Here is a 54,120-nt window from a genome sequence, read left to right on the forward strand (position 1 = left end):
AACCACGACGCATAACTGAGGGTGGGTCAAATCTCGGTGAAAATACCGGGTCAGTTCTCAGTGACAATCAACAGGCCTGATTAGAACGCGGTCCAACACCGCGTTCTAATCTTTTCCATTGGCAAAAACGGAAAGCCCTTATCCGGATGAACCGTTGGGCTCATTGAGCTGTCAGCAGCAGCCCGATTTCTCCTTGGGTTGCGAAACTTCTTCCACCAACTCCGCGGTCTCCGCCCCGCTGGCCTCTCGGGCGACGTCCGCTTGGGCGACGACGCCACAGCATTTACCACTTTCGTCGGTGACCACACTACGCCGAACCTGTTTTTCTTCCATCTTGTTGCAACAGCTTTCAACGTCGTCGTCAGCAGACACGGTCAGAAGGTCGTTCGACATGATTTCTGAAACCGGCGTCTCGACCGTCTTGCCCTGCGCAACGGCACCACAGCAGATATCGCGGTCCGTCACGATGCCAACGGGCTCACCGGCATCATTAAGCACCGGAATGGAGCCGACAGACTTTTCAGCCATAAGGGTTGCCGCTTCCTGAATCGAAGTGTCGGGGCCGCAGCAGGTGGGATTGCTTGTCATGATGTCCTGAACTTGCATCATCTTACTCCTTGCTTTGGTTGACAAAGTGCAAACCAAAAGACGGACGCTGAGGTTCCTGTCACCTTTTTTTTCAGCAAGTTCCAGCGCAGTGTCCTCACGCGGGGTCGTAATGTGAAAACACTTTTGTGCTGCCGTCCCGGGAGATTAGAAAGACCTCATAGGCTTCGCGTTCATCTTCTGGCCCCATACCTGGTGAGCCATAGGGCATCCCCGGCACGGCAAGGCCGGTGGCATCGGGGCGCTCGGCCAGCAGTTTGCGGATGTCGGCGGGGGGGACGTGACCTTCGATCATATAGCCTTGGATCTCGCCGGTGTGACAGGAGGTCATATTCTGCGGGATGCCGCTGTCCAACTTGTGCCGGGTCAACAGCGTCCCAAAGCTGCGTTCAGTGGTTACGTCAAAACCGTCATTTTCCAAGATGTCGATCCAAGCCGAACAGCAACCGCAATTAGGATCTTTCATCACGTGGATGGTGGGCTTTTCTTCAGCCCGAACCGCAAATGGCGCAGCGACGAAAAAGCTCGCGGAATAGGCCAGCAGGCGGCGGCGTGTGAGGGTCATGTGAAGTCCTTCCAAGGAAACAAACTCTGGTAGCGTAGAGTGTGCAGTATGTATCGCGGCGAGTTGGTTCGACCAGCTCCTCCGCGCAGCACGGCCGAAAAAGAGCAGGCGCAGGATGTCGAGTGTCACTTCACTTTCGCGCCTGTATCACGGTGCTGCGGCAAACGGGAGCAAGGTCCGCTGAATGGATCATGGGAGCCGATCATGCTGGGCAACGCATCAGTGTCTGCTTTAGGTAAGCTGCGAAGCAGCATGTAGATGGAGCGCGGACGGCAGGTTTGGGCCATCCTTTTCGGATCACCTTATGCTGAAACTGCGATGGCCTCCGACCTTTGCGCGGTCAGTTTGGGCTCACTGCGGACCTCGGAGGCAGCGCAGCATCATGTGATATGATGTCTTGTCAACGTCGGGTTGTCGATGTGGGAGGGCGTGGTGGATGGGAGGATCCATCATGGAAACATCAAACTTACCGGCCATCCGCGCCTTGCGCCCAGCCTGGAACAAAGGCCGGATCGTCGGCCAGAAAAGGCCGCTCAAGCCCAAACACGTCTGGGCGATCAGGGTGCGGCTGGAATTGGCCGAGAACCACCGTGATCTGGCCCTCTTCAATCTTGCCATCGACAGCAAGCTGCGCGGCTGCGATCTGGTGAAAATGAGGGTGGTCGATGTTATGGCATCCGGCCAAATCAAGGAACGCGCGTCGGTTCTTCAGAGCAAGACCCAGAAACCTGTGCGCTTCGAAATCTCCGAAGGCACCCGTGCATCGCTGGTAAGATGGATGCGGGAACCGCTGATGGTCGGATCCGAATACCTCTGGCCTGGGCGTTTTCACGAACGGCTTCACATCTCTACCCGCCAGTACGCGCGCATTGTGCGTGACTGGGTGACATCCATTGGTCTGGAGGCAAGCGCCTATGGCACGCACTCGATGCGGCGAACGAAAGTTACGCAGATTTACAAGAAAACAGGCAACCTGAGGGCGGTCCAACTGCTGTTGGGTCACACCAAGATGGACAGCACTGTCAGGTACCTCGGCGTCGAGCTTGAAGATGCGCTGGTGATCGCCGAAGCTATCGAAATCTGAAGGCTTGGGCCGTCGTCACGGACGGCCCAGTGCCGCCATTCGCACCTGGTGCGGCGGACGGCCGGAACGAGCCCAAACCGTCTATCACAGATGGTTATGGCTTGCCCTCGAATGCCAGAGCATTTGATTTCAGATCGTCCGGCGTAAACCTGAAAATCGTCATCTCGTCTACGCTATAGGCGCCAAGGCTTCTGTAGAATTCGATGGTAGGTTTGTTCCAGTCCAGAACCCCCCATTCCATCATCTCGCAGTTTCTCTCGAGGGCAAGAGAGCAAAGATACCCCATAATGATCTTGCCAAGACCCTGATGGCGGACTTTCGTATCCACGAAGAATCCATCGATATAGATTCCTGACCGTCCAGTAAATGCAGATGACTTCTGGCAAAAATAGGCAAAGCCCGCAATTTCGCCCTTGTAGTATCCAAACAGCGCCTCGCCCAGTTTTTCATTCAGAAGCCGTTTGATCTGAGGCTCAGTTGCCGTGATCTTGTTCGACATCTTTTGATAGGCGCCCAGTTTTTTCATGTATTCGACAACAAGCCCCGCATCATCCGGAGAAGCGTGTTGGATCATGAAATTCGGATTGGATGTCGCTATTTTCTGCACAGTTTCATTCTCCCATACCTGTGTTTGCGAAGGTAAATGTCCTGCTAGTCATAGCAAGTCAGAAGATGTCTGCTTTGTCCGCACTGCCGACCTTCAGTCTCCGAAAATGCTGCAAGTGGCACGAATGGCCGCTTAGACGGGCCGCAACGCAGCGTACCGAATGACTGACGAACGGCAGCTAAGGGCCGATCACGACAAGCACGCCCATGCTGCCACTGCGAAGCCTCCTACGACCAACGCGGTCAGTTTGGGCTCGTTCCTGCCATTAGCTGCATCGAGCACTGAGGCCGGCTTTGCAGGACGAATCGGGCATGGCAGCATTGCATTCTTGTCGCTTGTATTCGGTTCAGCTCCACATATGTAAAAGACAGCACGGTCCTGCAAACTGGAGTATTCACCAATGAAAAAGATCGATGTAAAAAAGGACTACAACCGGACAAAGTTTCTGATCATTGCCATGGTGGCACAGATTGTCGTGGTGTGGATTGTCATGGCAATCTATCTGGCGTGGTTGAACTGACTACCAAATCGTGAACCGGGCTGTGCAAGTTGGTTTCCTTAGAACCGCGATGGCGGGAAATTGGAAAGGCGTGACACCTCGAATGCACAAACTGATGCCCGCAACCCGTACAACTCCTTGAATTTATCGATTGGCAACAGCTAATATTCATTGCTGAAGCCGTCGCTGGTGAATCGCGCAACATCAGGCGCTTTGGGCTGATTGTGTTGAAAAACCCTCCTGCAGCGCGCTGAAGCCGATTTCGGCAAAGCAAAATTCCAAAGTATGGAAATTTCAACGTCACACCGGGTCTCTATTGGCTCATCGGAGAACAGCTCCCCACATTTTAGAAGTTTGCAGTTGCAGCAAATAGTTTTTCAACGGAATGGGCTCACTGCCGACCTTCGCTGCACTTGCAAACGAAATCAGCGTCAAACCGGAGGGCGAGCGGCGGCACTGCGGACCTTCCTGCCGTTTGCTGCTGTTGCTCGCTCAGTGCTGCGACTGCGAAGGCCGCCGGAAAGAAGGGCGGATAGCGGACTTTCGCTGCGCCTTGCCTGAACGGCAGTTATTCGGGCGCCCTTGCTACCCATTATGGCTTGGCCAACCCGTCGTTAAGCACGTCGAGCAGCGGGCAATCAGGGGTGTCGGACCCGGTGCAATGTGCGATGGTCTGTGCGAGAACGGACTCGATTGCCTGAAGGTCGCGGATCTTGATGCGGACCACATCGAGATGATGACGCCCCATGCGACTAAAAGGAAATTGCTTCTGTGTCGCCGAAGGGGTTTTGCGCATAGTGAAGTGCATTCGCGCTAAGTGGAGCGATTTCCGCACCAACGAAATAGATTTATTAAGCCGACCAGATTGCGACCACATTGATCAGGCGTCGTATCCGCCAACCGCGAAACGCGTTCAGTTACAGCCTGATCAAGTGCCGTCGGCGATGTTCTGAAACGCTTGACCGTCACGAGACCTGCAGGCGAGCGAGATTGACAGGTTCGCGAAAATTGGTAACGATTCCTGATGTCGTCTGCTCTGAGGATCGCTATCGGGACGTTCGGGCGGGTCGCTCTGCTTGATATGGACCGGCCCCTTGTCAAGCATGCCCATGCACAATGCCACGTGCTGCTGAAGGTCGAGGGTGCCGATACCGAGTTTGACGTTGGCGGTCGGCGCGTGGCGCTGACCGACGAAAGCGCCGTGCTCATCAACGCTTGGGAGCACCACAGCTACGTGCACCGCGCAGGCCAGCCGCCGACGATCATCCTCGCGCTTTACATTGAACCGATCTGGCTACGTGCGTTTCGCGACAATTGGGAAGCGAGTGCGGGACCGGGTTTTTTCCCCCATCCGGGCGGCGCCATCACCCCGCAGATCCGCCGTCAGGTCGGCGAGACCGCCGAGGCGATGGTGCAGGACCCAGGCGACGCCGCAACACATGAGCGGCTGATCGGGCGGCTGATGGTTTCGATCATCGAGCGGCTGGCGCTTTGGCGCGAGGTGCAGCCGTCGCTTCGGGCGCGGGCCACAGCAATGCGGGCGCCCGACCGGCGGATCGCGCGGGCCCAGGCCTTGATGCGAGCGGACCCGGCTCGCATCCCTTCGATGGAGTGGTTGGCACGCGAAAGCGGCGTGTCCCGCGCGCATTTCTTCCGGTTGTTTGAGGCCGAGACCGGCATTTCTCCGCGTGTCTATCTGAACACCCAGCGGGTCGAGCGCGCGGTGCAGGCAGTCGCCAACGACACCCGCAGCTTCACCGACATCTCTGCCGATTTGGGCTTCTCAGTGCCGGCGCATTTCTCGCGCTTCTTCCATGACCATGCTGGCTCCTCGCCGAGCACCTTCCGCGATGTCTCGGCGCTTCGCGACAGCGGCTGACCCCGGTTTTTGAGACTCCTCGGTAAGGTCCGAGACCTGGCGGGATCGCGGGGCCTGCGGATGCGCGCCTAACGTCACTTCCCAAGGGCTTGCCCATGCCAAGCCGGGAGGAGACATGAAAGATACCGTTACAGAGCCACTCGTCGGCCGCTCGGTCGCACGCGTCGAGGATCCGGCACTCCTGTCGGGGCACGGGCGTTACATCGATGATCTGCCGGTGGCACCCGGAACGCTGGCTTTGGCCTTCGTGCGGTCGCCGCACGCACACGCCGACATCCGGTCGATCGACACCACCGAGGCGGCCCGCGCGCCCGGCGTCGTCGCCGTCATCACCGGACAGGACGTCGCTGCGCGCACCCGGTCGATGACCGTGGGCGTGAAGGCCGATGTCGAATGCTGGCCGATGGCGGTGGATCGCGTGCGCTATGTCGGCGAACCGCTGGTCATGGTCGTGGCAACCGACCGCTACCTGGCTGAGGATGCCGCAGATCTGGTCGCGGTTGACTATGGCCCGCTCGGCTCAGTGGTCGATCCCGTCGCGGTGCTCTCGGACGATGCGCCGGTGCTTCATCCCAGCCTCGGCGGAAACCTCATTAACGAAAGGCGCTTCCGCTACGGCGATCCCGAAGCGGCGTTCGAGGCCGCCCCGCACCGCATCGGCGTCGACGTCACCTATCCGCGCAGCGCCTGCACCCCCATCGAAACCTACGGCGTGATCGCCAACTACGAGCCGGGCGAGGATGCCTATGACGTCACAGCGAATTTTCAGGGTCCTTTCTCGATCCACGCGGTGGTTGCCCGGTCACTGAACGTGCCGGGCAACCGGCTGCGGCTGCGCACACCGCCCGATTCCGGTGGCTCTTTCGGGATCAAGCAGGGCGTCTTTCCCTACATGATCCTCGCGGGCATCGCCGCGCGCATCGCGGGCGCGCCGGTCAAGTGGATCGAGGACCGGCTGGAGCATCTGTCGGCCAGCGTTTCTGCGACCAATCGGCAAACCCGGATTGAAGCGGCGGTTGAGGCGGATGGTCGGATCACCGCACTCGACTGGGATCAGATCGAGGATTGCGGTGCCCATCTGCGCGCGCCGGAGCCCGCCACTCTCTACCGGATGCACGGCAACATGACCGGTGCCTACGACATCCAGAATCTGGCGATCCGCAATCGTGTCGTGCTGACGAACAAGACGCCAACGGGCCTTAACCGCGGCTTTGGCGGCCCGCAGATTTATTTCGCACTGGAGCGGCTGATGGATGCCATCGCGCGGCAGCTTGGGCTGGACCGGCTGGAGGTCATCCGCCGCAACCTCATCCCTGCCGGGGCGTTTCCCTACCGCACGGCAAGCGGTGCGCTTTACGACTCGGGCGATTACGCCGCGGCGCTGGACCGCGCGGTCGCCGAAGGCGGTCTTGCCGAGCTTTACGCCCGCCGCGACAGGGCCCGCGCCGAAGGCCGACGCTATGGCATCGGCTTTGCCTGCGTTGTTGAGCCTTCAGTATCGAATATGGGCTACATCACCACCGTCCTGACCCCTGAAGAGCGTGCCAAGGCAGGGCCCAAGAACGGCGCGCAGGCAACCGCAACCATCGCAATCGACCCGCTCGGCTCGGTTACGGTCAAGGTCGCCTCGGTCCCGCAGGGTCAAGGCCACCGGACCGTGCTGGCGCAGGTCGTGGCCGACAAGTTCGGCCTGCCGATGGAGGCGGTGCGGGTTCTGGCTGATGTGGACACGATGCGCGATGCCTGGTCCATCGCCTCGGGCAACTACGCCTCGCGCTTTGCCCCGGCGGTCGCTGGTGCGACCGAGATCGCTGCAACGCGGCTGCGCGACAAGCTGGCCAAGGTCGCGGCCACGCAGCTGAACATTGCGCTCGAGGACGTGTCCTTCGAGGCGGGCCGCATACGCGCCAGGGACAATCCTGACAACGGCCTGTCCTTCGCGCGGGTCGCCGCCACGGCGCACTGGTCGCCGGGCACCGTGCCGGACGGCGTGGATCAAACCCTGCGCGAGACGGTCTATTGGAGCCCACCCGAACTGGAGGCTCCGACAGCCGAGGACGGGATCAATTCTTCGCTCTGTCACGGGTTCATCTTCGATTTCTGTGGGGTCGAAATCGACCCCGAGACAGCCGAACCCAAGATCGACCGATATGTGACTATGCACGATTGCGGGCGCATCCTGCATCCCGCGATGGTGGAAGGACAGGTGCGCGGGGGCTTTGCCCAGGCGGTGGGCGCGGCGTTCCTTGAGGAATATGCCTACGGTCCGGACGGTTCATTCCAGTCCGGCACGCTGGCCGATTATCTCTTGCCCACGGTGATTGAGGTGCCCGAACCGGTCATCCTGCATCACGAGACGCCGTCGCCCTTCACACCGCTCGGTGCCAAGGGTGTGGGCGAAGGCAACTGTATGTCAACACCCGTCTGCATCGCCAATGCCGTGGCCGACGCGCTGGCCCCCGAAGGCGATGCACCAGACATCGTCCTCCCGGTGACCGCGGCCAAGCTCGCGCCGCATATCTTCGGCGATGAGCCCGCCCCGAAAGACCCGGTGCCCGAGACGAAGGCCGAGGCCACGGTGGGTGGGCGCAAGCTCACGGGCGAAGGCCGCGCCTTGGTGCAGGCCAGCCGCACCGATGTCTGGCAGATGCTGCTCGATCCCGCGACGCTCGATGCAATTATTCCCGGCTCGCACGGCGTGCAGAAGGTCGGCGAGACACGCTTCAAGGCGGATGTGACGCTGGGCGTCGGGCCAGTCCGGGGCCGCTACAAGGCCGATATTGAATTGTCGGACCTCGACCCGCCCAACGCCGTGACGCTGTCGGGCCAAGCTGTTGGCGCGCTTGGCACCGGTGGCGGACACGGCCGCATCACACTGACCGACACCGACGACGGCACCGAGATCGCCTACCGCTACGAGGCCGAGATCGGCGGCAAGGTCGCCTCGGTCGGCGGGCGGCTTCTGGACGGCGCAGCCAAGGTCGTGATCGGCGAGTTCTTCCGCGCGCTGGCCCGCCATTGCGGCGGCGGCACGCGCGGCGGGCCTTTGGCGCGGCTCATGGGCCTTTTCCACCGCATCACGAAAGGAGGCCGGTCATGAAGCCCGCCCCATTCGACTATGTCGCCGCCACGGAGATGGGCGAAGCGCTGGAAGCACTGCATCAAGGTGGCACCGAGGCACGGGTCATCGCGGGCGGCCAGTCGCTGATGCCGATGCTGAACATGCGCCTCGCGCGCCCCGCCACACTCGTTGACATCACTCGCATCCCGGCGCTGTCTCGGATCGAGGCCAAGGGCGATAACGTCACCATCGGGGCCGCCGTGCGCCAGAGCACGCTTGAACGCTGGCCGGATCTGGCGGACCGCTTGCCGCTGGTGCGCGCCGCGCTGCCATGGGTCGGACACACGCAACTGCGCAATCGCGGCACGGTTTGCGGTTCTGTCGCCCATGCCGATCCCAGCGCTGAGCTGCCGCTTTGCCTAATTGCCCTCGGCGGCACCGTGACCCTGCGCCGCCGCCGCAAGACACGTGCCGTCGCAGCGCGCGATTTCTTCCAGGGCATGATGTCCACCGACCTAACCCCCGGCGAGATGATCGCCTCGGTCACTTTCCCGGGCCGCCAGACAGGCACCGGATATGCCTTCCGCGAAGTGGCCCGCCGCCATGGTGATTTCGCCATCGTCGCCTGCGCCGCCATCGCCCGACCCGATGGCACCGCCACGCTGAGCGTGGGCGGCGTCGCTGACACGCCCCGCACGCTCGATCTGCCCGCAGAGGCGCAAGGACTCGATGACCGGTTGAATGAGTTCGCCTGGCATTTGCAGGCCCGCGACGACCTGCATGCGACCGCCCGCTACCGTCGCGATCTGGTCCGGCAGCTCGGCCGCGCAACCTTGAAGGAGGCACTGTCATGCCGCGACTAACCCAAGACGAGACGCACCCGGTGCGCTTCACTCTGAACGGACGTTCCGTTTCGGCGCGTGTGTCGCCACGCACATTGCTGACGGATGTCCTCCGCCAAGAGATCGGCGCGACCGGCACCCATGTGGGCTGCGAGCACGGCGTCTGCGGTGCGTGCACGGTCCAAATCGACGGGGAGCCCGCGCGCGCCTGTTTGATGCTCGCTCAGCAGGCCGAGGGCTGTGAGCTCCGCACAGTGGAGGGGCTTGCGACTGAAGATGCGCTGAGCTCCCTGCAAGAAGCCTTTCGCGAACATTTTGCGCTGCAATGTGGCTTCTGCACCGCGGGCATCCTGATGACGCTCGACGCGCTGTTTTCGCGCCAACCGGACGCGGATGAAGACGCGATCCGCGAGGCGCTCTCGGGGCATCTGTGCCGCTGCACGGGTTACGCGCCCATCGTTCAGGCGGCGCTGGCCGCCCGCAACCGCATCAAGGGAGGACCAATCGATGCTTGACCTCGGAACCAGCTTTCTCGCGTCCGTGGAACGCGACCCCGACGCGATGGCCATTGCCGAAGGGGACCAGACAATCACTTATGCCGACTGGTATCGCCGGATCAGCGCGTTGGTGGACGGGCTTGGCCAGATCGGCCTGCGCAAGGGCGATACACTCGTAACGGCAATGCAGAACCGGTGGGAGAATGCGTCGCTGCATTGGGCCTGCCAACTTGCCGGGATCGTCATAACGCCCGTGAACTGGCGCGTCACCGCCGATGAGCTGGACCACGCTCTGCGCGACAGCGCGACCCGCGTGCTGGTGCATGATGATGCCGCGTCCGATGCAGTAGCCGGATCGGTGCTGGCGCACGGCCTGACAGTCATACCGCTGGGCGGCGATCAGGGCCTCGCGGCGCTGCTGGCGGGGCACGCGCCCGACGCCGTGCCACAAGCTGGGCCCGAGGAGCTGTCGGTCATGCTCTATACCTCCGGCACGACCTCGAAGCCAAAGGGCGTGCCGCGTCGCCACCGTGCCGAGCGCGCCGCCGCCATCGCCCATGTAGCTCAGAACATGTATCATCACGGCGAGCGGACGCTGGGCGTCATGCCGCTTTATCACACCATGGGCATCCGGTCGCTTCTGTCGGCCAGCGTGATCGGCGGTGCCTTCATCTGTCTGCCGCGCTTTGACCTGCCGGGCGCGCTGAACGCCATCGAGACGCATCGGGTCACCAACCTCTATCTGGTGCCGACGCTCTATCACGACATTGTCCACCACACCGCATTCACGCCGGACCGTGTTGCAAGCGTGCGCAAGCTGGGCTTTGCAGGCGCGTCGATGACCGATGGCCTGTTGCAGAAACTGGCGAAGGTCTTTCAGCCCGATCTTTTCGTGAACCACTACGGCTCGTCCGAGATCTACACCTTCTCCATCTGCCAGGACGCCGTGGCCAAGCCCGGATCGGCAGGCCGCGCGGCGATCAACCAGCGTTTGCGCGTGGTGCCGCTCGGCGCAGAAGATGTCAGCGAGACCTGCGCGCCGGGAGAGGAAGGTGAAATCGTTGCCTGCATGCAAGGCGACGAGGCCTTCGAGGGTTACTGGAACCGCCCCGAGGCGGACCGCAAGGCGATCCGCGACGGCTGGTATTTCACCGGCGACTGCGGCCATTTCGACGACGACGGTGATCTATTCGTCACGGGCCGCGCCGACGACATGATCATCACTGGAGGCGAGAACGTCTCACCCGTCGAGGTGGAAAGCTGCCTCTCGCTGCACCCCGCTGTGGCCGAAGTTGCGGTGGTCGGCCTGCCGGATGCGCGCTGGGGCAAGGTCGTGGCCGCCTTCGTCAAGCGCGCCGGCGATGTTACCGAAGGCGATCTCGACGCCCATTGTCGCAACTCGGACCTGTCCAATTTCCGCCGTCCGCGCCGCTACGTTTTCGTTCGCGAAATCCCGAAATCCCCGGTCGGAAAGCTCCTCCGCCGTCTGCTCGTCGCAGGCGAATACGAGGCCGAGCCGACCGAGACCACACCCGCATGAATCCAAGGAAAGAAACTGACATGAAAGACGCTCACATGACCGAAACCCTTACCTTCACCGATCCGCGCCTCGCTGAGCTCGACGGCTTTCACGTGCAGCTCGATGCGAGCAATGAACGCGCCAACATCATTCTCGCGCGACCGCCCTACAACGTCATCTCGATGGGCGCACGCGATCAGCTGCGCCTTGTCTTCGAGGCTCTCGATGCCGATGATCGCGTGCGCATCATCGTGATCTCGGGCGAAGGCGAGCATTTCTCGTCGGGTGGCAATATCAAAGGCTTCCTTGAGGCAAGCCCCGAGCACGTCTCGCATCTGGCTTGGAACATTGCCGCGCCTGCGCGCTGCACCAAGCCGGTGATCGCGGCCAATCGTGGCTACACGTTCGGCGTCGGCTTCGAGCTGTCGCTGGCCTGCGATTTCCGAATCGTGTCCGAGACCTGTCGCTACGCGCTGCCCGAACAGAAGCTGGGTCAGATCCCCGGCTCGGGCGGTTCTGCCCGGCTGCAGAAAATCGTCGGCGTCACCCGCACCAAGGACATCGTCATGCGATCCAAGCGCATCCCGGGTCAACAAGCACTCGATTGGGGTATCGCCACCGAATGCGTGCCCGACGGCGATCTCGAACAGGCGGTGACCGACCTGGTCACCGAGCTGCGCGAATTTTCACCGATGGCGCAGCGCACCGCGAAGAAGCTGCTGAACGACACCGACGATGCGCTTCTCAGCACCGCGATCGAGATGGAGGGGCTGAACTACAGTCGCCTGCGCCAATCTGAGGATTTCCGCGAGGGCGTCGAGGCCTTTCACGCCAAGCGCAAGCCCGTGTTCACCGGCCGCTGAGCCGGCCAAGCAACCACATTAAAGGGAGGAGACAAAAGTGGAACAGACAGGACAATCGAACTGGATCGAGAGGGGTCCGGGCTTCCGCGCTGGCCTATCGGGCCTACGCGAGGCGCTGGGCATCAAGACAGCGAGCGCGGGACTGGTCGCGGCAATCTTCGGATGCTCGGGCCCGGCGCTGATCGTGATCGGGGCGGCCAATAATGGCGGGCTGACCGAGGGACAGACAGTAGCCTGGCTGTTGGCGATCTATGGCCTTGGCGGGCTAATCAGCCTGATCATGGCGCTTTACTACAAGCTGCCGGTGACCGGGGCCTATTCGATCCCGGGCGCAGCGCTGGTCGCGGGCGCGCTTGGCACGTTTCCCTTCGAACAGGCGGTCGGAGCGTTTCTGATGGCGGGCGCTATGGTGTTCGTTCTCGGCATCACCGGGCTCATCGGCAAGGTGATGCGCTGGCTGCCGATGCCAATCGTGATGGCGATGATCGCAGGCGCACTCATCCGTTTCGGTATTGGAGCGGTCACCTCGATCGAAAAGCTGCCCATCGTGGTCGGGGCCGCGACCATCGCCTTCTTTCTGTCGATGCGGTTCCTGCGCGCAGTGCCGCCAGTGTTGACGGCACTTGTCGTCGGCCTCGTGGCCGTGACCCTGACGGGAGGCTTTCAGGGCGGCGAGGCGGCGATCAGCTTTGTCGCACCGGAGTTTACCACGCCCGTGTTCACCGTCGACGCCTTCCTGGCCATTGCCGTGCCGTTGGCCGTGCTGGTCATCGGCGCCGAGAATGCTCAAGCTATCGGGGTCCTCTACGCCGAGGGTTACCGCCCGCCGATCAACGCGATGACCGTTATCTCGGGCATCGGCGGCATGCTGGCGGGACTGATCGGCGGCCATAACGCCAATATTGCAGGGCCCATGACGGCGATCTGTTCGTCCGATCAGGCCGGCGAGAACCCCGAGGGGCGCTATGCGGCCACGGTCCTGAACGGCGTGCTGTTCGCGGCCTTCGGGGTCTTCGCCGGGGTCGCGGTGCCGTTGATCATGGCGCTGCCCGGACCGCTGATCGGGGCCGTGGCGGGTCTGGCGATGATTACCGTCCTTCTCAGCGCGTTCCAGTCCGCCTTCGACCGCAAGGCGGGCCACCAGATCGGTGCCTTTGTCGCGCTGATCGTAGCGATGTCGAACGTGTCGTTCCTCAGCATCAGTGCGCCCTTCTGGGCCCTGGTCGCAGGTGCCGCGGTGTCGATGCTGAACGAACGGGTGGTCATATCCAAGCCTGTGGCCACTCCGGCGTCCTGAAGAGCGGTGCTATCTTGAACGAGCGATCCAAATGGGGGGTGCCAGCGCCCCCCACAACTGCTTTATTGGCCGCCGCCGCGATCCTGTCGAACTGGCGGCAAGAAGATAGATATTTGATTTCGTTCAGTGCGCTGGCGTTCCGACAACATGGCGCGGCGACGTGCGTGGCCTTGCCGCCGTTCGTAGTCTTCCGTTTCCTGAACATGATGCCGAACCAATTCGAATTGGGCGGCTGAGGGTTGTTCGCTAAATTGGTCCAAGAGTGTCGAGGCACTTTGCCGTCACTCTTTCCGAGTTCCAAGGCTGGGTTGCAACTCTCCCAGGGTATCTTGATGTTTCTTTGCACGGAAAAAGAACGACCGCTTTCCACCCTCCGTTCCTGACGACTTTCGCATTTGCAGCGCAAATCGAGCACTCGAGCCGAACGGAAGGAAAGTCCGCACTGCTGACTTCTACCAAACGAGAATGCTGCATGATGAGTGAATGGCCGGTCTCGGGAAGCCGCAGTGCGGCATCGAAACCGGGTCTGAATGTCGGCTTTGGGCCGAAAGCACCAATAAGTGCCAACTCAAAAGTTGCTGCGATTCCCGTTGCTAAGGGTTTTGATAGATTGATTGACCCGATTTACTCCGGTTTTTTTACGCACTTAGACTTTAATCCTTTCAAGACTCTTCAGCACTGCATGCACGGCAAGGCCTGTTTCAGTCAGCCCATAGGTCACCTTGGGCGGAATGGTATTCTCCTGTTCGCGCCAAACCAGCCCATCGGCTTCCAACTCCCGCAGGCGGGTGGTCAGCACCTTGGGAGAGATGCCGGTGATCTGGCGTCGCAACACACCGAAGCGGCAGGCACGCTGATCGCCTAACACGTAGATCACATGGGTTTTCCATTGTCCCCAGAGCTTGCGCAGCAGCGTGTCCGCCGCGCAGGGGATATCAACTGCGTCCCGGTCCCCGGGGCCGGGTGCCTTTTTCTGGGTGGTTTCCATTTGGTAACGACTTTCACTTGGTAACTCTCGCCTTACATAAGTTCCCAACCGACCGACACAATAAGCCGGAAGCGCTTCGCGCCGCTGGCATCGAAAGGAGAGCACCATGTCCCAAGGCACTTCCCGAGCCATCCCCGGCCTGCACCACGTCACCGCTATCTTCGGCCCGCCGCAGGACAACCTTGACTTCTGGGTGCGCACCCTCGGGCAGCGGCTGGTCAAACGCACCGTGAACTTCGACGATCCCGGCACCTATCACCTTTACTACGGGGATAAGGACGCGGCGCCCGGGTCGATCATGACATTCTTTCCATTCGTAGATGCAGGCCCGGGGCGCGCGGGGCCCGGCATGACGTCGGCGGTGGCCTATGCGATCCCCGACTTGGACCGGCGCATGGGGGAACTGGCGGAGGCCACCATCGACTTCGAAGGACCTTTCGATCGCTTCGGCGAACGCGCCATCGCGCTGCGTGACCCCGACGGGCTGCGGGTCGAGGTGATCGAAGGCGGCGCGCGGGACGAGGGGTTTCACAGCGTGACCCTTTGGCTTGAAGAGGTCGCGGCCACCGCCGCTGTGCTTGAGGCAATGGGCTACGTGCGCGAGGGCGAGGAGGCCGCCGCCACGGGCGGCACCGGCGGGACGGAGACCCGTATTCGCTACCGCTCGACCGAACCCGAGCGTGGTTCGGCCGTGGACCTAATGACCTCGGACGTTCGTTCAATCGGGCGCTCAGGCGCAGGCACTATCCACCATGTCGCCTTCCGTGCGCGCAACGAGGAAGAGCAGCTGGCATGGCGGGCGCGGCTCTCTGCCGCGGGCCAACAGGTCACCCCGGTCATCGACCGGCAGTATTTCGACGCGATCTATTTCCGCACGTCCGGCGGCGTATTGTTTGAGATCGCCACCGATCCACCGGGATTTGCCGTGGACGAAGACCCGGCTCACTTGGGTGAGGCGCTGAAACTGCCCGAGAAATTTGAGCCTCACCGCGCTCAGATCGAGCAGGTGCTGCCGCAGATCCGGGTCCCGTCGTGAGCGGCCTCGGGGCGGTGACGCGCGGCACCGGTCCGCACGCGGGACAAAGGCTGGTCAGCGCTGGTGCTCCGGTGGAACGCGCACGGCTGGCTCTGGTGATGATCCACGGCCGCGGCGGCGCGCCGGAGGATATGTTCGGTCTGGCCAAACACTTTGCCCTGCAGGATCTCGCCGTGCTGGCCCCGCAGGCGGCCGGGCAGTCTTGGTGGCCGGACAGTTTCCTGGCGCCGCTCACGGCCAATGAGCCGGGGCTCGGCAGCGGGCTGAGCGTCATCTCCTCGCTGCTGGATGACCTGTCTGAGCAGGGTTTCGATCCAACACGCGTGGCGCTGATCGGCTTTTCGCAGGGGGCTTGTCTGGCGTTGGAGGCGGCGGCGCGGCTGGCCTGTCCGTTCCGCGCTGTGGCCGCGCTCTCCGGGGGGCTGGTCGGCACGGGCGAGGCGGGCGGCGTTCCGCGGGCCGACCTCTACGACCGTCCGGCCAAGACCTTCGACTATGCGGGCCGGCTGGCCGATGTGCCGGTGCTGCTCGGTTGTCACGAACGCGATCCGCATATTCCGCTGGCGCGGGTGCAGAAGAGCGCCGATGTGCTGCAGAACATGGGGGCCAAGGTCGAGACGCTGATCCTGCCCGGCGCCGGACATGGTATCGTCGCCGAAGAGGCCGACTGGCTGCGCAGGCAGCTGAACACCGAAATGTAAGGAGAGCACCCATGGACAGCGAGATCGAGATTACCCGCGAAGAGGGCGACAGCAAGGGCCGCTACCTGGCGGTGGTCGACGGCTACGAGGCCGAGATGACCTACTCCCGCCTCGGCGCCCGCGCGATCATCATCGACCATACCGGCGTGCCGGAGGCCCTGCGGGGCCGCGGCGTCGGCGAAGCGATGGTACGCCGCGGCGTAGAGGACGCCCGCGCCGAGGGCCGCAAGATCGTGCCGCTTTGCCTCTCCGCCAAGGCACAGATCGACCGTCACCCCGAATGGCAGGACGTCCTGCAACGAAAAAGCTGAAAGGAGACACGTCATGAGCTGGAGCCCCTGTCCCGACCCAATCCCCGGGGACGCGAAGAGCGTCGATGCGGTGGAGACGTTGATCGTCCCGCGCGCCGTCGATATCGGCGAAATGGAAGTCCGCCGCGCGCTGCCTTCGGACAAGCGCCAGATGGTCGGCCCGTTCATCTTCTTCGACCAGATGGGGCCGGCGGAATTCCTGACCGATCAGGGCATCGACGTGCGCCCGCATCCGCATATCAACCTCGCTACGCTGACCTATCTCTTTGAGGGACAGGTCCATCACCGCGACAGCCTCGGCACCGATCTGGCGATCGAACCCGGCGCGGTAAACTGGATGAAGGCGGGCAGGGGAATAGTCCATTCCGAGCGCACCGCGCCCGAGCGCCGCAAGACCGGCCAGCGCTTGTTCGGCCTGCAAACATGGATGGCGCTGCCCGAGGCGGAGGAGGAAAGCGACCCCGCCTTCCTGCACTACGGCAAGACCGACCTGCCCACGGTTGAGGTCGAGGGACTGACCGCCCGGCTGATCGCCGGATCAGCCTTCGGCGTCGCCTCACCGCTCAAGACGGCCTCGGACACGCTTTACGTCGACGTGACCCTTGCGCCGGGGGCGAAGGCACCGATCGTGGCGAATACCGAGGAACGCGCCCTCTATACCATCCACGGCGGGATCGACGTGGCTGGGGATACCTTCGCGCCGGGGCAGCTACTGGTCCTCCGCCCCGGGGACGAGGTCACCGTAACGGGCGTCGATGACGGCACCGGCGCCCATGCGCGCTTCATGCTCTTCGGCGGCGCGCCGATGGAGGGGCCGCGCTACATCTGGTGGAATTTCGTCTCCTCGCGCCGCGAGCGCATCGAAGAGGCGCGCGAGGAATGGCGGCAGGGTAAGTTCTCGACGGTGCCGGGGGACGAGGCCGATTTCATCCCGGCGCCGGAGGGCAAGCCCAAGATCAAACGGGCGCAGGGAGGCGTCTTCTACCCATGACGTTGCCTCCTGCACCGGCGGTCGACGTTCACGAACAAGGACTTGCATGTCTATCATGACCGAATTTTCTAATCAGCCACTGGATCAACTCAGCCTCGACGAGGCTGCCCGCCCGACAGCGCCGCCGGTGCCGGAGGCGACGGATAGGCACCGTGCTCAGGGGCGACAGCTGGCGGCCATTCATCGGCACTATCTGATGGAGATGGCCCAAATCGGAGCGGTTCTGGCGCGGATCGAAGCGGGGGACAGCCCGCCCGATGACCTCAAGCGGATCGTGCTTTCGCTCGATATGGCAGAGAATTTCCGCGCCTTCGGTTCGCTTTGCGGACGCGAATGCCAAATTCTGAAGTTCCACCACGACATCGAGAGCACCGACATGTTCCCTCGGATCGAGGCGGCGGGTAAAGGCAAGTTCCGTGAGGTCGTCGCCAAATTGAAGGCGGAGCACGCGGTGGTGCATGAGTTGATCCTCCGCCTCGACCGCGCGGCGGACGTATTGACGGAAGATCCGAACGATGCGAATTTCCTTCATGCCGCCACCGCCTTCAGAAAGTTGGAGGAGGTCGTGCGATCTCATTTCAGATACGAGGAAACTGAACTGGCAGAGGCCATCGGTTATTATCTCGGATCGGTCTAACTATTCCTAATGGCCATCACTGCATTATTGAGATCGAAAAGCCTTTCGACAACTTGGAAGGGGCAAGCAATCTTCAATTCAAAAAGACCCTTCGTTTCGCAGCGAACGGCGGCTCCTAATCTACACCAAGGGCGGAGAGCCGCCGTTCGCCGCAAAACGCGCGAACGGCAGCTATGCGAACAAAGCTGAGTCAAGCACTCGTCCCATGCACGTTTGCTTCAGTTGACCATTTCCGCCCTGCTAACTCGTGCTAAGCGCAAGATGCTGCGCCCGACCTTCAGGTAAACATCTTGGCCAACATCACGATGGCCATGCCCATCATCATTAGATTTTCGGACAGGCTCACAAATCCGAGAGGCACGTTCGAATTGCCGCCAACGCAGGCGCATTTTAACTCGCGCTTGTCGATGTAGACGGCCTTGAACACGCTTGCTGCGCCAACCGTGGCTATGAAGAGTGCGGCTGGGGCGGCAATTGAGGTTAGCAACATCCCGGTCATCAATACGCCCGCCCCGGTTTCAACCCATGGATAAACGTAGGCATATGGCACCCATTTGCGTGCCAGCAGGTCGTAGTTGAGGAACATCGTAGTGAAGCTTTCGATATCACGCAGCTTCTGCATCCCCAGTAGGATCATTGAGACCGAAATGAACCAACCGAGCGTCTGCCACGTGATCGCGCCGAGAAAGCCGATGGACAGAGCAAGCGCTGTCGCCGCAGCCACGGCAAAGAGATAGATCACCGGTTTGTAAGTGGTCGCCGCAGGTTCATAGTCGGTAAGTTCCTGGCGCAGAGCGTCATAGCCGCCGATGCGTCTCCCTTCGATCCAAACTTGTGGCGTTGTGGGAACATCGTATTGCGCCTTGAACGCGTCGACTTCGGACCGCGCGCGGAATAGGCGGTCATCGACCTCGTAGCCTTCGCGCTCCAAAAGCCATCGCGCCTTCTGCCCTGACGGGCACAGGTGGTTTGGCAGGGCCATGCGGTATAGCACGGCGGTTTTCCCTGTCGCGGATGCGGCTGGGTCAGCTGTTACGTCTGCGACATCGCGGGTGTCACATGGCATGATATGCTCCTTTATCTTAGGGTTTGGTGCGGGGCGTGCCAGGCGCTGCATCCCCGTTCGCTTCGATGTCTTCGATATAGAGCTTCATCTCTTCGATCTCGCTGCGCTGTGCCTCGATGATCGCGTCGGCCAACTCGCGCACGCGCGGATCGGACAGGTTTGCGCGTTCGCTGGTCAGGATCGCGATGGAATGGTGAGGGATCATGGCTTTCATCCAAGCGGTGTCGCCTACCGTATCTTGCGACCGGACCAAGTAGACGCCGGCCGCAAAGGCGATGGCAGCCCCAGTGAAGATCGCAAAATTCGTCTTTCGATTGGAATACATGCCGAGCATGAAGGCGAGCATGATGATTGCCATTACCCCGCCCATATAGAGCGCCATCCACATCCGAGTCTGCGAGAAGAAGACATGGTCAAGGGCATAAGTGTTAAGATACATCAGGCCATACATCACGACCGTCGAGGTGCCGATCATCGCAAAGAACCGACCATAGCCGCTGCTTGTTCTATCGTCGTGCTTATTCTTTGAATCCATTGTATTGTCCTCCTAAATTGCCAATGTGTGCCTTCGTTTTATACCCATATGGGGTATATTATCCGGTTGGCAACAAATCTCAAATGGAGCGCCGCCTCATGAAGGCTAACAAGGAAAAGACGCTGGACCGCCTATCACGGCTCGAAGGACAAGTGCGCGGCATCGCGAAAATGGTTGAGGCCGACCGCTACTGCATGGACATCTTAGCACAGACTGCGGCCATCCGATCCGCCGTTCTGGGGGTCGAAAAGCTTGTGTTGGAGAACCACGCCCAGCATTGCGTCGAGGCTGCGATTGCCAGCGGCGACCCGAAAGAACAACGCGCCAAATTTGACGAGTTGATCGGCCTTTTGCAGAAGGCGTCGAAGTAGGCGTTTCGGACCGAATGCCCATCGCGCTCTGGCACCGGAGCCAGCGCCTCTGGCCTCCACTTTGGGTCAGAACGTCAATCCGCTGCCCCGCACTTTAGGCCGTTTTCCGCCAGAAAACCGCAATCCTTCCAGCGCTGGACGCGTTGACAGGCTCTGCGACTTACGACACTGATAACACCTATGCGTGCTCTGGCAAACATATCCAACCTTTGTCGCGTCCTTCTCGGCGTGGTTTTGGCCTGTGGTCTGTTGCTGCTCCCGCCCTCTTCGATTCACGCACAAAGCGGGATGCATGAGAGCGCGCAGGCAGCGCATCACGCGGGCCACCAGATGGCCGCAGCGTCCGAACTGCATCAGGGCGCAGCGGCCATGCTGGACCAGACAGAAACACCAGACAGTTTCGAAGGCGAGCCTTGCTGTGGTGGTATCTGCCTGACGGCGGCGCTGACCACCTCGCAGGACGCGAAAATGACGGCTGCGCGATCCGTTGAATACACCAGCGTGTCCCATTCTGTCGCCTCTGGCCAACCCGCTGGTCAATTGCGTCCGCCTCGAGCCTGAGTTGATCCCGGCCGACTAACGGCCTTTGCATCCGCGGCGTCTGGCTGCGGGTAAGATCACCTTATTCTCAGGCAAAAAACCAATGAAATTACCACTGATTGCAGGGGCGATGTCCCTGACCCTTGGGGCTTGCGCCACGACGCTCCCCCCATTTCCAGACGTCACTGCCGCCTATGTGCAGCAGCCCACGCCTCTGCCCGAAGTCGCCGCGATGACCGCCGCCGACAACAGCACGCGCGGCAGTGCCACGACCGCCGAAGAGCAACCCTTTGCAGGCTACCGGCGTCGCGGCGTGGTGGAGCCGCTCGATTGGCGACGGTTGAACGCTGAACAGGCACCTATGCAAGGGATGGATATGCAGGGGATGAACCACTGATGCGTTGGAAATTGAAAACCGCCGCCGTCATTACACCACTGATCTTGGGCGCCTGCACGGCAACGGACCTGCCGGTGAGTTTCTCGGCCCGTGATGCTGGCTTTGCCACCGTGGAGGCACGCACCTCCAAGGCCATCGGCAAGCGCACCGTCTGGGCGCAGTCGCAGGCCGAGACCGTCGCGGCCTCCAAACAGGTCCGCGCCATGGTGCAGGGTAAAACGATCAGTGCCGAAACCGCTGTGCAGGTCGCGCTTTTGAACAACAAGGGGCTTCAGGCGTCCTATGCGCAGATCGGCCTCTCGGCGGCCGAAGCATGGCAGCAGTCCACGCCAGAAAACCCCGTCGTCTCCATCGGCTTGCTGGGCATCGGCGCGCCCGAGGTCGGGCTTTACCGTGCCTTGGAAAGCATGATCGCCGTGAACCTGCTGGACGCTCGCACCCGCAAACAGCGCATCGCCGCTGCCGAGGCGGAATTCCAGCACGCGCAGATGCAGGCGGTGAGCGACACGCTGGCACTGGCCAATGAAACGCGCGAGGCATGGATCAACGCGGTCGCCGCCTTTGAGGCGGTGGGCTACCTTAAACGTGCTGCCGTCACCACCGATGCGGCGGCGGAACTGGCGCAGCAGCTGGGCAAGACCGGCGCGCTCAACAAGGCCGCACAGGCCCGCGAGCAGGCGTTCAATGCCGAGATGGCCGGACAGCTGGCGCAGGCGCGGCTGGATGCGCAATTGGCTAAGGAACAGCTGACCCGGCTCATGGGGCTCTGGGGGCAGGACGTGGCCTATTATGTGCCCGATGCTCTGCCCCGCGTGCCCAATACGGTCAGCAGCCACAAGGGCATCGAACGGCTGGCGCTCGCCAATCGTGTTGATTTGGAAGTCGCCCGGCTGGGGTTGGCAGCAACGGCCAAGGCCTATGGTCTGACCGATGCCACCCGCACCCTGACCGGCCTCGAAGTCATCGCTGGTGCCGAGATCGAGCGTGAGGAAGAGGACGGGGAAGTCGAGACCAGTATCTCACCTCAGGTCGAGTTCGAGTTCGTCATCCCAATTTTCGACAGCGGCAAGGCGCGAATGCGCAAGGCCGAGCTTAGCTATCTTCAAGCCGCCAATGTGCTGGCCGAACGGGCGGTGAACGTCCGCTCCGAAGCCCGGGCGGCGGCCACGGCCTACCGCTCAAGCCACCAGATCGCACGGCACTACTCAGACGTGGTGCTGCCTTTGCGCCGCACCATCGATGAAGAGGCTCTGCTCAGCAACAACGGCATGATCACCAGCACCTTCGATCTGTTGAACGATGCCCGCGAAAAGATCGGAAGCCAGCTTGAGGCAGCCAATGCCAAGCGTGAGTTCTGGCTGGCCTCTGCCGGTCTGACCGCCGCGATCTACGGCGGTGGCAGCGGCGGCGGCGGTGCCGGCGGAGAGACACAGATCGCCGCCAGTGGCGGCGCAGGACATTGAGACAAGGAAGCAACCAGATGATTAACAGACGTCAACTGCTGGGGGCCGGCGCTGCGGGTGCAACGCTCGTGTCCTCCAAAGCATGGGGCCAGACCATGAATATGGGCCTGCCCGAGGCCGCCGAGATGGATTCGGCCCTCACCCAAGCGCCGACCCGTCCCACCAGTGGGCCGGACTATAACCCCGTGGTCACGCTCAACGGCTGGACCCTGCCGCACCGGATGAACAATGGCGTGAAGGAATTTCACCTCGTTGCCGAGCCGGTCGAGCGTGAACTTGCTGATGGTATGGTCGCGCGCCTCTGGGGCTACAACGGTCAGTCCACCGGTCCGACCATCGAAGCCGTCGAGGGCGACCGGGTGCGCATCTATGTTACCAACCGCCTGCCGGAACATACGACGGTGCATTGGCACGGGCTGATCCTGCCCTCGGGCATGGACGGTGTCGGCGGGCTGAGCCATCCGGGCATCCCGCCGGGCAAGACATTTATCTACGAGTTCGACCTGACCAAATCCGGCACCTTCATGTATCACCCGCATGGGGATGAGATGGTGCAGATGGCGATGGGCATGATGGGCATGTTCGTGGTCCATCCCAAAGACCCCGATTTCATGCGCGTTGATCGGGATTTCCTGATTATGCTGAACGCTTTCGACATCGATCCGGGCAGCTACATCCCGAAAATCATGACGATGACGGATTTTAACCTCTGGACATGGAACAGCCGCATCTTCCCGGACATTGACCCCCTGGTCGTCAACCATGGCGACAAGGTTCGCGTGCGCGTCGGCAATCTCACGATGACCAACCACCCGATCCACATGCATGGCTATGACTTCAAGGTCACCTGCACGGATGGCGGCTGGGTGCCGGAATCGGCGCAGTGGCCCGAGGTCTCCATCGACATTCCCGTCGGCGCCATGCGCGCCTATGAGTTCGTGGCCGAGCATCTGGGCGACTGGGCGATCCACTGTCACAAGTCGCACCACACGATGAACGCTATGGGTCACGACGTGCCCACGCTAATCGGCACCAACAGTTCCAACATGACACGTCAGGTCCGCCGCGTGCAGCCTGAGTTCATGCCCATGGGCACGGCGGGCATGGCGGATATGGGCGAAATGTCGATGCCGCTGCCCGACAACACCGTGCCGATGATGGCCGGCTGGGGGCCGCATGGACCCCTTGAAATGGGCGGCATGTTTTCGGTCGTGAAGGTGCGCGAAGGCATCGACGCGGACGACTACGAAGATCCCGGCTGGTATGAAAACCCGCCGGGCACCGAAGCGTATGAATGGACAGGCGAGCTGCCAGACTTCGCGCAGAACCTCAGCCCGGAAACCCAGATTACGCCAAAACCAATCTCCAAGGGCTAAGCGGCCTTTGGACCATAATCACCTCTAAAAACATACAGGAAAAACAATGAACAAACTTCTTCTCTCGACCGCCCTCAACCTTCTCATCACGGCTCCGGCCTTTGCCGCGGGCACCCACGGCGGCAGTCACGGCGATGACGGCCACGGCGATATGCACAAGGAAATGGCCGCAGGCATGCCCGGCAAGGCCGAGGCGGTTGACCGCACCATCGAGGTGACCATGCGCGAAACCGACGACGGCGAGATGATCTTTGAACCCGCCGAGTTCGACATCAAAAAAGGCGATACCATCCGCTTTGCTGTCACCAATAAAGGCGAGATCGAGCATGAGTTCGTCATCGACACGATGGATGGCAATGCTGAGCACAAAGAAGCGATGGCCAAGATGGACATGGAGCATGATGACCCGAACTCCGTTCGCCTTGATCCCGGCATGGAGGGCGAGGTGATCTGGACCTTCGCCAATGAAGGCAGCTTCGAGTTCGCCTGCCTGATCCCCGGCCACTACGAATCCGGCATGCACGGTCCGATCACCGTCGCTCAGTCTAATGAGGCTCCCGAGGCACCTGCCGTCTACTCGACCGGGAAGATCAAGAAGGTCGACGCTAAGGGCAATAAGGTCACCATCATCCACGGCCCACTCGAAAACCTCGATATGCCGTCGATGACTATGGTGTTCAAAGCCGATGAAGCGCTGATTGCTAAAATGAAAGAAGGCCAAGACATCGAATTCGTGGCGGACCGTGTCAAAGGCAAATTGACTGTGACTGAGATGAAGTAAGCGCCAATCGCAGGGCCGGCTGACCGGGCCGGCCCTGTGCTTTCCACAAATATAAGGCACTTCGAGCTATGAAAACGCATGGAACCATTGCCCTTTGGGCCATTGCAACACTACAGGCCATTGTGGCGATCTTCTTTACCGTCTGCTTCTTGTTGGACGCTATGGGAATGGAATCTGAGTTTCTGATCTGGCAGAGCCATGAGTATCAGCAAACGATCTTGGCCATCGGGTTGAACCTCGGCGTGGCGCTTGGCTGGATCGCCCTCAGGACAAGTCTGCAACGTGCGCGGCTCGCCGAAGAGAAGATGCGCCGATGCACCTCGGAGTTTTCGATGGTGATGACGCAGCATTTCACCGACTGGCGTCTGACGCCCGCAGAGCGGGATGTCGCCGTCTTTCTGGTCAAAGGCCTGAGCACCCGCGACATTGCGGAACTGCGCGGCACCTCTGAAGGAACGATCAAAGCGCAGACAAACGCGATTTATCGCAAGGCTGCCGTCACCGGGCGCACCCAGTTGCTCAGCACCTTCATTGAGGATTTGATGGATGACGCATTGATGCCTGCGGAGGCCCTGCAAGCTGCAACTGTGAAGGGCTCAGCGATAGGCCCTGCAACCAGATCAAACGCCGCCCCGGCGTAATCGCTTGAGGAAAAGCCCCCCACAAAGCAGGTTGCCCCGTCATGGTCCAAGCAATGCTTCTATCCGTTCTGGTCGTCAGCATCTGCACGGCGATCCACTATCTCGTGCTCAAACGGGTTTCCGATACCATCGCGCAGCGCAAAAGTGCTGCGCATGGCCAGAACCTTGGCTTGGCCGTCGGCGCAATCACACTCGCGCATGTCATCGAGGCTTTCATCTATACGCTGTTCTTCCTCTGGGCCGAGCAGGGTTTGCAAATCGGCGCGCTGAACGGATCCGGCCCGGCGGGCAAGCCCACCACGATGATGGATTATTTCTATTTCTCGCTGGTCAACTTCACCACCTTGGGGCGCGGCGATTTGACCCCCGTGGGGCACCTGCGCTTCATCACCGGGATAGAGGCATTTCACGGCTTTCTCATGATTACGGCGTCAGGAAGCTTCGTGCTGCAGGTCATGGCGGGACGCGCCCCCTTGTCAGAGAAGGGATGACCCAAGTGGTTCGACATATTCTCTTTCCCGATAGAGAGCGCATAGGCGGTCCACCTCCAACCCGTCATCGACAGTTGGAATTGGCCCCTGCAGGACATACCAACACGCCTCGGACATCAGCGCGCCCTGTGCCCCGTGGCAGCATCAATCGCAATTCATCCCGATAAGGCATGACATGAACAGAAGACAATTCCTCGCCAGTGTTTCCGCCGCTGCGGTTCTGCCCCTTCCAAGCTTTGCTGGCGTCACGCCATTGAAGTTGAAGGCCGAAACAGTAAGCCAGCAGATCCTTCCCGAAGGCGAAGGCACCACCGCAATGCTGGGGTTCAACGGCTCAATGCCGGGGCCTGAGATCAGGCTTAAACGGGGTGCGCGGGCATCGATTGAGGTCAAGAATTCCCTGCAAGAGGGCACCGCCGTTCACTGGCACGGCATCCGGCTGGAAAACCGGATGGACGGCGTTCCGGTGCTGACGCAAGACCTGATCAACCCCGGTGACAGCAAGACCTACAGCTTCGTGCCGCCCGACGCGGGGACCTATTGGTATCATTCGCATTATATCTCGCAAGAGCAGGTGGCGCGCGGCTTGATGGGGCCGCTGATCGTCGAAGACGACGCCCCCCTCGATCTGGATCACGACATCACCCTGATCTTGTCCGATTGGATCATCGACGAAGATGGCAGCCTTGTTGATGAATTCACCGACATGCATAGCGTTGCCCATGCGGGCTATATGGGCAATTTTGCCCGCGGCTTCCTCTCGCGAAGCGAAGTGCGGCAAGGTGATCGCATCCGCCTGCGGCTGATCAATGCGGCGACCAATCGTATTTTCCCCCTGAGCATCTCTGGTGTCTCTGGTTCGGTCGTCGCCTTGGATGGCATGGCACTCAGCCAACCCCGCGCGGCCTCTGACCTCGTTCTGGCGCCGGCCCAGCGGGCCGATCTGATCGTCGATGTCACCGGCCCGGTCACCTTTGACATGCCCACGCGGCAGGAGCCTTACCGTCTCGCCGAATTGTCCATCTCTGGTGAGAATACGGATAGGCAATCGGGGCCTCTGCCGACCTTGGCGGCACCGGACCTCCCGGCACCGGGCGCCCCCTCCCAGCACCTGACGCTGACCATGATGGGCGGTGCCATGGGCGGTCGGCACGGCGGTGCCAATGTCTGGTCCTTCAACGATGTCTCGGACCTGCAACAGGACCCCTTTGCCGCCATCGAACGCGGCGAAACGGTGCGGATCACCTTGGTTAATGATACCGCATTCCCGCACGGCATTCATTTGCATGGACATCACTTCTATGAGGTGGCCCCTGACGGCAGCCTCGGCGATCTCCGGGATACAACCTTGGTCGTTGCTGGCGAAAGCCGCGATGTTCTCTGCGTCTTCGACAATCCGGGGCGCTGGTTGATCCATTGTCATATGTTGAGCCACTCGATCGGAGGGATGCGCACATGGGTAGAAGTTGCATGAAACGGGCTGCTTTGATTTTCTGTGCGGCCGCATCGGCAGCGCAGGCCGATCACGAACTCGAAGGCCGCAATCTCGTCGCGGGGCGCTCGCTCTACGCCGAGCGCTGCGCCGCCTGTCATGGTGCAGACCTCGAAGGACAGCCCGATTGGCGAACCCCAGACGAAGATGGTGTGCTGCCCGCGCCGCCGCATGATGCAACGGGACATACTTGGCACCATGATAATACGCTGCTGTTCGACTACACCAAACTCGGGGGCGAGGTTGCGCTGGCGGCCCGGGGGGTGAAGGGTTTCAACAGCGGCATGCCCGCCTTCGGTGAGGTAATCTCTGACGAAGAAATTTGGACCATACTTGCCTATATCAGGTCGACCTGGCCACCGCGCTCAAAGGCTGCTCAGGCCAGCCGAAATCGACCACATTGAGAGCCGGCAGCTTTGCTGGGGCTCGGCCCCCAAACTGACACCGATAAGCCGTAGGGGCTAAGATGTGCCACCTAAATGAACAGAAAATGCGAACATTCGTCTAAGCCTCGGCACCGGGCGATAGAGGGCGTTTCAGTCATTCGCTGAAACTTGATCTAAGGTCAGCTATGGGCCGGTCTGAGGGTCCGCCTCAGCTTATTCAGGGCCGCCATTCAGGAAGGATATGACTGCGTTAGAGACGTCCTGGTGGATCGCCCGGCGTGCGTCCGAAGATCCACCACAGATCGATGCATCACCTTCTTCCTCCATCAGGATCTTCGGTCCGGCGACCGTGCAAACGGCGAAAGCATCGGATGCCGTCGCTTGGGGCATGACAAAGGACGGAGCCGGCTGACCATCAGCCGATGTGTGCGCGAGCCGGCCGAGGGAAATCGATAGCGCCCGAACATCCGCCGGCACTGAACCCAGGTCTTCCGAGTATTCCGGGTTTATGGCAATCACCGAAGTCACGCGGGGGTCTCGCGCCATACCGGCCAGGCCGTCCAGGTTGGTGGCCGACATGTCCACCCCTTGGGCCGCAAACCATCCGCAATCCGGTCCGGGCTGCTCTCTGTCCGGCGCGCAAGAGTGAAGTTAGCTGGCGACATCCAGCTCCGCTCCGACGACAGACAGGGCCGCGGTCGCGCCAAGTGCAAATCCCGCGACTGACACCGTGGTTTCATCAATTCGCAGCCCCCAAGTCGAGTTGGCCAGCACCAAGTCAATCGCGCGGCTTATATACTGGGGTCTTTGCCAGATTTCGTTCACAGCAGCTTCGGCGTTGTCCGGGCGCGGCGCATTGACTTCGACCACAACAAAGCCTGCCCGTGCGATGGAGGAACTGAGCCAGGCACCTGAGTCAGTCGCGGATCGCAGGCCGCCATGTGATATGACCACCAGCGGAAGCGGGCTTTGCGTGAACTCCGCATCAGGTCCTGCTGCAAGCCCCTCGAACACAGGATTTCCACCGACAGTGCCCGATGCTTTTTCCTCAGACGGATACCAGATCGACATGGACAGAGGACGCGCGTCGTCGGATGTGTCCCGGAGATGGGCAAGTCCCGGAACGGTTTGAGCAAGAGAAGGCACTGCGACCAGGATCAGAGCCAACGACAGACCAAATTTCATTCCGGAACTCCCCGTGCGGGCCAAAAGACCATGTACTTTATCATGGGCTTACTGCAAAAGGGCAATGACCGCTCTGCCCAGGGAGCTGACCTTGACGTGCCAGATCTTGCTGCTGGATGCCACCGATGTCCTGGGTGGATTTGTGGTTTGGGAACCTGCTGATACCTGATCGGCGCAGGTGGCTCGGTCCGGTTCTGCACGGAGCAGCCAGCGTGGGTTGATGATCTGTGACAGGCCGGTCATGCGGCCTGCTCCCGTGGTGGCGCGCGTGACATCGGTTTCTGCCCGCGACGAAAAATTTCGATGATGCGCATGGGTCCCCCGCAGCATGGGCATGGTTCACGCAGCGTGAGCGGGGTGACGTCTGGCTCAGCGTCTTGGACATCTGCCTGATCTGGTGGTTGGACGCAGAGCAGTTTGCGGATCTTTGTGAGATTAGCTTTGCGAGCGCTGCTGGCCAGCAGGCCGTAGTGGCGGATCCGGTGGAACCCGTCAGGAAGGACGTGGATCAAAAAGCGTCGGATGAACTCAGGCGTGGCTAAGCGCATGATCTTCTGGCGGTCCCCATTTTTGAGGCGGTAGTCTTTCCAACGGAAGGCGACGGTGTCGGCATCAGCGCTGACCAAGCGGTGGTTTGAGATGGCGACGCGGTGAGTATAGCGGCTCAGGTAGGCAAGCATGGCCTCTAGGCCGCCAAAGGGCGGCTTGGAATAGACCACCCATTCGGATTTAAGGAAAGGGGTGAGCCAGGTGGTGAAGGCGTCCGTCAGCGCCAGCCGCTCCAAGTCCCCATAGAAAGCCAGGTCTCCGGCTTGGTGCAGCGCCACGAGCCCGTCCAGAAAGAGGCGGCGGAACAGGCGCGACAGCACGCGCACATGCAAGAAGAACCAAGGCTTGCTGGCGACCCATTTGGTGCTGTCCGGCGACAGGCCGCCGCCGGGGACGATCATATGGATATGCGGATGATGGGTCAGTGCCGATCCCCATGTGTGCAGCACGCTGGTCATGCCCACTCGCACGCCCATGCGCTTGCGGTCGGCCGCGATGGTCATGACGGTCTTGGCCGACGCCTTGAACAGCAAGCCATAGATCGCCTTCTTGTTCCAATAGGCGATCTGCGCGATCTCAGCTGGCAGGGTGAAGACGACGTGGAAATATTCCACGGGCAGCAGATCTTCGGCCCGTGCCTCCATCCAGTCGCGCGCGGCCGGTCCCTGGCACTTCGGGCAGTGCCGGTTCTTACAGGAGTTATAAGCGATGTGATGGTGGCCGCATGTGGCACAGCCAGCCACATGCCCGCCAAGAGCCTCAGTCCGGCAGGCCTCGATAGCCGACATCACTTTTAACTGGGAGAGGCTGACATGCCCCGCATTGGCCAGCCGCCACGCAGGACCATGGGCGCGGAAGATATCAGCAATCTCCAGTTCGGTCCGGGGCACCCCGGCGTCCGGTCACTCCAGACTTCGCTTCACCGTCTGATCCTGCAATTTGGCCAGCATCTCGTAGGGGCTGACAGTGTCGCGGATCGTCTTGGTGGCCTCATGAGTGTATCGCGCAGTGGTCGTCAGCTTGGCTTGGCCGAGCAGCACCTGAATAACCCGCACGTCGGTGTTTGCCTCCAAAAGGTGGGTGGCAAAACTGTGTCGAAACGTGTGCAATGTCGCCGGCTTCTTGACCCCTGGCATATGCTTGGCTGAGGTGAAAGCGCGGCTCAACTGACACGGCGAAATCGGGTTGATCTTCGGCTTGCCGGGAAACAGCCAGCCTTCGGGACGTGCCTCGCGCCACCAGGCCCTTAGCAAATCCAGCAAGCCGGGTGACAGCATCACCTTCCGGTCCTTCTGACCCTTGCCCAACTCGACATGGATCAGCATCGGGTCGCTGTCGATATCGCTGATCTTTAGGTTGCAGACCTCGGACGCCCGAAGTCCTGCGCCGTAAGAGATGCTGAGCGCGGCCCGATACTTCAGCCCCGGTCCGGGTGCTGCCATCAGGATGTAGGACACCTCCTCGACGCTGAAAACCACGGGCAGCTTGCGCGGTTCGGTGCGGATTTGCATGTAGCGCTTCATCTCCTCGCGCCCGCAGGTCATGCTGAAGAAGAACCGCAGCGCGACGATCCGCACGTTGAACGTCGACGGGGTCACCACGCTGTCTGTCATATGCAGCTGATACGCGCGGAGATTTTCCGGTGTCGCCGTGTCGGGTGGCCGCCCAAGAAAGGCCGCGAAGTCCTTGATCGCCCGGATGTGGGACTTCTGCGCCTTCTCGCCCATCCCACGGATGCGCATGTCTTCGATCATCCGCTGGCGCAGCGGGGTTACTATCTCCTCTGTCATGGGAACCTCCTGTCGGTTGATTGAGAAGGCCCCAATCGTCAGACAAGTCAGTCAGATCGCAAAATGCGGGCTGTTACGGAGGACGCAATCCATCAGCCGCAAGCGCCATTGCCGCGGAGCGGTTTAGTCCTTGGGCCGAGAGCCTCTTCCGCCATATCCTTCATTTCAGACATCAAAGACGCATCCATGCCGCCAAACTTTGCCCGCCATTTGTAGAAACTCGCACTGCTCATTCCGTGCTCGCGGCACAGTTCAGAAACCGGAACACCGCCCTCCGCATGCTTCAGGATCGCCATGATCTGTGCGTCGCTGTATCGTCCATTCTTCATCGTAAATCTCCTCAAATATCTTGCCGAGAAAATTCTACTTTTGAACACCACTAATTTGCGGGGGGATTACCACTGAACCGGCCGCGATGGGTTCGTGTTTCGACGACGAGCACGCCATCCTCGATCCCGGCCCGACGGATGGGTGCTTTGGTCAGGGCGATGCCCAGCGGTCGGCCGGCCTCCGTCAACACCCGCACACCCTTGTTCTCGACCAGCAAGACCAAGCCCTCCTCTACCAGCAGGTCGCATTTGGTCGTGTAGTCCGGTGATGCGCCTCCTGTCTCTTTCGCAAAACCACAGGGCAGCAGATTTTCCAGATGGCAGGCTAGACGTTTCCACCAGAGGGAATGCGAAAAACTGTGTTGTTGCAGCTTTCCAACGTGATAGCTCTTTTCACATTAGAAGCGAATACTCACGGACCTATAGATGTTACGGCTTGAAGACGAGATTGACCTTGCTCATTGGCGGACACTGAGTTCGGGTCTGCCGTCGCAACGTGTGTCTGCCGAGTTTCCGACTGAGAAAGACTGCGAAGATTGGTTTTCTCTTAATACATGGCCAGAGGGCTGTACCTGTCCGAAATGTGGCGTGCGTCGTGTTTGGTTCTTAGAGACGCGAAATTTGATCCAATGCTCCGGCTGTGACCATCATTTTTCTGCGCGATCTGTATCCCGTCTCCGCGGTAGGCGCGTTTCACTTCGTTCCTGTTTCTTAGGTGCAGAGTTCATTATTGAAACCACGGCGGCTGGAAAGCACCATATTCAAACAATTGAGAGATTTCAGAAGATAGTTGACCTGTCTTATCGTCCAGCAAGGTCACTTCGGATTGAAATGTTTGAGGAGCTCAAGAAGCCTTTGGGTGGCTTCTGGGGAGGACTCGTCTGCATAAATGAAATGGACGAAACTCATTATATCGAGAACCGCCTTGATGAGCTTTTAGAATACCACGGGTTCGGCGACATCGAGTAGTTCAGCATTTTTGTCGATTGCTTCAGTTGCGAAAGCCAATGCGTTGATTGAATTCGCTGGCCCAGGGTCTGCGAAAACGGTCTGTGTTGCCTCTTGATTGAACAACCTGAGTGTTTCCGGTTTTGAACACCAATTTCCACAAAATCGTCCCTTAACCCGAGTTAAGTGAATAAATATAGCCCCTCAACCTGACCTAAGTGCATAATATTGAGATGTTTTTGTCTTCCAAGGCAGAAACTTGCGCCTAGGTAGGAAGGTGAAGCGACATTGCGAAAACTATGAGGAGCAAGAAATCACTATTGAAGAGAGCGATTTTGACATCTGACTGCTTGCGAGAAACGTAAAGGTTTATCTTTTAAGTCACTGTAATGAAAGAAAGATTCGACTCTTTGCTTGAGCTGTGAGATGCCTCTGCGCCGAAATGGAATCATCAAAGAAGGGAGAAGAAATATCTGCTTGGAATAAAAAAAGGAGAGACGTCGTTGGCGCGACTGATCTCTCCTCTGGTCGGACTGACGCCCAACCTTTCACAGAACAAAGATAGCCGCTTTAGCGCCTTCGTTCAACGGTTTCAGCCCATCGCCCAGATCCAGACCAAGCTCATTTAGAAGATCACCTGCGATAGCCTGGTCGGCTTGCAAGCTGACTATCCCAATACCCTGACACCAACAATGCGCCCGTTTTGGCGCAAACGGAGAAGCTATGCCCGAAACTGAATTTTCGACCGCCTTCACGAAGTCTGTCGCCGAGACGACACTCATGAAGCTGCCGACTGGTCCCGTGGATAAAGCCTATGTCGAGCGACTGTTCGTGTCGCTGTCCAAATCGCTTGAACATTCGATGGGGTGGAAGAAATGACACTTCTCGAAGACGTTCGCGAGACAGCGCGTAAAACGACACATAGGACGAAAGCGCGGAAGGAAGCGGCAAAACGTAAGCCTCGGATTACGATCGGTGACATCGATGGGGTGATTGGCTGGGGCCAGCGGCGCAATCCTTTGTCCCGCAGCAATCGTTCTTATAAATCGGGTATGACCATCCGTACCCGCATGAACAGCATGCAACCGTCTTTGGTCTTGAATGATTCTGAGATCGAAGAGGCATTCAAAATTGATGCTTTGTTGCAGCCGAACGTTGTGGGGGTCGAGTGTCAGCCTCTGACCATTCCCTTGCCGTCGAAGACGGGGAAGAAGTCTCGGCGCTCGCATACCTTTGACGTCCGGATCACGCTTGAAGATGGCAAGGTCTATCTCGCCTACGTTAAAGCGCAACAATCTTTGCGTTCGAGCTCGAGTGTTCCGACGATCTCCGAGATCGTTGCCAATACGCCAGAAAATCTCTGCCATCGTATCGTCGTAATCTCGGATGTGTCTTTTTCCCGCAACTACCGTGACAACAATCGTCGCATCCTTATGTGCCATGAGATGCCGAATGCAGAGGCTGACCGGCGCATCTGTGAACTGATCAACGCGGAGGCATCGCCACTGCGTATTTCCTCTCTCATCGAAAAATCGCGGCTCGCAAAGAGTGACGCTTGGCAAGCCATTTTGCGCATGATCGGCGCAGGAATGGTTGGGACAGAGCGCGATGCCGTGATCGATTATCCTTCCCTCATTTGGAGACCTGAACAATGACGAAACATAACCCGCCCAAGTTCCCTGTGGGGACCGTTGTGACCGAGGGCAACAAAAGCTCGCGCATTATTGCAATCCTCGATGATATGGCGGTCATGCGGCCGACAACGGCCGATGCAAACGACCACCTCGATTTCTTCATGCCGGTTGAAGATCTGACGTCGAAGCTGAACGCTGTCGATTTCGAGATCGATCTGCCGCCATTGAAGTCTCTATGGGTCTACCGCTTTGCCGAAAACCGGGCCGGATTTTATCGATCTCGATGATGAGGAACAGCTCAAAGTCCTCTTCGAACTTTGCGCCATGTTGGTTCTGCAAGAGTATCAGAGCAATGGACTCAACAAAGTGACGGAGGCTTGGATCAACGATCATCATGAGGCTATTGAAGGGAAAGTAAAAAAACGCTTTCGTCAGCTGATTGGTCAGACGCAGCGCAAGTCCAAGTCGACGATTTCGTTTGATTTGCCGGCAGGTAAGAAGCTTGCACATCAGTTCAAGGACTATCAGTCCGAGTTTTTCGACCCGAGTGATTTCTCAACCAATCATTGTCGCGCAGGGCGCCCCGAGAAGGAGTTTCCTGACTGGGTTAATAAGCTCATCGACGAGAGCGCGGCGGACTATTGCGAGGGTCGTGAGAAGACAGTGAAGCGCGGCTATACTTTGCTCGAAGGTCGGCTTCTGGAGGAAAACGCGCGACGGGCAAAAACCGACCCTGGCCATGTTGATATCAAGGTTTCGGAGACAAAATACCGTAAGATCGTCAAGGCGATGCCGAAGACTGCGGTCATGGCGACGCGGAAGGGGCGTGCAGAGATGATCCGGAATATGCGCTCGGGCATCGGGGAAACAATTGCGCGCATGGTTGGCGAAGTCATCCAGATCGATGAATGCGAGCTTCCGCTTTGGGTGTTCCTGGAGAAAACCGGCCTTCATCATGTTGTGGGCGAACGCACGATGAAACAGCTTCGCAAAGAAGCTGAAAATGAGACTGTTGGCAAAGTGTGGATCCTTGTCGCTTACGATGTTGCGACGGGCACGCCGCTCGCGTTTAATATTGCGCGCTCTCAGAATGCCAACGATACGCTGGAGCTGATCCGTCGCCTGGTTTCTGACAAGACAAAGCTGGCACGCGAAGCCGGGTGTCAGCATGCTCCTCCGCCAGCAATTCGTCCGTTTCAGATCGTGATGGATACGGGCTCCGGACTTTGGAACCAGCACGTTCCGACGGCAATTCTCTCTCTCGGAGCAATGTTCCGGTTCGGTCGTACGAAATCTCCGACGGACAAAGCTTTTATCGAACGTTTCTTCGCGACTCTTAGCATCGATATCGTTCGGTCTCTTCATGGCCATAGTGGGAACGGTCCTGGGGCTGAGGCCGATTATGATGGGAAGGAGATGACCGCTCTTACGATCGCACAGCTTGAGAAATACATCTGGTGGTATTTCACCGATTGTCTTCCCTTCAAAAAGACACAGCGAAAAGGCGGCTGGGGTATCCAGCAAAAGCAGCTCTTTGATCAGACTGTCGAATACTATGGTTGTCTGCCGCAACTGTCCCGTCGCAAGGTCCGGCGCGCCCTCGGCCTGAAGGTGTGCCGCGTTGTGACAAAGATGGGTATCGAGGCATTCCGTATGCCCTTTCAGGGCGACGAGAATTTCCGGAAATGGGCTTTGGACAATATTGGGGCTGAGGTCACGGTGTACGTGGACCCGCACGCTATCGAGGAAGTCACTGTTAAGGCTGACAAGGGCGAGATTTTCCATTTGCGGGCATCGCTGTCCCAATTCCGCGACTTCACTTTGCAGGAGTGGGTGCATTTTCTCGAGGAATGGCGTGCGTCTGACGCGGTCAGCAAAGAGATTTCGGCCATGGCTCTGTACCGTTTTTACAAGCGCATTGATGCCGAGATGGAAAAACTCCTCGATTTCTACGGAAAAGAGCACAAGGTCATCACCTTGGATGAGGCACAGTGGCTCTGTGATGAATTGGCCGGCGGCGATTTGACGATCCTTGCGCCAGATGAAGGGAGCAAAGCGGCCGCACCAATGGATGTCTATCTTGGGGGCGATGAAGGGGAGGGCATCTTCGTCCCCGGCGCTGATATTGAAGATGCCGAAATCATCGAAGAGACGCTGCCTAAGACACCTGAAAAATCGAAGGCGCCGAAGACGTTTACCGGCGTAGCTAAGGGGAAAGGGGGACTGAAATGAACGCTCTTATCGACCCGCAAGCTCATGCTGAAACCTTCACCACCTACCTGACTCAGTTCAAGAAACACAACTATGTCTTGCCGCGCTATGCTGGGCTGGAAGCTGGGTTCAACAGTGTTCTGGCGCAATTCGTGTCTTCTCGGATGGCTGACGTTCATTTCGAGGGGCGTGGGTTGGTCCTGACTGCCGGCACGCGGTCCGGCAAAACACATGACCTCAAAGAACTTCTTAAGTCGTTCTCGGATGATCCGTCAGAATTGGGCGGTGGCTTTGAGCGCAAGAGTGTCCGTGTGTCGCTTCGGGCCACGACGTCGTGGAAACATCTTGGGTCTGCTCTCTTGAAGGCAACAGGGTACTTTTCCGATCTCGATCATCGCAGCGCTGATTTGATCTGGCGGCGCACCGAGAGCCAATTGATGCGCAAAGGGGTCTTTGTGGTTCATGTCGACGAGGCTCAGCATCTGTTCTACGAAAAAAAATCGGAACAGATCAAAACGATCTTGGCAGGTCTCAAAGACTTGATGAAGCGCGCGGATTGGCCGGTGCTTCTGATCCTGTCTGGCGTGCCGACGCTCCTTGAGTTTCTCAATGGTTCTGATGAGTTGGTGGCACTGCTTGAACCGATTTCGTACGAGGATATTGCCTACAATTCTGAGAGCTTGGAAGAGGTTGATGCGATCCTCTGTGCTTTCGCCGAGGTGGCAGAAATCGACGTATCCACTCTTCGGAACGAAGAGGTCTATAACCGGATGATCCATGCAACAGCGAGACGCTGGGGGCGGCTCATCGAATTGGTGATCCAGTCCCTAGCTTATGCAAAAGCGTCCGGCAAAGGTGAGCTTTCCAATGCTGATCTCGCGGATACTTTTCGTCGGTGGACCGGCGCTGCAGATGGCGCGAATGTGTTTCTGGTAGAGAACCCTTACCGGATCAAGGCGCATATACTTTTTCCGTCATAGATCGGTTTTTCCGAGACCGACAGTTATGGAACCCGCGATGAATTCATCGCGGTTTTTTTGCATTGGGTATGTCGAAAACTGCGTAATTTCGAAATTCTAGGGAGGGGTTTCAAAGTTTCGAAATTAAAGCATTGAAATCATAAGATTTTGTTTTGTTTTGGTTGGTTTTTCGTAAGAAATTTCGAATTTCTACAATTACGTTAACCGAAATTAAACCAGTCTCTCCCTATCAAGGTCGTGAAAGGGAGAATTTGATGAAACGTCTTATTATATCGGGATTTCTCGCCAGCATGCTCGCGGGCTGTGTGGAACCTCCGGCCTCACCGATGGAGGCCGCGGCGCGTAAAGCGGCGGCGGCGGAGTTGACGGCGAAACAATGTGCGGGTTTTGCGGGCGGCTATGAAAGCGTGCGCAAGCTGCGGCATGACGCGAACCAGAACATTGCCACTGCCCGGCGGCTTGGGGCGACGGATGCCACGATTGCAAAGGCGCGGGCGGATGTGCGCATGGCCTTTGATATGCAGGTCGCTTTCTCGACCCCGCAACAGGCCTGCAACATGATGGTGGGCGAATTGGCTTGGGCCACGGGGTGAGGGCGTCTAGCGATGCGCCACGTCGAGCCAGATCGGCAGATGGTCAGAGGCGCGGCGGGTCTGGGCCGTCTCGATCACACCGCCTTGGCGCACGGTAAGATGTTGGTCCAAGGCGATGCGATCTAGAAAGGCCACGGGCATCCGCGCGTGATAGCTCTTGCCCGGCGCATGGATGGTGAACCGTTTCGCCAAACGCCCCAGCCCCACCTTTTGCGACCATTCGTTCAGGTCGCCCGCGATCAGCGTGGGGCAGGCGGCGCAGGCGTCGAGATGGGCGATCATGGCGCTCAGCTGCTCCTTGCGCGACGGACGCAGCAGACCGAGATGCGAGGCGATCACGCGCAATTGACGCGCCCCGAGATGCAAGTCGGCCACCATGGCGCCGCGCGGCTCCACACCCGGCAGGGTCAGATGCGCCACCCGGTCGATCTTGGCCGAGGGGCGGACCAGAACGGCATTCCCATGCCAGCCGATGCTCACGTCGCTCGGCGTGGGCAGAGGGCGCAGGCCCGTCACCGCTTCAACCCGGTCGAGCGGCAGGGCCGAGGGGCGCGGCGCGCGGCGGCGGTCGGCCTCTTGCAGCACCACCACATCGGCATGCAGACTGCGGATGATCCGCAGGATCCGCTCAGGATCGCGGCGCCGGTCGGTGCCCATGGCCTTGCGGATGTTATAGCTCACGATGCGCAGCGATTGCGGGGCGACGGCGGGGATCATAGGACGGGCGCTCCCAGACGAAACAGCCCTTCGGCCACCCTGCGGAACATCCCGCTGGGCGGTCTTTCCATGGCGCAATGCTCGGAGAGATGTTCGAACCAATCATGCAGCTTCGCGACCGAGGCCGCGTCATAGACGAAAAGCGTGACCTCGAAGTTCAGCAGCATGCTGCGCACGTCGAAATTGGCCGTGCCGACCAGCCCCAGATCGTCGATGATCCCGGCTTTGGCGTGGATCATTCCGGGCTGGTAATAGAGCACATGGCCGCCCGCCTCATGCAGATCGCGCAGATAGGCGCCCCGCGCGAAATCGGCCATCCGTTGGTTTGAGCGTTCGGGGACCAGTACCCGCACATCCACACCCCGCCGGGCCGCGGTGGTCAAAGCCGAACCGAGGGCTTCGGTCGGGACAAAATAGGGGGTCACCAGCCAAATCCGCGCCTCGGCCAGATGAATTGCGCGGATCAGTCCGTCATGCAGCGGGTCTTCGGCGATATCGGGGCCGGAGGGCACGAGCTGCACCGTTGCCGTCCCGCCCGTATGGGCCGCGATCGAGGGGGCCGGGTCCAAAGCCTCCCCGCTGGCCACCCCCCAGTCTGAGCGGAACACATCGCCGAAACTCTGCACCGCGCGCCCCTCAAGCAGAAAGGCCAGATCGGTCCAGCCATCCTCCAAGGCCGCAGGTCCGAGGTAATGCGCGCCGATGTTCATGCCCCCGGAAAAGACCCGCGCATCATCGGCGATGATCATTTTGCGATGGTTGCGCAGGTTCAGATGGCCCGAGCCCGGCAGTTGCAGTAGCGGAGAGTAGAAGCGCACATCGCCGCCCGCGTCGCGTAGGCGGCGCAGGGCGGCTGTCGGGCCGCGCAGGGTGCCCAAACGGTCCATCAGCAGCCGAACCTTCACGCCCGCCTTGGCGCGTTCGGTCAGCGCGTCGACGAAAATGCGCCCGGTGTCATCATTGGCCACGATGTAAAAGAGCACGTCGAGCCGTTTCTCGGCCCCTTGGATCAGCGCCATCACGGCCTCATGGGCCGCCGTCGGGTCGCCCAAGAGCCGCAGGTCTTGGCCATGGACGGCGGCGGGCAGGCCGAAATACTGCATCGTTGCGTCAAGCGTATCCACAGGGCGGGGCGGCGGGCCGCCGGTATCGCCTTTCAAAAAATGCACCGGCGTGTAGCGCGAGGATTGTTTGCGAAAGCCAAGCGCCAGAAAAAGCGGCACCGCAACCCAAGGCAGCACGATGATGAACAACAACCAAGCGGCGGTGGATTGCGGCGTGCGGCGTTGTTGCAAGATCACGATCGCCGCCATCAGCGTCAGGATCACGATAATGACGATTTCCAGATGGGTGGTGATCCAAGACATGGGGTGGGGCCTGCTCCTTCTTGCTGACAATACAAGCAGATAACGCGTTCAGAGGTGACAGCAAGCCTCGGACGGGGTCTGGCGTGCAGGAATGGTGCGGGGCCGGGGGGGGTAGTGCCTTTTGATCGGGGAGCCTCTTTTGCGCAGTTGCTTGGGGGTCGTTTCTCTGGCGGAACTTTCGCTGCGGTGAGGGCAAACATGGTCGGGAATTCGTGTTGCGGGATCAACCCACTGATTTAACAGGCCAAAATGGGTCTGAGCAGCGACCAATTCGACACATGATACATAACATAAGCGGCGCCTAGCCGAGAGTGTGTTGCAAATGTGCGACAATCAGCGCATCGCAATTCTGTGATTTGAAAAACCTGAAACCCAACCCTAAATGGGGCGTTGCGTGAGTGACCCTGCGGCGAGGATCGCGGGGTCACCTGTATTTAAGGAGCAGAACATGAAACGCACGACAACAATCGCCAGCATCGCCCTGATCGCATCCAGCGTCTTCGCGGGTGCCGCAGCAGCTGGTTCGCTGGAAGACACCACCGTTGAAGCACCGGTTTTCACACCGGCGCCGACACCCGTGGCCGTTGATGGCGACTGGACAGGCTTCTACACCGGTCTTCAGGTCGGCCAGACCGACGTCGACAGCGACAGCGGCAACCTTGACGGCGACGACACGTCCTACGGTTTCCACGCCGGTTACGACTATGACTTCGGCAAATTCGTTCTGGGTGGCGAACTCGACTACGACAAGACCGACATCGATCTGGGCAACGGCGCAGGCGATGTGGACTCCGTAGCACGCGCCAAGGTCAAAGCCGGCTACGACTTCGGCAAGACACTGGTTTACGCAACAGCAGGTGCGGCCCGTGCCGACACAAGCGTTGGCGATGAAACCGGCCCCTTCGCCGGTCTGGGCGTCACCTACAAAGTGACTGACCGCTACACCGTCGGTGGTGAAGTGTTGCAGCACAAATTTGATGACGTAGGCGGCACAGGCGAAGATCTGGACGCGACCACGATCTCCCTGCGCGGTTCCATGCGCTTCTGATCTGTCTTGGCGGGATCACCCGCTTTGATGAAGGGCCGGCTTCCGTAAGGAGGCCGGTCTTTTTTGTTTACGCGGCGCGGCTGGCGCGCCCTTCGGCAAAGCGGCAGAGGTCGCGCAAAGCCGCCTCAAAGGCGCTGTCTTCGATCGTCATGGCCACGCGCACATGGCCCGCCGCCGCCGCGCCGAAACTCTCGCCCGGCATCACCGCGATCTGCTTGTCTTCCAGAAGGGCATCGGCAAATTCGCTGCCGCTGAGGCCCGTGGCGCGGATATCCAGCATCAAATACATCGCCCCTTGCGAGGGCACCGAACGCACCACGTTCTGAGTGCTCAAGACCCGCTGCGCCAGCGCGCGGCGGCGGGCGAAGGGGGCGCTGATTTCCTCTTCGAAAGCGGCACCTTGGGCGAGGGCATAGTCGCTCGCGTCCTGAATGAAGCCCGGCACGCCGTAGTTGGTATGGGTGGCAAGGTCGATCAGGTCGGCAATGATGTCTTCGGGCCCGATGATCCAGCCACAGCGGCTGCCGGTCATCGCGTGGGATTTCGACATGGAGCCGATGACCAGCGTCCGCTCCTCCATGCCCGGCAGGGCGCGGGGGCTGAGATGTGCGCCCTCCCAAATCTGCGTGTCATAGACCTCATCCGAGACCAGCCAGAGGTCGTGATCTTGGCAAACCTGCGCGATCTCCTCCAAGGTTTCGCGGCCATAGATCACGCCGGTCGGGTTGTTGGGCGTGTTGATCAACAGGGCCTTTGCGCCCTCGGCGGCTGCCGCCAGATCCGCCCTGCGGGGCAGGAACCCGTGATCGGCCCGTGCTTCGACCGCCACGGCCCGTGCCTCGGCAGCACGCAGGGTGCCGGGGTAGGTGGCATAATAAGGGTCGATGTAGAGCGCCGCATCGCCGGGGTCGCAGACCGCCATGAACGCCGCGAATAGCCCCGCTTGCCCGCCCGGGGTGACCACCACATTGTCGCGGGTCGTTGGGACGCCGGTCCGCTCTTCGGCCCGTTTCGCAATCCGGTCGCGCAGGGCATCGGTGCCCGGCACGGCGGCATAGCCGGTATGGCCGCCGAGGGCGCTGTGGTGCATCTCTTGCAGGATCGGGGCGGCGGTGCGGATGTCATGCTCGCCGATGGTAAGCTCGGTCACCGGCACCCCCGCCGCGATCATCGCGCGCGATTTGTGAAACACTTCCCAACCGTCGGACCCTCCGGCCAGAACCCCTTTGATGCGCGATGATCTATCCATGATGCCTCCGAAAATTTCCGCACAAGGGGGCAGAGCCTGGGGGCTTTGTCAATCCGCGCCGGGAAGGCGGAGGGCGGGCTTGCATAAAACTTAACCGGACAAGGGGCTTGGCGCAGGGCGGCGCGCTTGCTACAACCCGGTCATGAACACCGCAACGCTCATTATTTGCTGCATTACCCGCTGAGACATCCTCGCGGGCCGCTGTTCACGTCATTCCCATTCTGACAAAACTATGCCAAGCCCGCGTCACACCCGCGCAAGGACGCCTGCCCATGACCCGTGACCTGACGATCAAGCTGCACAACACCGCCACCCGGAAGAAAGAGGATTTCACCCCGATCGATGCGCAGAATGTGCGGATGTATGTCTGCGGCCCCACCGTCTATGACCGGGCGCATCTGGGCAACGCACGGCCCGTGATCGTGTTCGATGTGCTCTACCGTTTGCTGCGCCATGTCTATGGGCCGCAGCATGTGACTTACGTGCGCAATTTCACCGATGTGGACGACAAGATCAACGCTCGCGCCGCGACAAGCGGGCGCAGCATTGGAGAGATCACCGCCGAGACGACGCAGTGGTATCTGGATGACATGGCCGCCGTGGGCGCCTTGGAGCCCGATCACATGCCGCGTGCCACGCAGTATATCCCCCAGATGGTCGCGATGATCCGCGGGCTGATGGATGAGGGTTGCGCCTATGAGGCCGAGGGCCATGTGCTGTTCCGGGTGCGTAAATATGCCGAATATGGCGCTCTTTCGGGCCGGTCGGTCGACGATATGATCGCAGGCGCACGGGTCGAGGTGGCGCCTTATAAAGAAGACCCGATGGATTTCGTGCTCTGGAAGCCTTCGGACGAAGACACCCCCGGCTGGGATTCCCCCTGGGGTGAGGGGCGTCCGGGCTGGCATATCGAATGTTCCGCCATGGCGCATGACCTGTTGGGGGAGCGGTTCGACATCCACGGCGGCGGCATCGACCTGCAATTCCCGCATCATGAGAATGAGATCGCCCAGTCGAAATGCGCGGGCCACGGGTTCGCCAACTACTGGCTGCATAATGAAATGTTGCAGGTCGAGGGCAAGAAGATGTCAAAATCCTTGGGCAACTTCTTTACCGTGCGCGATCTGCTCGACCAAGGCGTGCCGGGGGAGGTCATCCGTTTCGTGATGCTCTCGACCCATTACCGCAAGCCGATGGACTGGACAGAGAAGAAGCGCGAGGAGGCCGAGAAAACTCTGCGCAAATGGTATCTTCAGGCGGCAGAGGCCGAGGCCGCGACGCCCGGGCCTGAACTGGTGGCGCTTTTGGCCGATGATCTTAACACCCACGGCGCTTTGACCGAATGCCACCGTCTGTCCAACGCGGGCGATACGGCAGGCTTGCGCGGGGCGCTGTCGCTTTTGGGGCTGCTGGATGATCTGATCCCCGAATGGGCCGCGGTTCAGGCGCTGGATCTGACCGATATCGAAGCCTTCCTCAGCGATGCCCGCGCCACTGCGATGGAGACCAAGGATTTCGCCGAGGTGGACCGGATCAAAAAAGCGCTGACCTCGGTCGGAATCGAGGTGCAGATGAGCAAGGATGGGGTGAAGCTGACCCCACCGCCGAGCTTTGACCGGGGCCAGTTGGAGGGGTTGTTGTGACCATAGCCCCAACCGCCCCCCGGCGCGCATGCGCCATGCCCGACCTCCCCCCCGGGAGGGCATATCACAACATCTGCCGCGCGCGCTGTGATCAGAGAGTGTCAAAGCGCCGGTTGTTCTATTCGGCACGGCCCTCCCGAGGTCGGGCATGGCGCCTGCGCACCTCTGCTGAGGTTCGTGGCAGGAGGGCTACCTCATGACCCGCGCGCGCCTCAGCCTCTACGACACCACCCTGCGCGACGGGCAACAGACCCAAGGCGTGCAGTTCTCCACCGATGAGAAACGTCAAATCGCCAGCGCGCTCGATGCGCTTGGCGTGGATTACATCGAAGGCGGCTGGCCCGGGGCAAATCCGACCGACAGCGCCTTCTTTGACGCGGCCCCACCGACGCGGGCAAGGCTCACTGCCTTTGGCATGACCAAACGCGCGGGCATGTCGGCTGAGAATGACGACGTGCTGGCCGCCGTGCTCAACGCAGGCACCAAATCCGTCTGCATTGTCGGCAAGACCCATGACTTCCACGTCAAAACCGCCCTCGGCATCACGCTGGCCGAGAACACCGACAACATCGCCAAATCCGTCGCCCATCTGGTCGCCCAAGGGCGGGAGGCGCTCTTCGACGCCGAGCATTTCTTTGACGGCTACAAGGCAAATCCCGACTACGCGTTGGAAGCGGTCCGCGCGGCCTATGAGGCGGGCGCGCGTTGGATCGTCCTTTGCGACACCAATGGCGGCACGCTGCCCGATGAGATTGGCGAGATCACCCGCGCCGTGATCGCGGCGGGCATCCCGGGGGATCATCTGGGCATTCACACCCATGACGACACCGAAAACGCCGTGGCCTGCACGCTGGCTGCCGTGGATGCGGGCGCGCGGCAGATCCAAGGCACGCTCAACGGGCTGGGGGAGCGTTGTGGCAACGCCAACCTCACCACCCTGATCCCGATCCTGCTGCTGAAAGAGCCCTATGCCAGCCGCTATGAGATCGGGGTAAGCCCTGAGGCGCTGCGCGGGCTCACGCGCACCAGCCGCATGTTGGATGAGATCCTCAACCGCGTGCCGATGAAACAGGCAGGCTTCGTCGGGTCTTCGGCCTTTGCGCATAAGGCGGGGCTGCATGCCAGCGCCATTGCCAAAGACCCCAGCACCTATGAGCATATCGACCCCGCGCTGGTCGGCAATACGCGCGTCATTCCGATGTCGAACCAAGCCGGGCAATCCAACCTGCGCAAACGGCTGAGCGATGCGGGCCTTTCGGTCGCCAAGGGCGACCCGGCGCTTGGCCGGATTTTGGAGGTGGTCAAGGACCGCGAGGCGCAGGGCTATGCCTATGACACCGCGCAGGCGAGCTTTGAACTGCTGGCCCGCGACGTGATGGGCCAGTTGCCGCATCTGTTCGAGGTCGAGCGCTACCGCGTCACCGTCGAACGCCGCCGCAATGCTGAAGGCCGGATGGTCAGCCTTTCCGAAGCGGTCGTGGTGATCGATGTGGACGGGGAAAAACGGCTCTCGGTCTCGGAATCGCTGGACGAGGATGGCGCGGACCGTGGCCCGGTCAACGCGCTGTCCAAGGCACTGGCCAAGGACTTGGGCAAATACAGCAGCCTTCTGGATGACATGCGTCTGGTTGACTTCAAAGTCCGCATCACCCAAGGCGGCACCGAAGCCACCACCCGCGTCATCATCGACAGCGAAGACGGGCAGGGGCGGCGCTGGTCCACCGTGGGCGTCAGCGCCAACATACTCGACGCCTCATTCGAAGCGCTGCTTGATGCGATACGTTGGAAATTGATCCGGGACCGCGCCCAATGACAGATGATATGACCGCCTTTTTCACTCTCCATCGCGATCTGCCGCGCGAAGGGCCGGGGGAGCCTGCGGATGTGAGCTGGGCCGTGGAGCAGGTCGACCTGCCCGCGCGGGCCGAGATTGCCGATGTGGCCTGCGGCCCCGGTAGCGACATCGGCGCCCTGCGCGCGGCGATCCCGCAGGGCCATGTGACGGCGCTCGATCAAACTGCGCATTTCGTCGACACCGCGCGGGGCCGTTTCGTGGCCGATGGCAATGTCATCCTGCTGCGCGCCGATATGGCCGCCATCGCCAATGAATATGATCTCATTTGGTGCGCCGGTGCGGTCTATTTCCTTGGCGTGACCGAGGCGCTGACCCGTTGGCGCAAATCGCTGCGGGCGGGCGGGGTGGTGGCCTTCTCCGAACCCTGCTGGCTGACGGATAGCCCGTCGGAAGAGGCCCGCGCGCAATGGGCGGACTACCCTGCGATGAGCGATGCAGAGGGCATTGCCGAGCGGGTCCGCGCGGCGGGCTATGAGGTCGTGGCGACCCGTGTCCTGTCGGATGAGGCTTGGGAGAATTACTACACCCCCTTGGAGAGGCGGATCGAAAAGCTGCGCCCCGCTGCGGATGATGATTTGGCCCAAGTGCTCGACGCCGCCGAGGCGGAGATCGCCTGCTGGCGCGCGCATCGGGATGAGTTCGGTTATCTTCTGACGGTGGCGCGCCCCGCATGACCTTTGACGCCGATCTGAACGCCTGCGCCGCCATGGTAGAGCGCGCCGACCCGTGGCGCTTTCGCGCCGCCATGGCCGCCCCCGTCGAGACGCGCAAGCTGCTCTTCCCGCTCTATGCCTTCAACGTCGAAGTGGCCCGCGCCCCATGGGTCACCCAAGAGACGATGATCGCCGAGATGCGCCTGCAATGGTGGCGCGACGCGCTGGAGGAGATCGCCAAGGGCGGCCCCGTCAGGCGGCATGAGGTGACCACGCCGCTGGCCCCTGCGATTGCGCCAGAGGATGCCGCACTGCTCGATGAACTCGTCGCCGCGCGGCGGTGGGACATCTACAAAGACCCTTTCGAGGATGCCGCGCATTTCGAGCGCTATATTGAGCAAACTGCAGGCCATCTGATGTGGGTCGCCGCCCGCCGCCTTGGGGCGACGGATGAAGCGGTGGTGCGGGATGCGGCCTACGCCACTGGCATCGCCGCATGGCTCTGCGCCATTCCGAACTTGGAAGAGGCGGGCCGCGTTCCGCTGTTGGACGGCACGGCAGAGGGAGTCTCGGCCCTCGCCAAGGGGGCGCTCGACCGGCTGAAATCGGCGCGGGCCAATCGGGGGAAGATCCCCAAAGCCGCGCGCGCGGCGCTGCTGCCTGCCGCCCATGCGGGGCCGGTGTTGAGGGCCGCGGTGGATGCGCCGGAAAAGGTCTCACAAGCTGCGCTGCCTGACCCGCGCCGCCATTTCGCGCTGCGGGCCTTGGCGTCGCGCTGGTAGGCGCTTAGCTCAGCTGCGTTTCCTTGCGGCTGCGCAGCACCAGCCAGATCAGCGACCCGCCCGCCAGCACCAAGAAGGGCACCATGGCAAGGTTCACCGCCGCCCAGCCTTCCTGCGCCGTACCGCCCGAACAGTTCATCAGCCCGCCCGAGGCCAGCGAGGCCACGGTCACGCCGCCGAACACCAGTAGGTCGTTCAGGCCCTGCATCCGCCCGCGCTCATGCGGCTCATGCGCGCCGGCAAGCATCGTGGTGGCCCCGATGAAGCCTAAGTTCCAGCCCAGCCCCAAAAGGATCAGCGCGACAAAGAAGTTGCCCAGTTCCACCCCCTGAAGCGCGACCACCCCGGCGGCGGCAAGGATCGCGATGCCAAGGCCCATGATCCGCTCAACCCCAAAACGGTTGATCAAATGGCCGGTAAAGAAGGACGGCGCGAACATCGCCAGCACATGGCCGGTGACCACATAGCCCGCGCTGTCTTGGCTATAGCCGCAGCCGACGACAGCCAGCGGGGTCGAGGTCATCACGAGGTTCATCAAGGCATAGGACACCATGGCGCAGATCACCGCTACGGCGATGCGCGGCGTGGTCAAAAGCTCCCACCGGCTGCGGCCCTTAGGCGCGTCATGGGCCGGGATCGGCGGCTTCGGAATGTCGATGAAGAGAAACAACAGCGCCCCGATAAGGTTCACCGCCACCACGGCCATATAGGTGCCAAGGAAGGGCACGACGAGGCTCATCGACGTGGCCGTGGCAAGCTGCGGCCCGATGATGGCCGAGACAAGACCGCCCGCCATGACATAGGAAATCGCCTTGGGCCGGAAATCATCCGAGGCGGTATCGGCGGCGGCGAATCGATAAAACCCCTGCGCCGACATATAGATGCCCGTCAGAAGCGACCCCAGCAGGAAAACCGGAAAGGACGCGAGATAAAGCCCGTAGGCGGCGACCGCGCCGCCCAAAGCACCGCCCGCCGCGCCCAGAAAGAACCCCGCCCGGCGGCCATAGCGCTGCATGATGGCCGAGACCGGCGTGGCCGAAAGCATGGAGCCCAGAACGATCATCGAGATCGGCAAAGTGGCAAGACAGACGTTCGTCGCAAGCGACTGCCCGGCAAGACCTCCGACAAGGAAAATCATCGGCATCTGCGCCCCGAGAAAGGCCTGTGCTGCCACCAGCACCGCTACGTTGCGCCGCGCGCGTCTGTCGTCGATCATGTCTGAATTCCTCACTTCCCGCCAAGGGGTAGCCCTGCCCTTGGGTCAGGGCAAGCCCGGCATCGGTTTTTGCGCCGCCGATCCCGCTTGCGCCCGGCGGCAAGCTCGCCGATGATCGCGCCGATGACCGCCGCCGTTCGCCCTTCGCTGACCCTCCTTCTGCTCGCTGGCACCGCCGAAGCGCGGCAGCTTGCCCATGCCTTGACGCAGGCCGGGCATCGGGTCACCGCTTGGCTCACGGAGCCGCCGCGCGGCGGCAATCCGATGCCGGTGGCCTCTGAGATGCGCGATGCCGGGGATGCCGCGGCGCTGCGGCGCGATATGGCGGGCTTTGATGCGGTGCTCGATCTCAGCCACGGATTCGATGCGGGGCTGAGCCACGCAGGCTATGCCGCCGCCACGTCTCTGGGCAAACCCTTCGTCAGCTTTTCGCGCCCCCTTTGGCCGCTGGACAACCCGCTGCTCCATTCAGTGCCGGATGTCGCGGCCGCCGCCCGTGCCGTGCCGCCCGCTGCCCGCGTCTTTGCCGCGACTGGTTGGGCCAGCCTGCCAGCGTTCCAACCGTTCAAGGGCGCGCGCCTCATGCTGCGACAGACGAGCCGCCATGACCGCGCCGCGCCCTTTGACTTTGTCGACCTGATCTTTGGCGATCCGCCGTTCACCGTGGAGAGTGAAACGGCATTGTTCCGCGACCTCGGCGTCGACCTGCTGATTTGCCGCAACCTCGGCGGGCAGGCCAGCCGCCCGAAGGTCGATGCTGCCCTGTCGCTCGGCCTGCCGGTGATCCTGATCGACAGACCGCCACTGCCAAAGGGCGCGCCTTGTCTAACCGATCTCGACGCGATGCTGGATTGGGTGGCACAGCTATGAGCCTCGCGCGGCCCATCACCTGCGACGCCGATGTGGCCGAAGGCGCGGCATGGCTGGCCGAACGGGAGCCGCGTTTCGCCATGGCGCTGGCCCAGACCGGCCCGCTGCCCTTGCGCTTGCGCCCGCCCGGTTTCGCGGGGCTGCTCGACATCATTGTGGGGCAGCAGGTGAGCGTGGCCTCGGCGCGGGCGATCTATACGCGGCTTGTCGCGGCGGGGTTGGATCGGCCCGAAAACGTCCTGCGTGCGGGAGACGACGGCCTGCGCGCTGCGGGGCTGAGCCGCCCCAAGGCGCGCTATGTGTTGGCCTTGGCGGAACGTGATTTCGACTTCGACGCGCTGCACGGGTTGCCCGATGACGCGGTCATCGCCGCGCTGCTCGACATGCCGGGCATCGGGCCATGGACGGCGCAGATCTATGTGATGTTCTGCCTTGGCCGCCGCGATATCTTTCCCAGCGGCGACCTTGCGCTGCAAGAGGCGGCGCGGGGGCTCTTCGATTTGCCTGCCCGCCCTAGCCCGAAAGACCTCTCCGCAATGGCCGCCGCATGGTCACCTTGGCGGTCGGTTGCGGCGCGGCTGCTCTTTGCCTACTACCGGGTGTTGAAACAAAAGGAAGGATTGTCATGACACGGGTTTTGAACGCCGAGCGCCGCGCGCCGGTCTCTGGCACCACACGGTCGGTGGTGGTGTTCCTGCATGGCTATGGCGCGAATGGCGCTGACTTGCTGGGCCTTGCCGATCCGCTGAGCGAGCATTTGCCCGACACGCTTTTCGTCGCTCCCGACGCGCCCGAGGCCTGCGCCGGTGCGCCCATGGGCTATCAATGGTTCCCAATCCCTTGGATCGACGGATCATCCGAAGAGGAATCGATGCGCGGCATGATGAGCGCGGTCGAAGACCTCGACGCTTTTCTCGACGCGCTGATGGTCGACGAAGACGTGCTGCCCGAACAGGTCGTGCTCTTCGGCTTTTCCCAAGGCACGATGATGTCGCTGCATGTGGCTCCGCGCCGCGAAGATGCGGTGGCGGGGATCGTGGCCTTCTCGGGCCGTCTGCTCAACCCCGAAGCGCTGGCCGAGGAGGCGCAGGTCAAACCGCCGGTGCTGCTGGTCCATGGGGATGCCGATGACGTGGTGCCGCCGCAATCCCTGCCGCAGGCCGCCGAAGCGCTGCAAGAGGCGGGGTGGCAAGACGTTTACGCCCATGTGATGAAGGGGACTGGTCATGGCATCGCGCCCGATGGGCTGAGCGTGGCGCTGGCCTTCATGCGCGACAAACTGGGGCTTTAACCCTTCATCTCGTCCCAAAGCCAGGGTTCGGCGAACTCGACCGAATTGCCAGCGGGGTCGCGCACATAGAGTGAGCGCGCCCCGTTGGGCCAATCAAAACTGGTGTCGATCTCGACCCCGGCGGCTCGCAGCCGCGCCTCCATCGCGGCGATCAAATCGCGTTTCATTGCAAAGCAGACATGCCCCGGGCCGCGCGCCCCATGGGGCGGCACCGGCATTTTCGGATTGCCGGGCGGCTGGGCCGTGGCGGTGGGGTTGAAGACCAGCAAGACCGAGGGCCCGAGCGCAAAGAACATATGCCGGCCCGGCATCTCCTGAAACAGTTTCAGTCCCAGAATGTCGCGGTAAAACCCCCGCGCCGCGTCCAGATCATCGACATAGACGGCGGCTTCGAGCAGGGATTGCGGGGCGGGCGCATCGGGCAGGGGGCTTATCGACATGCCACAAGGTTAACAAACTCTGCCCATCTGTCACGCCTCTGTCGTAATCTTTGGGCAAAACCGGCGACATCTAGTGGTTCACCTTTGTCTTGCCAGAGAGAAACCGCGAGATATAGTGACTAAAACGGGCAGAGGACGCGACCAGATGGACGGCGATTTCAGGACCGAATTTACCCGCCACCCGGCGGCGCTCAAACACCACCCCGCGCTGGTGCTCAACGCGGATTACCGACCTTTATCCTATTACCCGCTGTCGCTCTGGCCATGGCAGGAGGCGGTAAAGGCCAAATGGCTCGACCGGGTCGAGATCGTCGCCGAATATGACGAGGTGGTGCGCAGCCCCTCTACGGTGATCAGGATCCCCTCGGTTGTCGTTCTTAAAGACTATGTCAAACCTCAAAAGCGCGTGGCCTTCACGCGCTTTAATTTATTTCTGAGGGATGAATTCCGCTGCCAATACTGCGGCGCGAAGGGCGATCTGACCTTTGACCATGTGGTGCCGCGCGCCGCCGGTGGGGTGACAAGCTGGCAAAACGTGGTCGCCGCCTGTAGCCCTTGCAATCTGCGCAAAGGCTCGCGGCCCCTGCACCGCACGGGGCTTGCCCTGCGCAAACCGCCGCGGCAGCCCGCCGCCGAAGAGCTGCGCAATATGGGGCGCAAATTCCCGCCCGGCCATCTGCATGAAAGCTGGATGGATTTTCTCTATTGGGATGCCGAGCTGGAGGCCTGACCTCAGATATCCAACTCTACCCAGATCGGCACGTGATCCGAAGGCTTGTCGCGCCCGCGCACGTCGCGGTCGATCTGGCAATCGCGCAGCCGGTCGGCCACGGTGGGCGACAGGAGGAAGTGGTCGATGCGGATGCCGTTGTTGCGGTTCCACGCACCCGCCTGATAATCCCAGAAGGAGTAATGCCCCGGCCCTTGGGTGCGCGCCCGGAAAGCGTCCGTAAGGCCAAGGTTCACCAGCCGCCGCCACGCGGCGCGGGACTCGGGGCGGAAGAGGGCATCTTCGCGCCAGCTGTCGGGTTTGGCAGCATCCTCGGCCTGCGGGATGATGTTGTAATCCCCCGCCATGAGGAAGGGCGTTTCCTCGGCCAGAAGCGCTTCGGCTCGGGCTTGCAGCCGCGCCATCCATGCGAGTTTATAGTCATATTTCGGCCCCGGCGCCGGGTTGCCATTGGGCAGGTAGAGCCCGCAGACCCGCAGCGCCATATCGTCGCCCACCACCGTTGCTTCGATCCAGCGGGCCTGATCATCGGCATCATCACCCGGCAGGCCGCGGGTCACATCCTCAAGCGGGAGTTTCGACAGGATCGCCACGCCGTTAAAGGACTTCTGCCCGTGGGTTTCGACGTTATAGCCGCGCTCTTCGAGCATTTCGCGGGGGAAAGCCTCATCCACCGACTTGATCTCTTGCAGCACGACAACGTCCGGCTGCGCCTCGTCTAGCCAATCGGGAAGGGCCGCCGCGCGGGCCTTGATACCGTTGATGTTGAAACTCGCGATCTTCATATCCGGCCCTCTTTCGACGTCCGACTGCTATCGCGCAATTGGCGTCGCGGAGCAAGGGGAAGGCTTGCGCGCTTAAGGTGATTCTCTGATCCGATTTCTCGCTATTATAGAAAGTCCGCGAGGCGGTTGCCCGTATTGTCTCGATCCTGCCCTGTGGGCGGCATTTCTTTTTCTCCACAGGGCGCAAGAGAAATTGAGAATTAAGGTGAAACTGTGGCGCGACCTTAATGTGGATAAGTGTTTCAGTACAATGCGTTAGCTGGAAAATGCTTGGATCGACACGCTTAACGTGCATCAGTCGAATAACTACATCTTTAAATTGCAAAGCCCTTTGAAAGGACCATACTATGACTGCTATTTTTGCACGCGACTTCGCCCCCGTAACAGCCCCTCAGACAGAGGACAATCCCATGACGCTCGGCGCCGGTGTTGGCCTTTTCACCACCGGCCTCAACCGTGGGGGCGGTGACATGTTGTTGGGCGAAGGGGTCGAGATCTTCACCACTGGGTTACAGCAGGACGGCAGCAGCATCACGCAAGGCGGCGGGGTCGGCCTGTTCACCACTGGCCTCGCCCCGGCTGAGGTGCTGCCCTTCAGCGGCTGAAGCCCTTTCAAGCGGGCGGCTTTGTCGCCCGCCGTTCCCCCTGTCGGAGGCCATGCGATGACCAATGTTGTTCTGCTCAGACCTGACGAAAGCCAAGGCCCGGCCATTCAAACGGCCCGGCTGATCCAAGCTTTCGCAGAGGGGCGTCGCACGCAGGGAGATGTCTTTTGGCTGAAGGAAAACGCCGAACTGCTCGGGGCGCTGGCGAGCACGGGGACCACGCTCGACACCGCGGCGCTTCAGCCGCTCGCGGCCTTCCAGCAGGGCTGCCTGGACCTGCTGCGCGATTTTCCTCAGTATTACCGTTTCATCCTGTCGATCTGCCTCGACCTCGAAGACCTCGGTTTGCCTCGGCACTACGGCGCAGCCCTTTGCGCCAAGGTTGCGCGGGCGGGGCTGGAGGGGGCGGAACTGTCGGATCTGCAACGGGCCGAGGCACGCCGTCTGCTGCGCCGTCGGCGTGTCGGGCCACGGGTGGAGGACGGGGCGCTTGGTCAACGGTTGCGCGATTTTATCGCCCGCAGTGCCACTTTTGCCATGCCCAATCGCAAGGCGGCCTATGAGTTGACCCATATCGTTTTCTACCTGTCGGACTATGGCCGCCGGCCCCCCGACCTGCCTAAGGCCGCGCTGAAAAGCCTGCATTTCACGGGGCTGCTGGCTTTTCTCGATCAAGATATGGACCTGCTGGCCGAGGTCTGCGCCGCCCTACGTTTTGCCGGGCAGGCCGCCAGCCCCCTGTGGGAGGATGCCATTGCCGCCAGCCATCGTGGCATGCGGGTGTACGCCGACGAAGGCGCGCCTTTGCAGGACGAATACCACGAATGGCTTGTCACCGGCTGGGCCATGCAGATTGCGGGCCGCCCGATGCGATCCACCGATATCCCAAAAGGCGCATTGCGTTTTCATAAAGGCCGAAAGGGGGCAGGGGCCCTGCGCCCGCTGGCGGCCTGTCTCAACGACATGGGCGCGAACCGCCGGGCTGACTGGGGGCAGATGCGCCCGCATGTGCTGTCGTATCTTTGCCCGAAGAGCCACGCGACCCTGCTGCGCGCCGAACGCGCCGGGCCTTATTTCGACGAATTCTTCGAGGGGTTCGCCCGGGCGCGCGGTTAGCCGCGCCCGACA

At 61.0% G+C, this 54,120-nt stretch carries 59 protein-coding genes and 1 pseudogene; 41 read left to right on the forward strand and 19 right to left on the reverse strand.

The genetic code is table 11. The annotated features are described in order from the left end of the window. Positions 1-171: 171 nt before the first annotated feature. Positions 172-609: a CBS domain-containing protein gene (locus ACGYLQ_RS10770; protein ID WP_394442907.1), complete on the reverse strand. Its 438-nt coding sequence runs from the start codon at positions 607-609 to the stop codon at positions 172-174. A 94-nt stretch (positions 610-703) separates the two neighbouring features. Then, on the reverse strand, positions 704-1,171 hold the full coding sequence (locus ACGYLQ_RS10775; protein ID WP_394442909.1) for a DUF411 domain-containing protein: 468 nt from the start codon (positions 1,169-1,171) through the stop codon (positions 704-706). 451 nt (positions 1,172-1,622) lie between these two features. On the opposite strand from ACGYLQ_RS10775, the gene ACGYLQ_RS10780 reads away from it, so the two are divergent. Then, positions 1,623-2,255, forward strand: coding sequence for a tyrosine-type recombinase/integrase (locus ACGYLQ_RS10780; RefSeq protein ID WP_394374508.1), 633 nt, complete (start codon positions 1,623-1,625; stop codon positions 2,253-2,255). 94 nt (positions 2,256-2,349) lie between these two features. Here the strand turns inward: ACGYLQ_RS10780 and ACGYLQ_RS10785 are convergent, their stop codons facing one another. Together ACGYLQ_RS10785 and ACGYLQ_RS10790 are read right to left on the reverse strand one after the other, a co-directional pair. Beyond that, positions 2,350-2,829, reverse strand: coding sequence for a GNAT family N-acetyltransferase (locus tag ACGYLQ_RS10785; RefSeq protein WP_394408060.1), 480 nt, complete (start codon positions 2,827-2,829; stop codon positions 2,350-2,352). Positions 2,830-3,953: 1,124 nt separating this feature from the next. Beyond that, positions 3,954-4,157, reverse strand: a complete 204-nt coding sequence (locus tag ACGYLQ_RS10790) for a hypothetical protein (protein WP_394423196.1) — start codon at positions 4,155-4,157, stop codon at positions 3,954-3,956. A gap of 228 nt (positions 4,158-4,385) precedes the next feature. Here ACGYLQ_RS10790 and ACGYLQ_RS10795 point away from each other — a divergent pair, with 228 nt between their 5' ends. From ACGYLQ_RS10795 to ACGYLQ_RS10830, 8 genes are all read left to right on the forward strand, one after another. Then, on the forward strand, positions 4,386-5,240 hold the full coding sequence (locus ACGYLQ_RS10795; RefSeq protein ID WP_276155416.1) for an AraC family transcriptional regulator: 855 nt from the start codon (positions 4,386-4,388) through the stop codon (positions 5,238-5,240). A gap of 115 nt (positions 5,241-5,355) precedes the next feature. Next, on the forward strand, positions 5,356-8,340 hold the full coding sequence (locus ACGYLQ_RS10800) for a molybdopterin cofactor-binding domain-containing protein (RefSeq protein ID WP_394442911.1): 2,985 nt from the start codon (positions 5,356-5,358) through the stop codon (positions 8,338-8,340). Beyond that, positions 8,337-9,164 carry an FAD binding domain-containing protein gene (locus ACGYLQ_RS10805; protein ID WP_394442913.1) on the forward strand — a complete coding sequence of 276 codons (828 nt, stop codon included), beginning with the start codon at positions 8,337-8,339 and terminating at the stop codon, positions 9,162-9,164. The genes ACGYLQ_RS10800 and ACGYLQ_RS10805 overlap by 4 nt, the downstream gene beginning before the upstream one ends. Beyond that, entirely contained in the window at positions 9,152-9,658 is a 507-nt protein-coding gene (locus ACGYLQ_RS10810) for a (2Fe-2S)-binding protein (protein ID WP_394423193.1), read from the forward strand. Before ACGYLQ_RS10805 ends, ACGYLQ_RS10810 begins: the two co-directional genes overlap by 13 nt. Continuing rightward, complete coding sequence (locus ACGYLQ_RS10815; RefSeq protein WP_394442915.1) at positions 9,651-11,180, forward strand: AMP-binding protein; 1,530 nt, start codon at positions 9,651-9,653, stop codon at positions 11,178-11,180. The genes ACGYLQ_RS10810 and ACGYLQ_RS10815 overlap by 8 nt, the downstream gene beginning before the upstream one ends. Before the next feature lie 35 nt (positions 11,181-11,215). Beyond that, positions 11,216-12,022, forward strand: coding sequence for an enoyl-CoA hydratase/isomerase family protein (locus ACGYLQ_RS10820; protein WP_394423191.1), 807 nt, complete (start codon positions 11,216-11,218; stop codon positions 12,020-12,022). Between the two features lie 37 nt (positions 12,023-12,059). Then, a complete protein-coding gene (locus ACGYLQ_RS10825; protein ID WP_394423190.1) occupies positions 12,060-13,319 on the forward strand; it encodes a benzoate/H(+) symporter BenE family transporter in 1,260 nt (419 codons plus the stop codon). A gap of 14 nt (positions 13,320-13,333) precedes the next feature. Further along, positions 13,334-13,555 carry a hypothetical protein gene (locus tag ACGYLQ_RS10830; protein WP_394442917.1) on the forward strand — a complete coding sequence of 74 codons (222 nt, stop codon included), beginning with the start codon at positions 13,334-13,336 and terminating at the stop codon, positions 13,553-13,555. Positions 13,556-13,965: 410 nt separating this feature from the next. Here the strand turns inward: ACGYLQ_RS10830 and ACGYLQ_RS10835 are convergent, their stop codons facing one another. After that, positions 13,966-14,307 carry a winged helix-turn-helix transcriptional regulator gene (locus ACGYLQ_RS10835; protein ID WP_394408057.1) on the reverse strand — a complete coding sequence of 114 codons (342 nt, stop codon included), beginning with the start codon at positions 14,305-14,307 and terminating at the stop codon, positions 13,966-13,968. Between the two features lie 106 nt (positions 14,308-14,413). Between ACGYLQ_RS10835 and ACGYLQ_RS10840 the strand changes: the two genes are divergently transcribed. Genes ACGYLQ_RS10840 through ACGYLQ_RS10860 form a run of 5 tightly spaced genes read left to right on the forward strand, consistent with a single transcriptional unit; the run spans position 14,414 to position 17,983 of the window. Next, on the forward strand, positions 14,414-15,343 hold the full coding sequence (locus ACGYLQ_RS10840; RefSeq protein ID WP_394442919.1) for a ring-cleaving dioxygenase: 930 nt from the start codon (positions 14,414-14,416) through the stop codon (positions 15,341-15,343). Further along, the gene (locus tag ACGYLQ_RS10845) at positions 15,340-16,044 is read left to right on the forward strand and encodes an alpha/beta hydrolase (protein ID WP_394408051.1); all 705 of its coding nucleotides are present in this window, start codon (positions 15,340-15,342) and stop codon (positions 16,042-16,044) included. The genes ACGYLQ_RS10840 and ACGYLQ_RS10845 overlap by 4 nt, the downstream gene beginning before the upstream one ends. Positions 16,045-16,055: 11 nt before the next feature. Further along, positions 16,056-16,355, forward strand: coding sequence for a GNAT family N-acetyltransferase (locus tag ACGYLQ_RS10850; protein WP_394442921.1), 300 nt, complete (start codon positions 16,056-16,058; stop codon positions 16,353-16,355). Between the two features lie 13 nt (positions 16,356-16,368). Further along, entirely contained in the window at positions 16,369-17,346 is a 978-nt protein-coding gene (locus ACGYLQ_RS10855; protein WP_394408045.1) for a pirin family protein, read from the forward strand. 55 nt (positions 17,347-17,401) lie between these two features. Then, a complete protein-coding gene (locus ACGYLQ_RS10860) occupies positions 17,402-17,983 on the forward strand; it encodes a hemerythrin domain-containing protein (protein WP_394413406.1) in 582 nt (193 codons plus the stop codon). A 277-nt stretch (positions 17,984-18,260) separates the two neighbouring features. Here the strand turns inward: ACGYLQ_RS10860 and ACGYLQ_RS10865 are convergent, their stop codons facing one another. After that, positions 18,261-18,965, reverse strand: a complete 705-nt coding sequence (locus tag ACGYLQ_RS10865; protein ID WP_394442923.1) for a MauE/DoxX family redox-associated membrane protein — start codon at positions 18,963-18,965, stop codon at positions 18,261-18,263. A 100-nt stretch (positions 18,966-19,065) separates the two neighbouring features. Further along, entirely contained in the window at positions 19,066-19,584 is a 519-nt protein-coding gene (locus ACGYLQ_RS10870; RefSeq protein WP_394408036.1) for a DUF305 domain-containing protein, read from the reverse strand. Positions 19,585-19,682: 98 nt separating this feature from the next. Between ACGYLQ_RS10870 and ACGYLQ_RS10875 the strand changes: the two genes are divergently transcribed. From ACGYLQ_RS10875 to ACGYLQ_RS10915, 9 genes are all read left to right on the forward strand, one after another. After that, a complete protein-coding gene (locus tag ACGYLQ_RS10875; RefSeq protein WP_394387319.1) occupies positions 19,683-19,955 on the forward strand; it encodes a metal-sensitive transcriptional regulator in 273 nt (90 codons plus the stop codon). A 643-nt stretch (positions 19,956-20,598) separates the two neighbouring features. After that, positions 20,599-20,892, forward strand: coding sequence for a hypothetical protein (locus tag ACGYLQ_RS10880; protein ID WP_136720347.1), 294 nt, complete (start codon positions 20,599-20,601; stop codon positions 20,890-20,892). After that, positions 20,892-22,355: a TolC family protein gene (locus tag ACGYLQ_RS10885; RefSeq protein ID WP_394442925.1), complete on the forward strand. Its 1,464-nt coding sequence runs from the start codon at positions 20,892-20,894 to the stop codon at positions 22,353-22,355. Before ACGYLQ_RS10880 ends, ACGYLQ_RS10885 begins: the two co-directional genes overlap by 1 nt. A 17-nt stretch (positions 22,356-22,372) precedes the next feature. After that, positions 22,373-23,731, forward strand: a complete 1,359-nt coding sequence (locus tag ACGYLQ_RS10890) for a multicopper oxidase family protein (protein WP_394408026.1) — start codon at positions 22,373-22,375, stop codon at positions 23,729-23,731. Between the two features lie 46 nt (positions 23,732-23,777). Continuing rightward, on the forward strand, positions 23,778-24,512 hold the full coding sequence (locus ACGYLQ_RS10895) for a copper-binding protein (protein WP_394408023.1): 735 nt from the start codon (positions 23,778-23,780) through the stop codon (positions 24,510-24,512). Positions 24,513-24,580: 68 nt separating this feature from the next. Then, positions 24,581-25,153: a helix-turn-helix transcriptional regulator gene (locus tag ACGYLQ_RS10900; RefSeq protein WP_394442927.1), complete on the forward strand. Its 573-nt coding sequence runs from the start codon at positions 24,581-24,583 to the stop codon at positions 25,151-25,153. A gap of 41 nt (positions 25,154-25,194) precedes the next feature. Next, positions 25,195-25,644, forward strand: a complete 450-nt coding sequence (locus ACGYLQ_RS10905; protein ID WP_394408017.1) for an ion channel — start codon at positions 25,195-25,197, stop codon at positions 25,642-25,644. A 175-nt stretch (positions 25,645-25,819) separates the two neighbouring features. Then, positions 25,820-27,118, forward strand: coding sequence for a multicopper oxidase family protein (locus tag ACGYLQ_RS10910; RefSeq protein WP_394408014.1), 1,299 nt, complete (start codon positions 25,820-25,822; stop codon positions 27,116-27,118). Beyond that, the gene (locus ACGYLQ_RS10915; RefSeq protein ID WP_394408011.1) at positions 27,115-27,540 is read left to right on the forward strand and encodes a c-type cytochrome; all 426 of its coding nucleotides are present in this window, start codon (positions 27,115-27,117) and stop codon (positions 27,538-27,540) included. Before ACGYLQ_RS10910 ends, ACGYLQ_RS10915 begins: the two co-directional genes overlap by 4 nt. Positions 27,541-27,735: 195 nt before the next feature. On the opposite strand, the gene ACGYLQ_RS10920 is transcribed toward ACGYLQ_RS10915, so the two are convergent. The 6 genes and pseudogenes from ACGYLQ_RS10920 to ACGYLQ_RS10945 form a co-directional block, all read right to left on the reverse strand. Continuing rightward, positions 27,736-28,101 (reverse strand): hypothetical protein, encoded by a 366-nt coding sequence (locus ACGYLQ_RS10920; protein WP_394442929.1) that lies wholly within the window; start codon positions 28,099-28,101, stop codon positions 27,736-27,738. A 72-nt stretch (positions 28,102-28,173) separates the two neighbouring features. After that, the gene (locus ACGYLQ_RS10925; protein ID WP_394442931.1) at positions 28,174-28,707 is read right to left on the reverse strand and encodes an alpha/beta hydrolase family protein; all 534 of its coding nucleotides are present in this window, start codon (positions 28,705-28,707) and stop codon (positions 28,174-28,176) included. A 239-nt stretch (positions 28,708-28,946) separates the two neighbouring features. Then, a complete protein-coding gene (locus ACGYLQ_RS10930; RefSeq protein ID WP_394409441.1) occupies positions 28,947-30,146 on the reverse strand; it encodes an IS91 family transposase in 1,200 nt (399 codons plus the stop codon). 12 nt (positions 30,147-30,158) lie between these two features. Further along, positions 30,159-31,046, reverse strand: a complete 888-nt coding sequence (locus tag ACGYLQ_RS10935) for a tyrosine-type recombinase/integrase (RefSeq protein ID WP_394408002.1) — start codon at positions 31,044-31,046, stop codon at positions 30,159-30,161. 143 nt (positions 31,047-31,189) lie between these two features. Beyond that, positions 31,190-31,375 (reverse strand): annotated as a pseudogene (locus ACGYLQ_RS10940) (transposase); the annotation flags it as partial. 50 nt (positions 31,376-31,425) lie between these two features. Beyond that, a complete protein-coding gene (locus ACGYLQ_RS10945; RefSeq protein ID WP_394407999.1) occupies positions 31,426-31,593 on the reverse strand; it encodes a hypothetical protein in 168 nt (55 codons plus the stop codon). A 208-nt stretch (positions 31,594-31,801) separates the two neighbouring features. Between ACGYLQ_RS10945 and ACGYLQ_RS10950 the strand changes: the two genes are divergently transcribed. The 7 genes from ACGYLQ_RS10950 (at position 31,802) to ACGYLQ_RS10980 (ending at position 37,741) form a co-directional block, all read left to right on the forward strand. Further along, a complete protein-coding gene (locus ACGYLQ_RS10950) occupies positions 31,802-32,344 on the forward strand; it encodes a transposase (RefSeq protein WP_394407996.1) in 543 nt (180 codons plus the stop codon). A 702-nt stretch (positions 32,345-33,046) separates the two neighbouring features. Further along, on the forward strand, positions 33,047-33,202 hold the full coding sequence (locus ACGYLQ_RS10955) for a hypothetical protein (RefSeq protein ID WP_394407993.1): 156 nt from the start codon (positions 33,047-33,049) through the stop codon (positions 33,200-33,202). Next, the gene (locus tag ACGYLQ_RS10960; protein ID WP_394407990.1) at positions 33,199-33,978 is read left to right on the forward strand and encodes a hypothetical protein; all 780 of its coding nucleotides are present in this window, start codon (positions 33,199-33,201) and stop codon (positions 33,976-33,978) included. The genes ACGYLQ_RS10955 and ACGYLQ_RS10960 overlap by 4 nt, the downstream gene beginning before the upstream one ends. Beyond that, the gene (locus tag ACGYLQ_RS10965) at positions 33,975-34,244 is read left to right on the forward strand and encodes a hypothetical protein (protein WP_394442933.1); all 270 of its coding nucleotides are present in this window, start codon (positions 33,975-33,977) and stop codon (positions 34,242-34,244) included. The genes ACGYLQ_RS10960 and ACGYLQ_RS10965 overlap by 4 nt, the downstream gene beginning before the upstream one ends. Further along, positions 34,207-36,189: a hypothetical protein gene (locus ACGYLQ_RS10970; protein WP_394442935.1), complete on the forward strand. Its 1,983-nt coding sequence runs from the start codon at positions 34,207-34,209 to the stop codon at positions 36,187-36,189. Before ACGYLQ_RS10965 ends, ACGYLQ_RS10970 begins: the two co-directional genes overlap by 38 nt. Then, the gene (locus ACGYLQ_RS10975; RefSeq protein WP_394442937.1) at positions 36,186-37,148 is read left to right on the forward strand and encodes an ATP-binding protein; all 963 of its coding nucleotides are present in this window, start codon (positions 36,186-36,188) and stop codon (positions 37,146-37,148) included. The genes ACGYLQ_RS10970 and ACGYLQ_RS10975 overlap by 4 nt, the downstream gene beginning before the upstream one ends. 254 nt (positions 37,149-37,402) lie before the next feature. Then, the gene (locus tag ACGYLQ_RS10980; protein WP_394442939.1) at positions 37,403-37,741 is read left to right on the forward strand and encodes a hypothetical protein; all 339 of its coding nucleotides are present in this window, start codon (positions 37,403-37,405) and stop codon (positions 37,739-37,741) included. A gap of 6 nt (positions 37,742-37,747) precedes the next feature. Here the strand turns inward: ACGYLQ_RS10980 and ACGYLQ_RS10985 are convergent, their stop codons facing one another. Together ACGYLQ_RS10985 and ACGYLQ_RS10990 are read right to left on the reverse strand one after the other, a co-directional pair. Beyond that, entirely contained in the window at positions 37,748-38,458 is a 711-nt protein-coding gene (locus tag ACGYLQ_RS10985; RefSeq protein ID WP_394442941.1) for an endonuclease/exonuclease/phosphatase family protein, read from the reverse strand. Continuing rightward, positions 38,455-39,825: a phosphatidylserine/phosphatidylglycerophosphate/cardiolipin synthase family protein gene (locus ACGYLQ_RS10990; RefSeq protein WP_394442943.1), complete on the reverse strand. Its 1,371-nt coding sequence runs from the start codon at positions 39,823-39,825 to the stop codon at positions 38,455-38,457. Before ACGYLQ_RS10990 ends, ACGYLQ_RS10985 begins: the two co-directional genes overlap by 4 nt. 448 nt (positions 39,826-40,273) lie before the next feature. Here ACGYLQ_RS10990 and ACGYLQ_RS10995 point away from each other — a divergent pair, with 448 nt between their 5' ends. Then, positions 40,274-40,873, forward strand: a complete 600-nt coding sequence (locus tag ACGYLQ_RS10995; RefSeq protein WP_394442945.1) for an outer membrane protein — start codon at positions 40,274-40,276, stop codon at positions 40,871-40,873. Positions 40,874-40,940: 67 nt separating this feature from the next. On the opposite strand, the gene ACGYLQ_RS11000 is transcribed toward ACGYLQ_RS10995, so the two are convergent. Then, entirely contained in the window at positions 40,941-42,122 is a 1,182-nt protein-coding gene (locus tag ACGYLQ_RS11000) for a pyridoxal phosphate-dependent aminotransferase (RefSeq protein WP_394442947.1), read from the reverse strand. 272 nt (positions 42,123-42,394) lie between these two features. Here ACGYLQ_RS11000 and cysS point away from each other — a divergent pair, with 272 nt between their 5' ends. The 4 genes from cysS (at position 42,395) to ACGYLQ_RS11020 (ending at position 47,055) form a co-directional block, all read left to right on the forward strand. Next, entirely contained in the window at positions 42,395-43,765 is a 1,371-nt protein-coding gene (cysS, locus tag ACGYLQ_RS11005) for a cysteine--tRNA ligase (RefSeq protein WP_394442948.1), read from the forward strand. Between the two features lie 196 nt (positions 43,766-43,961). Beyond that, the gene (cimA, locus tag ACGYLQ_RS11010; RefSeq protein WP_394442950.1) at positions 43,962-45,578 is read left to right on the forward strand and encodes a citramalate synthase; all 1,617 of its coding nucleotides are present in this window, start codon (positions 43,962-43,964) and stop codon (positions 45,576-45,578) included. Then, positions 45,575-46,294: a class I SAM-dependent methyltransferase gene (locus ACGYLQ_RS11015; protein WP_394442952.1), complete on the forward strand. Its 720-nt coding sequence runs from the start codon at positions 45,575-45,577 to the stop codon at positions 46,292-46,294. Before cimA ends, ACGYLQ_RS11015 begins: the two co-directional genes overlap by 4 nt. Then, positions 46,291-47,055 (forward strand): squalene/phytoene synthase family protein, encoded by a 765-nt coding sequence (locus ACGYLQ_RS11020; protein ID WP_394442954.1) that lies wholly within the window; start codon positions 46,291-46,293, stop codon positions 47,053-47,055. The genes ACGYLQ_RS11015 and ACGYLQ_RS11020 overlap by 4 nt, the downstream gene beginning before the upstream one ends. Positions 47,056-47,059: 4 nt before the next feature. On the opposite strand, the gene ACGYLQ_RS11025 is transcribed toward ACGYLQ_RS11020, so the two are convergent. Beyond that, positions 47,060-48,271: an MFS transporter gene (locus tag ACGYLQ_RS11025; RefSeq protein ID WP_394442955.1), complete on the reverse strand. Its 1,212-nt coding sequence runs from the start codon at positions 48,269-48,271 to the stop codon at positions 47,060-47,062. A gap of 123 nt (positions 48,272-48,394) precedes the next feature. Here ACGYLQ_RS11025 and ACGYLQ_RS11030 point away from each other — a divergent pair, with 123 nt between their 5' ends. From ACGYLQ_RS11030 to ACGYLQ_RS11040, 3 genes are read left to right on the forward strand one after another with little or no spacing between them, the layout of a single operon-like run. Next, a complete protein-coding gene (locus ACGYLQ_RS11030) occupies positions 48,395-49,141 on the forward strand; it encodes a precorrin-6A/cobalt-precorrin-6A reductase (protein WP_394442957.1) in 747 nt (248 codons plus the stop codon). After that, positions 49,138-49,770, forward strand: coding sequence for a DNA-3-methyladenine glycosylase family protein (locus ACGYLQ_RS11035; protein ID WP_394442959.1), 633 nt, complete (start codon positions 49,138-49,140; stop codon positions 49,768-49,770). Before ACGYLQ_RS11030 ends, ACGYLQ_RS11035 begins: the two co-directional genes overlap by 4 nt. Next, entirely contained in the window at positions 49,767-50,432 is a 666-nt protein-coding gene (locus ACGYLQ_RS11040; RefSeq protein WP_067267442.1) for an alpha/beta hydrolase, read from the forward strand. The genes ACGYLQ_RS11035 and ACGYLQ_RS11040 overlap by 4 nt, the downstream gene beginning before the upstream one ends. On the opposite strand, the gene ACGYLQ_RS11045 is transcribed toward ACGYLQ_RS11040, so the two are convergent. Then, a complete protein-coding gene (locus tag ACGYLQ_RS11045) occupies positions 50,429-50,872 on the reverse strand; it encodes a VOC family protein (protein WP_394442961.1) in 444 nt (147 codons plus the stop codon). The two genes, ACGYLQ_RS11040 and ACGYLQ_RS11045, sit on opposite strands and share 4 nt — an antisense overlap. 145 nt (positions 50,873-51,017) lie before the next feature. Between ACGYLQ_RS11045 and ACGYLQ_RS11050 the strand changes: the two genes are divergently transcribed. Continuing rightward, positions 51,018-51,602, forward strand: a complete 585-nt coding sequence (locus ACGYLQ_RS11050) for an HNH endonuclease (RefSeq protein ID WP_067265843.1) — start codon at positions 51,018-51,020, stop codon at positions 51,600-51,602. A 2-nt stretch (positions 51,603-51,604) separates the two neighbouring features. Here the strand turns inward: ACGYLQ_RS11050 and xth are convergent, their stop codons facing one another. Next, positions 51,605-52,387 (reverse strand): exodeoxyribonuclease III, encoded by a 783-nt coding sequence (xth, locus tag ACGYLQ_RS11055; protein ID WP_271691414.1) that lies wholly within the window; start codon positions 52,385-52,387, stop codon positions 51,605-51,607. Positions 52,388-52,734: 347 nt separating this feature from the next. On the opposite strand from xth, the gene ACGYLQ_RS11060 reads away from it, so the two are divergent. Further along, positions 52,735-52,992 carry a hypothetical protein gene (locus tag ACGYLQ_RS11060; RefSeq protein WP_394442963.1) on the forward strand — a complete coding sequence of 86 codons (258 nt, stop codon included), beginning with the start codon at positions 52,735-52,737 and terminating at the stop codon, positions 52,990-52,992. A 57-nt stretch (positions 52,993-53,049) separates the two neighbouring features. Further along, on the forward strand, positions 53,050-54,108 hold the full coding sequence (locus tag ACGYLQ_RS11065) for a DUF6902 family protein (RefSeq protein ID WP_394442965.1): 1,059 nt from the start codon (positions 53,050-53,052) through the stop codon (positions 54,106-54,108). Positions 54,109-54,120 lie beyond the last annotated feature (12 nt).

The organism is Sulfitobacter sp. 1A12779 (assembly GCF_043557315.1).
GTDB classification, from domain to species: Bacteria; Pseudomonadota; Alphaproteobacteria; order Rhodobacterales; family Rhodobacteraceae; genus Sulfitobacter; species Sulfitobacter faviae.

Bases quoted from the DNA above. Each gene is read 5' to 3' on its own strand.
- ACGYLQ_RS10770 (WP_394442907.1), bottom strand. From the start codon at position 609: ATGATGCAAGTTCAGGACATCATGACAAGCAATCCCACCTGCTGCGGC.
- ACGYLQ_RS10775 (WP_394442909.1), bottom strand. From the start codon at position 1,171: ATGACCCTCACACGCCGCCGCCTGCTGGCCTATTCCGCGAGCTTTTTC.
- ACGYLQ_RS10780 (WP_394374508.1), top strand. From the start codon at position 1,623: ATGGAAACATCAAACTTACCGGCCATCCGCGCCTTGCGCCCAGCCTGG.
- ACGYLQ_RS10785 (WP_394408060.1), bottom strand. From the start codon at position 2,829: ATGATCCAACACGCTTCTCCGGATGATGCGGGGCTTGTTGTCGAATAC.
- ACGYLQ_RS10790 (WP_394423196.1), bottom strand. From the start codon at position 4,157: ATGCGCAAAACCCCTTCGGCGACACAGAAGCAATTTCCTTTTAGTCGC.
- ACGYLQ_RS10795 (WP_276155416.1), top strand. From the start codon at position 4,386: ATGTCGTCTGCTCTGAGGATCGCTATCGGGACGTTCGGGCGGGTCGCT.
- ACGYLQ_RS10800 (WP_394442911.1), top strand. From the start codon at position 5,356: ATGAAAGATACCGTTACAGAGCCACTCGTCGGCCGCTCGGTCGCACGC.
- ACGYLQ_RS10805 (WP_394442913.1), top strand. From the start codon at position 8,337: ATGAAGCCCGCCCCATTCGACTATGTCGCCGCCACGGAGATGGGCGAA.
- ACGYLQ_RS10810 (WP_394423193.1), top strand. From the start codon at position 9,152: ATGCCGCGACTAACCCAAGACGAGACGCACCCGGTGCGCTTCACTCTG.
- ACGYLQ_RS10815 (WP_394442915.1), top strand. From the start codon at position 9,651: ATGCTTGACCTCGGAACCAGCTTTCTCGCGTCCGTGGAACGCGACCCC.
- ACGYLQ_RS10820 (WP_394423191.1), top strand. From the start codon at position 11,216: ATGACCGAAACCCTTACCTTCACCGATCCGCGCCTCGCTGAGCTCGAC.
- ACGYLQ_RS10835 (WP_394408057.1), bottom strand. From the start codon at position 14,307: ATGGAAACCACCCAGAAAAAGGCACCCGGCCCCGGGGACCGGGACGCA.
- ACGYLQ_RS10840 (WP_394442919.1), top strand. From the start codon at position 14,414: ATGTCCCAAGGCACTTCCCGAGCCATCCCCGGCCTGCACCACGTCACC.
- ACGYLQ_RS10850 (WP_394442921.1), top strand. From the start codon at position 16,056: ATGGACAGCGAGATCGAGATTACCCGCGAAGAGGGCGACAGCAAGGGC.
- ACGYLQ_RS10855 (WP_394408045.1), top strand. From the start codon at position 16,369: ATGAGCTGGAGCCCCTGTCCCGACCCAATCCCCGGGGACGCGAAGAGC.
- ACGYLQ_RS10860 (WP_394413406.1), top strand. From the start codon at position 17,402: ATGACCGAATTTTCTAATCAGCCACTGGATCAACTCAGCCTCGACGAG.
- ACGYLQ_RS10865 (WP_394442923.1), bottom strand. From the start codon at position 18,965: ATGGCCCTGCCAAACCACCTGTGCCCGTCAGGGCAGAAGGCGCGATGG.
- ACGYLQ_RS10870 (WP_394408036.1), bottom strand. From the start codon at position 19,584: ATGGATTCAAAGAATAAGCACGACGATAGAACAAGCAGCGGCTATGGT.
- ACGYLQ_RS10875 (WP_394387319.1), top strand. From the start codon at position 19,683: ATGAAGGCTAACAAGGAAAAGACGCTGGACCGCCTATCACGGCTCGAA.
- ACGYLQ_RS10880 (WP_136720347.1), top strand. From the start codon at position 20,599: ATGAAATTACCACTGATTGCAGGGGCGATGTCCCTGACCCTTGGGGCT.
- ACGYLQ_RS10885 (WP_394442925.1), top strand. From the start codon at position 20,892: ATGCGTTGGAAATTGAAAACCGCCGCCGTCATTACACCACTGATCTTG.
- ACGYLQ_RS10890 (WP_394408026.1), top strand. From the start codon at position 22,373: ATGATTAACAGACGTCAACTGCTGGGGGCCGGCGCTGCGGGTGCAACG.
- ACGYLQ_RS10895 (WP_394408023.1), top strand. From the start codon at position 23,778: ATGAACAAACTTCTTCTCTCGACCGCCCTCAACCTTCTCATCACGGCT.
- ACGYLQ_RS10900 (WP_394442927.1), top strand. From the start codon at position 24,581: ATGAAAACGCATGGAACCATTGCCCTTTGGGCCATTGCAACACTACAG.
- ACGYLQ_RS10905 (WP_394408017.1), top strand. From the start codon at position 25,195: ATGGTCCAAGCAATGCTTCTATCCGTTCTGGTCGTCAGCATCTGCACG.
- ACGYLQ_RS10910 (WP_394408014.1), top strand. From the start codon at position 25,820: ATGAACAGAAGACAATTCCTCGCCAGTGTTTCCGCCGCTGCGGTTCTG.
- ACGYLQ_RS10915 (WP_394408011.1), top strand. From the start codon at position 27,115: ATGAAACGGGCTGCTTTGATTTTCTGTGCGGCCGCATCGGCAGCGCAG.
- ACGYLQ_RS10920 (WP_394442929.1), bottom strand. From the start codon at position 28,101: ATGTCGGCCACCAACCTGGACGGCCTGGCCGGTATGGCGCGAGACCCC.
- ACGYLQ_RS10925 (WP_394442931.1), bottom strand. From the start codon at position 28,707: ATGAAATTTGGTCTGTCGTTGGCTCTGATCCTGGTCGCAGTGCCTTCT.
- ACGYLQ_RS10935 (WP_394408002.1), bottom strand. From the start codon at position 31,046: ATGACAGAGGAGATAGTAACCCCGCTGCGCCAGCGGATGATCGAAGAC.
- ACGYLQ_RS10950 (WP_394407996.1), top strand. From the start codon at position 31,802: ATGTTACGGCTTGAAGACGAGATTGACCTTGCTCATTGGCGGACACTG.
- ACGYLQ_RS10955 (WP_394407993.1), top strand. From the start codon at position 33,047: ATGCCCGAAACTGAATTTTCGACCGCCTTCACGAAGTCTGTCGCCGAG.
- ACGYLQ_RS10960 (WP_394407990.1), top strand. From the start codon at position 33,199: ATGACACTTCTCGAAGACGTTCGCGAGACAGCGCGTAAAACGACACAT.
- ACGYLQ_RS10965 (WP_394442933.1), top strand. From the start codon at position 33,975: ATGACGAAACATAACCCGCCCAAGTTCCCTGTGGGGACCGTTGTGACC.
- ACGYLQ_RS10975 (WP_394442937.1), top strand. From the start codon at position 36,186: ATGAACGCTCTTATCGACCCGCAAGCTCATGCTGAAACCTTCACCACC.
- ACGYLQ_RS10980 (WP_394442939.1), top strand. From the start codon at position 37,403: ATGAAACGTCTTATTATATCGGGATTTCTCGCCAGCATGCTCGCGGGC.
- ACGYLQ_RS10985 (WP_394442941.1), bottom strand. From the start codon at position 38,458: ATGATCCCCGCCGTCGCCCCGCAATCGCTGCGCATCGTGAGCTATAAC.
- ACGYLQ_RS10990 (WP_394442943.1), bottom strand. From the start codon at position 39,825: ATGTCTTGGATCACCACCCATCTGGAAATCGTCATTATCGTGATCCTG.
- ACGYLQ_RS10995 (WP_394442945.1), top strand. From the start codon at position 40,274: ATGAAACGCACGACAACAATCGCCAGCATCGCCCTGATCGCATCCAGC.
- ACGYLQ_RS11000 (WP_394442947.1), bottom strand. From the start codon at position 42,122: ATGGATAGATCATCGCGCATCAAAGGGGTTCTGGCCGGAGGGTCCGAC.
- cysS (WP_394442948.1), top strand. From the start codon at position 42,395: ATGACCCGTGACCTGACGATCAAGCTGCACAACACCGCCACCCGGAAG.
- cimA (WP_394442950.1), top strand. From the start codon at position 43,962: ATGACCCGCGCGCGCCTCAGCCTCTACGACACCACCCTGCGCGACGGG.
- ACGYLQ_RS11015 (WP_394442952.1), top strand. From the start codon at position 45,575: ATGACAGATGATATGACCGCCTTTTTCACTCTCCATCGCGATCTGCCG.
- ACGYLQ_RS11020 (WP_394442954.1), top strand. From the start codon at position 46,291: ATGACCTTTGACGCCGATCTGAACGCCTGCGCCGCCATGGTAGAGCGC.
- ACGYLQ_RS11025 (WP_394442955.1), bottom strand. From the start codon at position 48,271: ATGATCGACGACAGACGCGCGCGGCGCAACGTAGCGGTGCTGGTGGCA.
- ACGYLQ_RS11030 (WP_394442957.1), top strand. From the start codon at position 48,395: ATGACCGCCGCCGTTCGCCCTTCGCTGACCCTCCTTCTGCTCGCTGGC.
- ACGYLQ_RS11035 (WP_394442959.1), top strand. From the start codon at position 49,138: ATGAGCCTCGCGCGGCCCATCACCTGCGACGCCGATGTGGCCGAAGGC.
- ACGYLQ_RS11040 (WP_067267442.1), top strand. From the start codon at position 49,767: ATGACACGGGTTTTGAACGCCGAGCGCCGCGCGCCGGTCTCTGGCACC.
- ACGYLQ_RS11045 (WP_394442961.1), bottom strand. From the start codon at position 50,872: ATGTCGATAAGCCCCCTGCCCGATGCGCCCGCCCCGCAATCCCTGCTC.
- ACGYLQ_RS11050 (WP_067265843.1), top strand. From the start codon at position 51,018: ATGGACGGCGATTTCAGGACCGAATTTACCCGCCACCCGGCGGCGCTC.
- xth (WP_271691414.1), bottom strand. From the start codon at position 52,387: ATGAAGATCGCGAGTTTCAACATCAACGGTATCAAGGCCCGCGCGGCG.
- ACGYLQ_RS11060 (WP_394442963.1), top strand. From the start codon at position 52,735: ATGACTGCTATTTTTGCACGCGACTTCGCCCCCGTAACAGCCCCTCAG.
- ACGYLQ_RS11065 (WP_394442965.1), top strand. From the start codon at position 53,050: ATGACCAATGTTGTTCTGCTCAGACCTGACGAAAGCCAAGGCCCGGCC.